The sequence below is a fragment of the Novosphingobium sp. ZW T3_23 genome (assembly GCF_044987305.1).
GTDB lineage: Bacteria > Pseudomonadota > Alphaproteobacteria > Sphingomonadales > Sphingomonadaceae > Novosphingobium.
In genome coordinates this window covers 1-52,460 of record NZ_JBJDRF010000010.1, presented here as the reverse complement: position 1 = coordinate 52,460, position 52,460 = coordinate 1, and the positions used below count along the sequence as shown (strand labels likewise).

The 52,460-nt window shown below is 65.5% G+C and carries 62 protein-coding genes, 1 pseudogene and 1 riboswitch (1 of these 64 running past the window's edge); of the genes and pseudogenes, 34 read left to right on the top strand and 29 right to left on the bottom strand.

Translation table 11 applies throughout. From position 1 onward, the window contains the following. Positions 1-1,123, bottom strand: partial view of a lycopene beta-cyclase CrtY gene (gene crtY / locus ACI3K3_RS08140; RefSeq protein WP_404913103.1) — the 5' portion only. 77 nt of this gene lie to the left of the window's left edge; the window shows 1,123 of its 1,200 coding nt (coding positions 1-1,123); the start codon lies at positions 1,121-1,123; its stop codon lies beyond the left edge, outside the window. Between the two features lie 74 nt (positions 1,124-1,197). On the opposite strand from crtY, the gene ACI3K3_RS08135 reads away from it, so the two are divergent. Both ACI3K3_RS08135 and ACI3K3_RS08130 read left to right on the top strand, forming a co-directional pair. After that, positions 1,198-1,740, top strand: a complete 543-nt coding sequence (locus ACI3K3_RS08135; RefSeq protein WP_404913102.1) for a GNAT family N-acetyltransferase — start codon at positions 1,198-1,200, stop codon at positions 1,738-1,740. 117 nt (positions 1,741-1,857) lie between these two features. Continuing rightward, positions 1,858-2,712 (top strand): MipA/OmpV family protein, encoded by an 855-nt coding sequence (locus ACI3K3_RS08130; protein WP_404913101.1) that lies wholly within the window; start codon positions 1,858-1,860, stop codon positions 2,710-2,712. A 179-nt stretch (positions 2,713-2,891) separates the two neighbouring features. Here ACI3K3_RS08130 and ACI3K3_RS08125 read toward each other — a convergent pair whose 3' ends face one another. Beyond that, positions 2,892-3,482, bottom strand: coding sequence for a uracil-DNA glycosylase family protein (locus tag ACI3K3_RS08125; protein WP_404913100.1), 591 nt, complete (start codon positions 3,480-3,482; stop codon positions 2,892-2,894). Between the two features lie 171 nt (positions 3,483-3,653). Here ACI3K3_RS08125 and ACI3K3_RS08120 point away from each other — a divergent pair, with 171 nt between their 5' ends. Further along, positions 3,654-5,018, top strand: coding sequence for an FAD/NAD(P)-binding protein (locus ACI3K3_RS08120; RefSeq protein WP_404913099.1), 1,365 nt, complete (start codon positions 3,654-3,656; stop codon positions 5,016-5,018). 197 nt (positions 5,019-5,215) lie between these two features. On the opposite strand, the gene ACI3K3_RS08115 is transcribed toward ACI3K3_RS08120, so the two are convergent. From ACI3K3_RS08115 to ACI3K3_RS08100, 4 genes are all read right to left on the bottom strand, one after another. Continuing rightward, the gene (locus tag ACI3K3_RS08115; protein WP_404913098.1) at positions 5,216-7,501 is read right to left on the bottom strand and encodes a TonB-dependent receptor; all 2,286 of its coding nucleotides are present in this window, start codon (positions 7,499-7,501) and stop codon (positions 5,216-5,218) included. A gap of 72 nt (positions 7,502-7,573) precedes the next feature. Next, complete coding sequence (locus ACI3K3_RS08110; RefSeq protein WP_404913097.1) at positions 7,574-8,809, bottom strand: MFS transporter; 1,236 nt, start codon at positions 8,807-8,809, stop codon at positions 7,574-7,576. Between the two features lie 250 nt (positions 8,810-9,059). Beyond that, entirely contained in the window at positions 9,060-10,142 is a 1,083-nt protein-coding gene (locus ACI3K3_RS08105) for an LLM class flavin-dependent oxidoreductase (RefSeq protein WP_404913096.1), read from the bottom strand. Further along, a complete protein-coding gene (locus tag ACI3K3_RS08100) occupies positions 10,139-11,059 on the bottom strand; it encodes an aldo/keto reductase family oxidoreductase (RefSeq protein ID WP_404913095.1) in 921 nt (306 codons plus the stop codon). Before ACI3K3_RS08100 ends, ACI3K3_RS08105 begins: the two co-directional genes overlap by 4 nt. Positions 11,060-11,089: 30 nt before the next feature. Between ACI3K3_RS08100 and ACI3K3_RS08095 the strand changes: the two genes are divergently transcribed. Then, positions 11,090-12,178: a Gfo/Idh/MocA family protein gene (locus ACI3K3_RS08095; protein WP_404913094.1), complete on the top strand. Its 1,089-nt coding sequence runs from the start codon at positions 11,090-11,092 to the stop codon at positions 12,176-12,178. A 474-nt stretch (positions 12,179-12,652) separates the two neighbouring features. Next, on the top strand, positions 12,653-13,291 hold the full coding sequence (locus tag ACI3K3_RS08090) for an outer membrane protein (protein ID WP_404913093.1): 639 nt from the start codon (positions 12,653-12,655) through the stop codon (positions 13,289-13,291). A gap of 124 nt (positions 13,292-13,415) precedes the next feature. On the opposite strand, the gene ACI3K3_RS08085 is transcribed toward ACI3K3_RS08090, so the two are convergent. Continuing rightward, on the bottom strand, positions 13,416-14,057 hold the full coding sequence (locus ACI3K3_RS08085; protein WP_404913092.1) for an SOS response-associated peptidase family protein: 642 nt from the start codon (positions 14,055-14,057) through the stop codon (positions 13,416-13,418). 44 nt (positions 14,058-14,101) lie between these two features. Beyond that, a riboswitch (TPP riboswitch) is annotated at positions 14,102-14,248 on the top strand. 48 nt (positions 14,249-14,296) lie between these two features. On the opposite strand from ACI3K3_RS08085, the gene thiC reads away from it, so the two are divergent. From thiC to ACI3K3_RS08070, 3 genes are all read left to right on the top strand, one after another. Beyond that, positions 14,297-16,180, top strand: coding sequence for a phosphomethylpyrimidine synthase ThiC (gene thiC, locus ACI3K3_RS08080; RefSeq protein WP_404913091.1), 1,884 nt, complete (start codon positions 14,297-14,299; stop codon positions 16,178-16,180). A gap of 217 nt (positions 16,181-16,397) precedes the next feature. After that, on the top strand, positions 16,398-16,691 hold the full coding sequence (locus ACI3K3_RS08075) for a hypothetical protein (protein ID WP_404913090.1): 294 nt from the start codon (positions 16,398-16,400) through the stop codon (positions 16,689-16,691). Further along, on the top strand, positions 16,691-17,455 hold the full coding sequence (locus ACI3K3_RS08070; protein ID WP_404913089.1) for a DUF72 domain-containing protein: 765 nt from the start codon (positions 16,691-16,693) through the stop codon (positions 17,453-17,455). The genes ACI3K3_RS08075 and ACI3K3_RS08070 overlap by 1 nt, the downstream gene beginning before the upstream one ends. A gap of 24 nt (positions 17,456-17,479) precedes the next feature. Here ACI3K3_RS08070 and ACI3K3_RS08065 read toward each other — a convergent pair whose 3' ends face one another. Beyond that, the gene (locus ACI3K3_RS08065) at positions 17,480-18,622 is read right to left on the bottom strand and encodes a phospholipase A (protein WP_404913088.1); all 1,143 of its coding nucleotides are present in this window, start codon (positions 18,620-18,622) and stop codon (positions 17,480-17,482) included. Positions 18,623-18,933: 311 nt separating this feature from the next. Between ACI3K3_RS08065 and ACI3K3_RS08060 the strand changes: the two genes are divergently transcribed. From ACI3K3_RS08060 to ACI3K3_RS08050, 3 genes are all read left to right on the top strand, one after another. After that, positions 18,934-19,524, top strand: coding sequence for a hypothetical protein (locus ACI3K3_RS08060; RefSeq protein ID WP_404913087.1), 591 nt, complete (start codon positions 18,934-18,936; stop codon positions 19,522-19,524). 66 nt (positions 19,525-19,590) lie between these two features. Beyond that, the gene (locus tag ACI3K3_RS08055; protein ID WP_404913086.1) at positions 19,591-19,917 is read left to right on the top strand and encodes a YciI-like protein; all 327 of its coding nucleotides are present in this window, start codon (positions 19,591-19,593) and stop codon (positions 19,915-19,917) included. Next, positions 19,914-20,300, top strand: a complete 387-nt coding sequence (locus tag ACI3K3_RS08050) for a DUF4440 domain-containing protein (RefSeq protein WP_404913085.1) — start codon at positions 19,914-19,916, stop codon at positions 20,298-20,300. Before ACI3K3_RS08055 ends, ACI3K3_RS08050 begins: the two co-directional genes overlap by 4 nt. Positions 20,301-20,320: 20 nt before the next feature. On the opposite strand, the gene ACI3K3_RS08045 is transcribed toward ACI3K3_RS08050, so the two are convergent. Continuing rightward, positions 20,321-20,863, bottom strand: coding sequence for a hypothetical protein (locus tag ACI3K3_RS08045; RefSeq protein WP_404913084.1), 543 nt, complete (start codon positions 20,861-20,863; stop codon positions 20,321-20,323). Between the two features lie 295 nt (positions 20,864-21,158). On the opposite strand from ACI3K3_RS08045, the gene ACI3K3_RS08040 reads away from it, so the two are divergent. Then, positions 21,159-21,557 (top strand): hypothetical protein, encoded by a 399-nt coding sequence (locus ACI3K3_RS08040; RefSeq protein WP_404913083.1) that lies wholly within the window; start codon positions 21,159-21,161, stop codon positions 21,555-21,557. A gap of 74 nt (positions 21,558-21,631) precedes the next feature. Here the strand turns inward: ACI3K3_RS08040 and ACI3K3_RS08035 are convergent, their stop codons facing one another. Beyond that, on the bottom strand, positions 21,632-21,913 hold the full coding sequence (locus ACI3K3_RS08035) for a hypothetical protein (RefSeq protein ID WP_404913082.1): 282 nt from the start codon (positions 21,911-21,913) through the stop codon (positions 21,632-21,634). Positions 21,914-22,239: 326 nt separating this feature from the next. On the opposite strand from ACI3K3_RS08035, the gene ACI3K3_RS08030 reads away from it, so the two are divergent. Beyond that, positions 22,240-22,710: a COG3650 family protein gene (locus ACI3K3_RS08030; protein ID WP_404913081.1), complete on the top strand. Its 471-nt coding sequence runs from the start codon at positions 22,240-22,242 to the stop codon at positions 22,708-22,710. A gap of 229 nt (positions 22,711-22,939) precedes the next feature. Here the strand turns inward: ACI3K3_RS08030 and ACI3K3_RS08025 are convergent, their stop codons facing one another. The 3 genes from ACI3K3_RS08025 to ACI3K3_RS08015 form a co-directional block, all read right to left on the bottom strand. Continuing rightward, complete coding sequence (locus ACI3K3_RS08025) at positions 22,940-23,248, bottom strand: alkylphosphonate utilization protein (RefSeq protein WP_404913080.1); 309 nt, start codon at positions 23,246-23,248, stop codon at positions 22,940-22,942. Positions 23,249-23,365: 117 nt separating this feature from the next. Beyond that, positions 23,366-23,794, bottom strand: coding sequence for an OsmC family protein (locus ACI3K3_RS08020; protein WP_404913079.1), 429 nt, complete (start codon positions 23,792-23,794; stop codon positions 23,366-23,368). Between the two features lie 116 nt (positions 23,795-23,910). Continuing rightward, positions 23,911-24,141: a DUF2061 domain-containing protein gene (locus ACI3K3_RS08015; protein WP_404913078.1), complete on the bottom strand. Its 231-nt coding sequence runs from the start codon at positions 24,139-24,141 to the stop codon at positions 23,911-23,913. A gap of 70 nt (positions 24,142-24,211) precedes the next feature. Between ACI3K3_RS08015 and ACI3K3_RS08010 the strand changes: the two genes are divergently transcribed. From ACI3K3_RS08010 to ACI3K3_RS08000, 3 genes are all read left to right on the top strand, one after another. Then, a complete protein-coding gene (locus ACI3K3_RS08010) occupies positions 24,212-24,676 on the top strand; it encodes a hypothetical protein (protein ID WP_404913077.1) in 465 nt (154 codons plus the stop codon). 225 nt (positions 24,677-24,901) lie between these two features. Continuing rightward, a complete protein-coding gene (locus tag ACI3K3_RS08005) occupies positions 24,902-25,213 on the top strand; it encodes a hypothetical protein (protein ID WP_404913076.1) in 312 nt (103 codons plus the stop codon). A gap of 119 nt (positions 25,214-25,332) precedes the next feature. Next, on the top strand, positions 25,333-25,872 hold the full coding sequence (locus ACI3K3_RS08000; RefSeq protein ID WP_404913075.1) for a hypothetical protein: 540 nt from the start codon (positions 25,333-25,335) through the stop codon (positions 25,870-25,872). A gap of 4 nt (positions 25,873-25,876) precedes the next feature. On the opposite strand, the gene ACI3K3_RS07995 is transcribed toward ACI3K3_RS08000, so the two are convergent. After that, a complete protein-coding gene (locus ACI3K3_RS07995) occupies positions 25,877-27,127 on the bottom strand; it encodes a glycosyltransferase family 4 protein (protein WP_404913074.1) in 1,251 nt (416 codons plus the stop codon). Positions 27,128-27,192: 65 nt separating this feature from the next. Between ACI3K3_RS07995 and ACI3K3_RS07990 the strand changes: the two genes are divergently transcribed. After that, complete coding sequence (locus tag ACI3K3_RS07990; RefSeq protein WP_404913073.1) at positions 27,193-27,903, top strand: fatty acid desaturase CarF family protein; 711 nt, start codon at positions 27,193-27,195, stop codon at positions 27,901-27,903. A 9-nt stretch (positions 27,904-27,912) separates the two neighbouring features. Here ACI3K3_RS07990 and ACI3K3_RS07985 read toward each other — a convergent pair whose 3' ends face one another. Genes ACI3K3_RS07985 through ACI3K3_RS07970 form a run of 4 tightly spaced genes read right to left on the bottom strand, consistent with a single transcriptional unit; the run spans position 27,913 to position 32,915 of the window. Beyond that, the gene (locus ACI3K3_RS07985) at positions 27,913-29,193 is read right to left on the bottom strand and encodes a capsule biosynthesis protein (RefSeq protein ID WP_404913072.1); all 1,281 of its coding nucleotides are present in this window, start codon (positions 29,191-29,193) and stop codon (positions 27,913-27,915) included. Further along, positions 29,190-30,827, bottom strand: a complete 1,638-nt coding sequence (locus ACI3K3_RS07980; protein WP_404913071.1) for a beta-3-deoxy-D-manno-oct-2-ulosonic acid transferase — start codon at positions 30,825-30,827, stop codon at positions 29,190-29,192. Before ACI3K3_RS07980 ends, ACI3K3_RS07985 begins: the two co-directional genes overlap by 4 nt. After that, positions 30,824-31,687 carry an inositol monophosphatase family protein gene (locus tag ACI3K3_RS07975; protein WP_404913070.1) on the bottom strand — a complete coding sequence of 288 codons (864 nt, stop codon included), beginning with the start codon at positions 31,685-31,687 and terminating at the stop codon, positions 30,824-30,826. Before ACI3K3_RS07975 ends, ACI3K3_RS07980 begins: the two co-directional genes overlap by 4 nt. A gap of 34 nt (positions 31,688-31,721) precedes the next feature. Beyond that, the gene (locus ACI3K3_RS07970; RefSeq protein ID WP_404913069.1) at positions 31,722-32,915 is read right to left on the bottom strand and encodes a DUF2279 domain-containing protein; all 1,194 of its coding nucleotides are present in this window, start codon (positions 32,913-32,915) and stop codon (positions 31,722-31,724) included. A gap of 155 nt (positions 32,916-33,070) precedes the next feature. Here ACI3K3_RS07970 and ACI3K3_RS07965 point away from each other — a divergent pair, with 155 nt between their 5' ends. The 3 genes from ACI3K3_RS07965 (at position 33,071) to ACI3K3_RS07955 (ending at position 36,242) form a co-directional block, all read left to right on the top strand. Continuing rightward, positions 33,071-34,108, top strand: coding sequence for a phytanoyl-CoA dioxygenase family protein (locus ACI3K3_RS07965; protein ID WP_404913068.1), 1,038 nt, complete (start codon positions 33,071-33,073; stop codon positions 34,106-34,108). Positions 34,109-34,390: 282 nt separating this feature from the next. Further along, positions 34,391-35,428, top strand: a complete 1,038-nt coding sequence (locus ACI3K3_RS07960; protein WP_404913067.1) for an SIS domain-containing protein — start codon at positions 34,391-34,393, stop codon at positions 35,426-35,428. 4 nt (positions 35,429-35,432) lie between these two features. Further along, positions 35,433-36,242 (top strand): 3-deoxy-manno-octulosonate cytidylyltransferase, encoded by an 810-nt coding sequence (locus ACI3K3_RS07955; RefSeq protein ID WP_404913066.1) that lies wholly within the window; start codon positions 35,433-35,435, stop codon positions 36,240-36,242. Between the two features lie 51 nt (positions 36,243-36,293). Here the strand turns inward: ACI3K3_RS07955 and kdsA are convergent, their stop codons facing one another. Next, positions 36,294-37,136: a 3-deoxy-8-phosphooctulonate synthase gene (gene kdsA / locus ACI3K3_RS07950; protein WP_404913146.1), complete on the bottom strand. Its 843-nt coding sequence runs from the start codon at positions 37,134-37,136 to the stop codon at positions 36,294-36,296. 197 nt (positions 37,137-37,333) lie between these two features. On the opposite strand from kdsA, the gene ACI3K3_RS07945 reads away from it, so the two are divergent. Beyond that, positions 37,334-38,137 (top strand): sugar phosphate isomerase/epimerase family protein, encoded by an 804-nt coding sequence (locus ACI3K3_RS07945; protein ID WP_404913065.1) that lies wholly within the window; start codon positions 37,334-37,336, stop codon positions 38,135-38,137. 32 nt (positions 38,138-38,169) lie between these two features. On the opposite strand, the gene ACI3K3_RS07940 is transcribed toward ACI3K3_RS07945, so the two are convergent. The 10 genes from ACI3K3_RS07940 to ACI3K3_RS07895 form a co-directional block, all read right to left on the bottom strand. Beyond that, on the bottom strand, positions 38,170-39,753 hold the full coding sequence (locus ACI3K3_RS07940; RefSeq protein WP_404913064.1) for a GMC family oxidoreductase: 1,584 nt from the start codon (positions 39,751-39,753) through the stop codon (positions 38,170-38,172). A 359-nt stretch (positions 39,754-40,112) separates the two neighbouring features. Beyond that, complete coding sequence (locus ACI3K3_RS07935) at positions 40,113-40,364, bottom strand: hypothetical protein (protein WP_404913063.1); 252 nt, start codon at positions 40,362-40,364, stop codon at positions 40,113-40,115. A gap of 144 nt (positions 40,365-40,508) precedes the next feature. Beyond that, entirely contained in the window at positions 40,509-40,715 is a 207-nt protein-coding gene (locus tag ACI3K3_RS07930; protein WP_313440367.1) for a hypothetical protein, read from the bottom strand. 120 nt (positions 40,716-40,835) lie between these two features. Then, a complete protein-coding gene (locus ACI3K3_RS07925; protein ID WP_404913062.1) occupies positions 40,836-41,276 on the bottom strand; it encodes a DUF1810 domain-containing protein in 441 nt (146 codons plus the stop codon). A gap of 3 nt (positions 41,277-41,279) precedes the next feature. Continuing rightward, complete coding sequence (locus ACI3K3_RS07920) at positions 41,280-41,561, bottom strand: hypothetical protein (RefSeq protein WP_404913061.1); 282 nt, start codon at positions 41,559-41,561, stop codon at positions 41,280-41,282. A gap of 167 nt (positions 41,562-41,728) precedes the next feature. Then, complete coding sequence (gene dapD, locus ACI3K3_RS07915) at positions 41,729-42,565, bottom strand: 2,3,4,5-tetrahydropyridine-2,6-dicarboxylate N-succinyltransferase (RefSeq protein ID WP_404913060.1); 837 nt, start codon at positions 42,563-42,565, stop codon at positions 41,729-41,731. 190 nt (positions 42,566-42,755) lie between these two features. Then, on the bottom strand, positions 42,756-43,508 hold the full coding sequence (locus ACI3K3_RS07910; RefSeq protein WP_404913059.1) for a hypothetical protein: 753 nt from the start codon (positions 43,506-43,508) through the stop codon (positions 42,756-42,758). Positions 43,509-43,599: 91 nt separating this feature from the next. After that, complete coding sequence (gene gmk, locus ACI3K3_RS07905; RefSeq protein ID WP_313440356.1) at positions 43,600-44,253, bottom strand: guanylate kinase; 654 nt, start codon at positions 44,251-44,253, stop codon at positions 43,600-43,602. Between the two features lie 197 nt (positions 44,254-44,450). Then, complete coding sequence (locus tag ACI3K3_RS07900) at positions 44,451-44,900, bottom strand: hypothetical protein (RefSeq protein ID WP_404913058.1); 450 nt, start codon at positions 44,898-44,900, stop codon at positions 44,451-44,453. 85 nt (positions 44,901-44,985) lie between these two features. Then, positions 44,986-45,486: a ClpXP protease specificity-enhancing factor SspB gene (locus ACI3K3_RS07895; protein ID WP_313440407.1), complete on the bottom strand. Its 501-nt coding sequence runs from the start codon at positions 45,484-45,486 to the stop codon at positions 44,986-44,988. Between the two features lie 187 nt (positions 45,487-45,673). On the opposite strand from ACI3K3_RS07895, the gene hisB reads away from it, so the two are divergent. From hisB to ACI3K3_RS07830, 13 genes and pseudogenes are all read left to right on the top strand, one after another. Further along, positions 45,674-46,276: an imidazoleglycerol-phosphate dehydratase HisB gene (hisB, locus tag ACI3K3_RS07890; RefSeq protein ID WP_021233127.1), complete on the top strand. Its 603-nt coding sequence runs from the start codon at positions 45,674-45,676 to the stop codon at positions 46,274-46,276. After that, positions 46,276-46,569, top strand: coding sequence for a YciI family protein (locus ACI3K3_RS07885; RefSeq protein ID WP_404913057.1), 294 nt, complete (start codon positions 46,276-46,278; stop codon positions 46,567-46,569). Before hisB ends, ACI3K3_RS07885 begins: the two co-directional genes overlap by 1 nt. Continuing rightward, on the top strand, positions 46,566-47,189 hold the full coding sequence (gene hisH / locus ACI3K3_RS07880) for an imidazole glycerol phosphate synthase subunit HisH (protein ID WP_404913056.1): 624 nt from the start codon (positions 46,566-46,568) through the stop codon (positions 47,187-47,189). Before ACI3K3_RS07885 ends, hisH begins: the two co-directional genes overlap by 4 nt. Before the next feature lies 1 nt (position 47,190). Beyond that, entirely contained in the window at positions 47,191-47,919 is a 729-nt protein-coding gene (gene hisA / locus ACI3K3_RS07875) for a 1-(5-phosphoribosyl)-5-[(5-phosphoribosylamino)methylideneamino]imidazole-4-carboxamide isomerase (RefSeq protein ID WP_404913055.1), read from the top strand. Next, positions 47,916-48,161, top strand: a complete 246-nt coding sequence (locus ACI3K3_RS07870; protein WP_404913054.1) for a hypothetical protein — start codon at positions 47,916-47,918, stop codon at positions 48,159-48,161. Before hisA ends, ACI3K3_RS07870 begins: the two co-directional genes overlap by 4 nt. A 4-nt stretch (positions 48,162-48,165) precedes the next feature. Then, entirely contained in the window at positions 48,166-48,927 is a 762-nt protein-coding gene (hisF, locus tag ACI3K3_RS07865) for an imidazole glycerol phosphate synthase subunit HisF (RefSeq protein ID WP_404913053.1), read from the top strand. A gap of 229 nt (positions 48,928-49,156) precedes the next feature. Then, positions 49,157-49,321: a PEP-CTERM sorting domain-containing protein gene (locus tag ACI3K3_RS07860; protein WP_404913052.1), complete on the top strand. Its 165-nt coding sequence runs from the start codon at positions 49,157-49,159 to the stop codon at positions 49,319-49,321. Between the two features lie 60 nt (positions 49,322-49,381). Further along, entirely contained in the window at positions 49,382-49,708 is a 327-nt protein-coding gene (locus ACI3K3_RS07855; protein WP_404913051.1) for a phosphoribosyl-ATP diphosphatase, read from the top strand. A gap of 39 nt (positions 49,709-49,747) precedes the next feature. Next, on the top strand, positions 49,748-50,125 hold the full coding sequence (locus tag ACI3K3_RS07850) for a histidine triad nucleotide-binding protein (protein ID WP_404913050.1): 378 nt from the start codon (positions 49,748-49,750) through the stop codon (positions 50,123-50,125). Positions 50,126-50,389: 264 nt separating this feature from the next. Then, the gene (locus tag ACI3K3_RS07845; protein ID WP_313440335.1) at positions 50,390-50,854 is read left to right on the top strand and encodes a YbgC/FadM family acyl-CoA thioesterase; all 465 of its coding nucleotides are present in this window, start codon (positions 50,390-50,392) and stop codon (positions 50,852-50,854) included. Further along, a complete protein-coding gene (tolQ, locus tag ACI3K3_RS07840; protein WP_404913049.1) occupies positions 50,851-51,561 on the top strand; it encodes a protein TolQ in 711 nt (236 codons plus the stop codon). The genes ACI3K3_RS07845 and tolQ overlap by 4 nt, the downstream gene beginning before the upstream one ends. After that, positions 51,561-52,031 (top strand): ExbD/TolR family protein, encoded by a 471-nt coding sequence (locus ACI3K3_RS07835; RefSeq protein WP_404913048.1) that lies wholly within the window; start codon positions 51,561-51,563, stop codon positions 52,029-52,031. The genes tolQ and ACI3K3_RS07835 overlap by 1 nt, the downstream gene beginning before the upstream one ends. A 14-nt stretch (positions 52,032-52,045) precedes the next feature. Continuing rightward, positions 52,046-52,460: pseudogene (locus tag ACI3K3_RS07830) on the top strand (hypothetical protein); the annotation flags it as partial.

Below are 52,460 nucleotides of genomic sequence, written 5' to 3'. Positions count from 1 at the left end.
CCGGCACCGGCGGCTTTCCGGCAAGAACCCTTGCCATGTCGGCAATACGCGGGCGGCCGGCGTAGAAGCGTTCGATCAGCCCTTCGGGCAGGGTGTAGAAGCGCTCAAGCACCGCCCGGCGTTCCTCCGGGCGTGCGGCCCCGAACAGCATGCGCGTCAACATCCGGTAGAAGCGCCCCCCGCGCCAATGATTTGCGGCCCATGCATGACTGGTCCTTCCTAGGCTGACGCCGGAGAGGTTGTCGAGAGCGGTCAGGTGCATGGCGAATCTTACTGCGTCGGGAAAGGAATAGGACGTCATCGGATTGACGAGGGCGGCGCGGGTTCCGGCACGCGCAACGCCGGGGTCGGCCGAAGCGTTCCAGAACCTGTCGAAATCGCCGCCGGCGATCACCGGCAGCACGCCGGCTTCCTCATAAGTGACGGAATCGACATGCCAACCCATGGAATCGACATAATCCCCGATCCTTTGGCGCAGCAGCGGCCGGTCGAGTGCGTGATCGCTGGAATAATAGGTGTCCTCGACGAAGACCTCGCGCTCGGAAAAGGGCAGGCAGTAGACGAAGCGATAGCCGTCATGCTGGGGCACGCGGGCATCCATCACCACCGGACGCTCCAGGCCGTGCGGCTTGGACAGGTGCAGCATACAGCCCAGGAACTTCTGCCATCCGCCGGTCAGGTGGGGCAGGCCATGGGCCCCGCGCGCGTCGATCACCGCTCCGGCCGCGATGCGCCGTCCATCGGCGAGCAGCACGGCGTCCGGCGAAGCTTCGGCGACGCGGGCGCCGGTCAGCAGGGACTCCGCGCCGAGCGTGGCCCGCACCAGGGCGTCGAGCCGGGCGCTGGTGACGCTTGCATAGGGCGTCGAAAGCAGGCGCGAATGGCCGGGGAAATGGACCGTGTAGCCGCTCCAGCGCCGGGCGATCAGCGGTTCCACCAGATCGCGGTGCTCAGGCGCCACGTCCGTCTCGAAGAACGACCAGACATGGTCGCCCCCCAGCCGCTCGCCCTGTTCGACCAGCAGCACGCGAAGCTCGGGCCGATGGCGCGCCATGGCAAGCGCGATCAGCGATCCGGCGAGGCCGCCACCCAGAATTGCCAGATCGGAGGAAAATTGGGCCATGAAAATACCGTTTAAGGACAGGTTATGCCTGCCGCAACTTGGCAGGGCAGGGGCTTTACGGCATTGTGATGACAATGACCGACGAATTGACTGTCTGCGACGCTTCTATCGCTGATGCCGCAGCCATTGCCGAGATCTATGCGCACTATGTGCTCGAAAGTACCGCAACTTTCGAGACGGACCCCCCTGACCTTGCCGAAAGTGCGCGCCGTATCAAGGAAATCGTCGACAGCGGCTATCCTTTCCTCGTCGTGCGCGAGGAGCAGAGCGGCCGGGTGATCGGGTTCGGCTTCGCCCATCGCTATGGGCCGCGCATCGGCTATCGCTACAGCGTGGAGACGACGATCTACGTCGCGCAGGACTGCATCGGGCGGGGCATCGGCGGGCGGTTGCTCGGCACGCTCCTCGAACAATGCGAGGAGCGTGGGTTCCGGCAGGCTTTCGCCGTCATCGCGGAGAGCGAGCCTGCTTCCGTAGTGCTTCACGCGCGCGCCGGTTTCCGGCCGGTGGGAACGCTGGACCGGGCGGGCTGGAAGCACGGCAAGTGGCTGGACGTCTTCATCATGCAACGGCAACTGGGAGAGGGCGACCAGAGCCTGCCGGACCGCGCGGCATGAGGCGGGCGCAGACGGTTCCCAAGATTTTCTAATTTTTTCAATCCACTTCGGTGACACCTAGGGTGCAACCCTTAGGGGTGGGATGCGTTGCGCGGGGAAACCTCATGAGGATCCCCAATGCGTATTTCCCTGATCGCCGCGCTGGTCGCCGGCGTCTCTATCTCCAGTTTTTCGGCCTCGGTCGCTTCGGCGCAGGAGGCCTCCCCTTCGGACAATGTCTATGAGCGGGATCACCTGACCATCGGCGTCGGCGCGATCTACGGCCCCAGCTACGACGGTTCCGATGACGAGGCGATCTCGCCCGTTCCGCTGGTTCAGGGCCGCTACAAGGGCATCGAGGTCAATCCCCGCGCGCGCGGCGTGGCCTTCAACCTGATCCCTTCGAGCCGCGACGCCAAGATCGACTTCTCGGCCGGACCGGTCGTAGGCGTCTCGTTCAACCGCAACCGCCGCATCAAGGACGCGGTCGTGCGCGCCGCCGGCAAGCTGGACGCCGCCATCGAACTGGGCGCGACGGCGGGCGTGACCGTCAACCGGGTGCTGAACCCCTACGACTCCTTCACCGTCTCGGCAGATGTGAAATGGGATGTCGCCGGCGCCCATGGCGGCATGGTGTGGCAGCCGCAGGTGACCTACATGACCCCGGTGAGCAAGGCGATGATCGTCGCCGTCAACGCCCGCGCGCGCCATACCGATGGCGATTATTCCCGCTACTATTACTCGGTGACACCCGAGCAATCCGCCGCTTCCGGCCTGCCGGTCTATGGGGCGAAGAGCGGCTGGGACAGCGTGGGCGCCGGTGCGCTGGTCGGCTACGACCTTTCCGGAGACTTGCGCGACGGCGGCTTCGCGCTGTTCGGTGTCGTCAATTACTCGGCCATGCTGAACAGTGGCAAGGACACGCCTTTTACCTCTCTGCGCGGTAGTGCCGATCAGTGGACGCTCGGCGCGGGCATCGCCTACACCTTCTAATTCTGTTTGAAAAAATGCCCGCAGGGGCATTTTTAAAGCGGCACCGGCCCCTCCGTTTTCTCAGGCGCCCCCACCCTACCCCCCAACGGTAGTATCCTGCGGGTGGTAGGGTGGGGGCGCCAGAAACCAATTGGGGCCGGTGCCGCAAAATTCGCGTATCGCGAATTTTCAAACGGTCTCTAGACCTCCGAAAGCGCCTGCCGGACCCGTTCGCGCAAGTCCGGCAGCACTTCGGCTTCGAACCAGGGATTTCGCGCCATCCACAGGCGACTGCGCCAGGCCGGATGCGGCAGCGGAAGCAGTCCGCCGGGCGCCTCCCGCCACTGTCGCACCGCTTCGGTGAGGTTCGGCGCGAAACCGCGCGGAAGGTAGAGCTTCTGCGCATATTGCCCGACCAGCAGGGTCAGCCGGATGTTCGGGAGGGCGGAGAGCAGCCGGTCGTGCCAGAGCGGCGCACATTCGCGGCGCGGCGGGAGATCGCCTCCCTTGCCCTTGCCGGGATAGCAGAAGCCCGCCGGCATGAGCGCGATTCCAGCGGGATCGTAGAACTGGGTCTTGTCGATCCCCATCCACGCGCGCAGCCTGTCCCCGCTGTCGTCGTCGAAGGGAAGGCCGCTTGCATGAACCTTGCTGCCAGGCGCCTGGCTGATGATCAGCAGGCGTGCCTCCTTGCCTGCCTGGACGACCGGGCGCGGGCCTTGCGGCAGGTCGGCGCAGGCGCGACAGTCGCGAATGGCGGTAAGAAGTTCCGGAAGGGAGGGAGCGTTCATGCCCCCTCCAGATGGCGAGCCGCCCGACGCACTGCAAGCACCGTACGCCGGGCGCGCAAGCCGGTTTGTCGAAGGCCCGTGTCCGAAGTGTCATATTCTCAACCGCGATGGTTGATAAAGCGTGGAAGCCGTCGCTAGATGGTGCTTTCGAATACCGGATGGAGCAGCCAGTTGAATACTCAGAATGGAAACGGCGCGCTTCCCGTTGCGATCGTGGGCGCGGGGTTCAGCGGAACCCTGCTGGCGATCAACCTCCTGCGCAATGGCGTGCGCGTGGTCCTGATCGAGCGCAAGGACGCCCAGCTCGCCAAGGGCCTGGCGTTCGGCACGCGATGGCCCGAGCATCTGCTCAACGTGCGCGCCGCCAACATGAGCGCTTTCCCGGATGATCAGGCCAATTTCCTGCGCTGGATCGGCCATAGCGGCGACGAGCAGGCCAACCGCTTTGTCCCGCGCCTGTCCTATGGCCTCTACTTGCGCGAACTCCTGATCCGGGCGCTGGCCGAAGCCGGGCAGAATGCCCTCATCGTCAATGCCGAGGCCTGCTCCACGCGCTTCGAGGACGGCCGCGTCGTCGTGGAAATGGCCGACGGAGACGAGATCGAGGCCCGCGCGCTGGTCCTGGCGCTGGGCAACTTCCCGCCTTCACCGCATCCGGTGCTGGCCGCCATTCCCGAGGATCGCCGCTTCACCGACCCCTGGCAGCCCGGCACGCTGGAGAAGATCGACGAGATCGATCACGTCCTGCTGATCGGCACCGGCCTTACGGCGGCCGACATGGTGCTCTCGCTCGACAAGGCCGGGTTCAAGGGCAAGATCACCGCGCTCTCGCGGCGCGGGCTCAAGCCCCTGGCCCATGCGGAGAGCGGCCCCTCGGTGAGCTACGTCCCCGCGCCAGAAGAGCGCGGCTCGCACCTCGTGCGCCGGGTGCGCGATCGCGCGGCCGAGATCGGCTGGCGCGCCGCCGTGGACGAATTGCGGCCGCACACCCAGAACCTCTGGCGCCGCCACGACGAGGCCGGGCAGCGCCGCTTCCTTCGCCATGCGCGCCCCTACTGGGACGTGCACCGCCATCGCCTGGCGCCGGATGTGGCAAGGCGCATCGCTGAGATCGAGGCGGAAGGGCGGCTGGAATTCGTCGCCGGCAAGCTCGTCGGCGCGGAGCAGACCGAGAGCGGCGTTTCGGTGGTCTATCGCCCGCGCGGGCAGGACAACCTCGTGCGACTGGACGTCTCCCGCACCATCAATTGCACCGGCCCCGAAGGCGACCTGATGCGCAGCGGTGCGCCGCTGGTGAAGGACTTGCTGGCACAAGGCAAAGTGCGTTCGGACGCGCATCGGTTGGGGCTCGATGTCGATCATCTCGGCCGGGTGCGCGATGCGGAAGGGGCGCCGCAGGATACTCTGTTTGCAGTAGGGCCGGTCACCAAGGGCGAGGCCTGGGAGATCGTGGCGGTGCCGGATATCCGGCGGCAGGTGTGGAACCTCGCGCGCTATCTGGCGGATGCGCACTGGGTTGGGGGTGAGGGGCTTTAGAGGAAGGGAAGACCCGGAAGATGATCCCCCGGACCCTCGGAATGTCGACCTCGCGCCTAGGCTATCCGTCGTGCGCTCCCTGCGGCGCAGCCTTTATGTCTCCCGACGCGGCCATGGGCGCACAGGGCTGTTGGTCGGCCCAGCCTCGACAGTATTGGGGGTGCAGGGGGTGTTGACCCCCCGCTTGTCCCTTTTCTTCAGAAGTCCTTGCGCAGCATGATCCCGGCATAACGCTTGTCATCGCGCGGCACGTAGCGGACGATCCCTGCCAGCGTGCCGTTGGCGAGGAAGTTCGAGTAGCTCTGGTTCGTGATGTTCTTCACGAAGCCGCGCAGCTGCCAGTCGCCGGTCGTGCCGATCAGCGCCACGCTGGCGTTCCAGATGTAGTAGCCCGGCTGGATCGTGCCCGGCGTCTGGGCCAGCTGGTACTGCGTGCGGCTCTTGAGCGTGAAGTCCGACTGCACTTCGAGGTCGAGCGAATCCGACAGCGCGAAGCGGTAGGCGGCGTTGCTGTAGAGCTTCCACTTCGGCGCGAAGGGCAGGACTTCGCCGTTGATGTCGCAGCTTGCCGGTGCGCCCTGCGGGCAGATGAAGTTCAACACCTTGGCGTCGGTATAGGCGACCGAGGTGTCCAGCGAGAGGCCCCGGATCGGGCGCAGGCCGAAGTCCAGTTCCACGCCCTTGGTCTGCACGGTGCCGGCGTTGATCAGGCGGGTGACCTGCGCACCGCCGACCACGTCGTTGTAGTTGGCCTGATAGTTGTGGAACTTGGTGGTGTAGACCGCCAGGGCATAAGTGATCTGGTTGCCCAGCGCCGAGCCCTTGATGCCGCCTTCGAACGAGTCCGAGGTTTCCGGCTTCAGCGCGATCTCGTCCAGCGGCGTGGTCGCGTTGAGCGAGCGCATGTTGAAGTAGGCGTTGTAGGCCGGGCCCTTGTAGCCGCGCGAATAGGTGAAATAGGCCTGGTTGTTGGCGGCGAAATCGAGCTGGAGACCGCCGCGATAGGAATCGCCGCGTGTCGAGGTGGAGCCGGCCGAATTGTGGTAGGCGCGGATGCCGGCGACGTCGAGCGCGGTCGCGCCCGAGTTCGTGGGATCGTTGGTCGACGTGCGGACGTGGTAGTAGCTGAGGTCGTCCCAGGTTGACCGGTAGCCCGCGATAGCACGCAGCCAGGGGGTGAAGTTGATGTTTGCTTCACCGAACAGGGCGTAGTTGTCGCTCTTCACGCCATAGTTCGCCACGCCCGTCACGGTGTTCTGCGCGCCTGAGATCAGGCGCGTGAGCGAGCGGGTGTAGACCTCGTCGGTCTTGGCGTGGAGGTAATAGGCGCCGACCACGTAGTCGATCAGCTTGCCCTTTGGCGAGGTCAGGCGGAGTTCCTGCGAGAACTGGCTGTTGTCCACGATGCCGCGATCGTCGCCTTCGGGGAAGGTGGCGGAGAGCTGCGACAGGGCGTCGTAGTCCTGGTGCTGGCGGTTCTTCCACTCACGATAGGCGGTGATCGAGGTGACGGTGTAGTCGCCCAGGCCCCACTCGGCGGTCAGCGAGCCGCCGTAGTTCTTGTCCCGCACGTCGGTGTCGAAGTTGGTGCTGACCTCGCGGTTTTCCGGGCCGGCGGTGATGCCCTGACCGGCCAGGAAGGCGGCGAGGGCCGGAAATGCGCTGATCGCGCCGGTGGGATACTGGATCTGGTTGGTGTTCGCGTAGACGCCGCTCGGCGTGGTGTCGTGCGAATAGAGGTAGTCGCCCGCCAGCGTGAGCTTGAGGTTGTCGACCGGCGTCGCCTCGATCTTGGCGCGGGCGCCGTAGCGCTCGTAGCCGTTCACGTCGTTGCCGGTGAAGACATTGTGCACATTGCCGTCATAGTTGGCGTAGAGGCCGTCGATCCGGGCCGCGACATTGGGCGCGATGCCGCCGGTGACGCCCGCCTTGATGCGGTATTCCTCGTCCGTGGTGGCGCTGCCTTCGGCATAGGCATGGAATTCCTGCGAAGGCGCGGCGGTGACCACGCTGATGACGCCGGCCGATGCGTTCTTGCCGAACAGCGTGCCCTGGGGGCCGCGCAGCACTTCGATGCGCGAAACTTCGCCGACGTCCAGCGTAGCCTGGCCGGGGCGGGTCAGGACGACGCCGTCGAGCACGGTGGAAACCGAGGATTCGACGCCCGGCGAGGTGCTGATCGTGCCGACGCCGCGGATGAAGACGGTGCGGTCCTTGTTGGAGGCGCCGTTGCGGAAGTCGACCGAAGGCACGGTGGCGCTCAGGTCCTGGAGGTTGTGGATCGCGCGGTCGTTCAGCGATTCGCCGCTGACGGCGGTGATGGCGATCGGCACCTGCTGGAGCGATTCGTCGCGGTAGCGCGCGGTAACGACGATTTCACCGGAAGCGGCGTCGGGGGCCTCTTCGGCATAAGCGGCGGCGGGAAGCAGGACCGCGGAAGCCAGCAGCAGGGTGCGGGCGGCGCGGAGCGAGGTAATGGTCATGGAATTCTCCCTGGATCGCGCGGCGCTAACTCAACTGTTTAAGTTGAGAAAGATAGTTTTCCTTTAGTCGCCTTATACGCGAGATGAATCGGCGTCCTCTGCGGGGACGATTTTGGGCATGGTGAGCTGAATCCAGCCCAGTGCAAGCAGGTAGGAGGTGGCCGCGAAAGCGAACAGCGGGCCATAGCCGAGCCCCGCCGCCAGCACGAGACCGGCGATCTTGCTGATCGCCGTGCCGCCCAGATTGCCGCAGAACGCGCCGAAGCCAGTGACGCGGCCCACCTTGTGGCGCGGGGTCACGTCGGCGATCAGGCCGAAGAGGTTGGTCGAGAAGCCCTGGTGCCCAGCCAGCGTCAACGCCATCAGGCCCACGGCGGGCCAGTAGCCCTCGACATGGAGCGCCAGCGGAACCGGCACCACGCAGAGCGCGGATATCAGCATCAGCGTCTTGCGGGTTCGGTTGGCGCTCCAGCCGGTCGAAAGCAGGCGGTTGGCGGCGAAGCCGGCGATCAGCGATCCGGCCGCCGACCCGCAGTATGCCAGCGCCAGCGGGGGCCCAAGGTCGGTGCCGGACAGGCCGAACTGGCGGTTGAAATAGTCCGGCATCCAGAACAGCATCAGCCACCAGGTCGCGTCGGAAAGGACTTTGGCCAGGGCGATCGTCCAGGTCCGCCCTTCCTTCAGGAACAGCTTGTCGCCCGAAATCAGGCTGCCTTCCACCGTCGGTTGCCGGTCCCCGAAATCCACCCCGCGCGAGGCGGCGAGCCAGGCCAGCACCCAGACAAGGCCCACGGCGCCCGCCAGCACGAAAGCCGCGCGCCAGCCCCAGACCGCTGCAATCAACGGGATCCCCAGCGGGGCCAGGATCGCGCCCAGGCTGTTCATGGCATTCGAAAGGCCGAAGCCCAGCGAGCGCAATTTCGGCGGGAAGATCGTGGCGATGGTCTTGACGCTCGCCGGCGTGCCCATCGATTCCGTGGCGCCCAACCCGATGCGGCAAAGCACGAACTGGCTGAAGGTGTGCGCCCAGCCATGCGTCATCGCCGCCAGCGACCAGGCCGCCACGCCCGCCGCATTGGCCCACTTCGCGCCCAGCCGGTCGACGATCCAGCCTGCTGCGAGGAAGCCGAACGCGGCGCCCGCCTGGAACCAGGCGGCCAAGGTGCCGTAGTCGTCGTCGCTCCAGCCGAGATCGGCCGCGATCGTCGGCTTCAGCACCGAGATGATCTGGCGGTCTACGAGATTGAGCACGCCCGCGGTGAGGGCGAGAGCGAAAAGCAGCCAGCGGCGGCGCGGGGACAGGGTCATGGGCGGCAGGTCTAGCGATGGTGGGAGGGAGGGGCGAACAAGAAATTCTAGGGGAAGGGAGAAGACCCGGGGGATGATCCCCCGGACCCTCGGAATGTCGCCGCTCCGCGCCACCTATCGGCTGTGCGCTCCTTGCGGCGCAGCCAATATGTCTTCCGGCGCTGCCATGGGCGCGTGAGGTAGTCGGTCCGCCTGACCTCGACGGTAATGGGGGTGCAGGGGGTATTGACCCCCTGCTTTTCCCTTGTTCTTAAAAAGCCAGCGGCCCGTGATCGATCTGGGGCAGCACATGCCGCGCGAACAGGTCCGCTTCGCGGGCATGGGGGTAGCCGGAGAGGATGAAGGCATCGATCCCCGCCTCGCGATAGGCCTGCAATTTAGCCAGCACCTGATCCGGATCGCCGACGATCGCCGCGCCGCATCCCGAGCGGGCGCGGCCGATGCCGGTCCAGAGGTTGTCCTCGGCATAGCCGTCATCGCTGGCGGTTTCCCGCAATGCCGCCTGCGCCTGCACGCCGACCGACTGCGAATCCAGCGAGCGCGCACGGATCGCGGCGCCCTCTGCCGCGTCGAGGCGGGAGAGCAGGCGGTCCGCCGCGCCGCGCGCTTCCGTTTCGGTTTCGCGGACGATGACGTGGACGCGGTACCCGAAGCGCAGGGTGCGGCCGTACTTTGCGGCGCGGGCGCGCATGTCGGCGATGGTTTCCTTCACCGCCTCCATGCGGTCCGGCCACATCAGGTAGACGTCGCAGCCCTTGGCGGCCACCTCGCGGGCGGGCTCGGAGAGGCCGCCGAAGTAGAGCGGCGGGCATTTCGAGCCCGGCGCGATCATGCGCGGCGCATCCAGCTTGAGGTTCCAGAAGCGGCCCTGATGGTCGAGCGACTGGCCCGAGAGCAGGGTGCGCAGGATCTCGATGGCCTCGGTGGTGCGCTCGTAGCGGGCGGGGCCGTCAAGGGTTTCGCCGGGCATCTCGCTGGAAATGATGTTGATGTTGAGGCGACCGCCCCCGACCTTGGGGCCCAGAATCTGGTCGATCGTCGCGATCTGTCGGGCAAGCTGCGCGGGCCACATCTCACCGATGCGCACGGCCATCAGCAGCTTGATGCGGCGGACCTGGGTGGCGATGGCGGCGGCGAAGGCGGTGGTGTCGATGCCGAGCGCATAGCCCGAGGGCAGCAGCACATTGTCGAAACCGCCTTCCTCGGCGGCCGTCACGATATTGCGGCAATGCTCCCAGCTGGAGCGCAGCATCGGGTCCGGCTGGCCGAGGAACTCGTAGTCATCGTCGCAGAGCGCCGAAAACCAGCTGATCTCGCATGGATCGCGTGTCACGGCAGGCGTGCTCCCATCGAGGCTTCGAGCACGGCATACCATTCCGAAGCCGTCCATTCGACCTTGAAGGCATCGCGCGAGGCGAGAATGCGCTCGGGGGTCTGCGAGCCGACGATGGGAATGGCGCTCGAGGGGTGCGTCATGATCCACGACAGCGCGGCGGCGGCGGCATCGGTGCCGTAGCGCTCGCCCTGGGCGGCGACCAGCTTCGCTACCGGGTCTTCCGAACCGGCGGCAAGGCGCCCGCCGCCCAGCGGCGACCATGCCAGCACCGCCACGTCGCGGGCCATCGCCTGGTCGAGCGTGCCGTCATAGAGCGGCGCATAGCGCGCGGCCGAGAATTCCGGCTGGGTCGAGACGATGGGGAAGGGCAGGTAGGCCTGGAGCGCCTCGAACTCGGCGGGGCTGTAGTTGGACACGCCGATGGCCTTGACCTTGCCGCTCTCGACCATGGCGGCGAGGGTTTCGGCCACGTCGCGCGGGTGGGCCAGGAAGTCGCGGCGGTGGATCTGGTAGAGTTCGACCGAGGGCAGGCCAAGGCGTTCGAGCGAAGCTTCGAGCGCCTTGTTCAGGTAGTCCGGGCTGGAGTCGTAGGGAATGCCCAGCACGATGCCGCCCTTGGTGGCGATGGTCATCCGGTCGCGCAGGTCCGGGCGGGCGGCGAGCGCCTTGCCCAGCAGCAGTTCCGCGCCGCCGAAGCCGAGCGCGGCGTCGCAGCCGTAGATGTCGGCGGTGTCGAACAGGGTCACGCCTGCCTCAAGCGCCGCCTCGATGCGGGCGACGATGGCGCCGATGTCGTCGTTACCGTCGGGTCGGGCGAGCCGCCACATGCCCCAGGCAATCGGGAAAACGGAAATTCCGCTCTTGCCGAGCGGGACGGGTTGGGCCGATAGGGCCCGCGTCGTGAGCGTGGTCATGGACCGCCACATGGCACATGGAGTCGTGAAATGGTAGAGACGCTGCGTTACGGAATTGTCGGCACCGGGATGATGGGTGTCGAGCACATCCACAACCTCAAGATCCTCGAAGGTGCCGAAGTGGTCGCCATCGCCGATCCCGAGCCGACTTCGCTCGGCTGGGCGAAAGATGCGCTGGGCGACAAGGCCGAGGGCGTCGCCGAATATGCCGACAGCGCCAGCATGATCGCCAATGCCGGGCTCGATGCCGTGGTGGTCGTCTCGCCGAATTTCACGCACCGCGCGGTGCTGGAGCCGTTGCTGGACAGCGACGTGGCGATCCTCTGCGAAAAGCCGCTCTGCACGACGATGGAAGACGCCCGCTGGGTGGTGGAGCGGGCCGAGGCCCGCAAGGCTCCGTTCTGGACCGGCATGGAATATCGCTTCATGCCGCCCGCCAAGGCCTTCATCGACGAGATCCACGGTGGCAGGATCGGCCGCCTGCACATGCTCTCGATCCGCGAGCATCGCTTCCCGTTCCTGGTGAAAGTGCGCGACTGGAACCGCTTCTCCGTGAACACCGGCGGCACCATGGTGGAGAAGTGCTGCCACTTCTTCGACCTCATGCGCCTGATCACCCGTTCGGAGCCGGTGCGGGTCTATTGCTCGGGCGCGATGGACGTGAACCATCTCGACGAGCGCTATGAAGGCCGCCGGCCTGACATCATCGATAACAGCTTCACCACCGTCGATTTCGCGGACGGCAGCCGCGCGCTGCTCGATCTGTGCATGTTCGCCGAGGGCGCCGAGCATCAGGAAGAAATGAGCGCGACCGGCGACAAGGGCCGCCTCGACGTGCTGATCCCGCCGGGCGATCTCGTCTGGTCGCCGCGCGTGCCGTGGCCGGGGCCGAAGTCGGTCGAGCGCTGGCATGTGGCGGTGGACGAAGCGGCGATGGAAGCCGGTTCGCATCACGGCGCGACGTTCTACCAGCACGAAGCCTTTGCCCGCGCGGTTCGCGGCGAGGGCGATGTCCAGGTGACGGCGCGCGACGGTCTGATGGCAGTGGCGATCGGCGCTGCGGCCGAACTCAGCGCGCGCGAGAAGCGCGTGGTGGAGATGGCCGAGCTGCTGGGGTGATGTCCGAGGTGTAGGCGGATATGACGTTGAGTCGTTGGATATTCCGTCGTCCCGGACTTGATCCGGGACCGCTGGCCGAGCCGCGCCCACCTCAAGGCTGGGCGCGGTGTGGCTGGGGCGCGGTTCTGCGACGTATTGCCTAAAGTTTTGCCAGCGGTCCCGGATCAGGTCCGGGACGACGTATGTCTTCACCCTCTGGCTACCGCCCGAACGCAACCGTCAGCCGGTTCCCGGAACGGTCGAAAAAGTATCGGCCTCTTTTCGGCGGCCCACCGTGCGCAGGGAATCCAGCCTTCGGGAAAATACGGATCCGCAGGGGTTTGCGGCCTGAATGGACGGATTCGCGCCAATCTTCGGGTGTTGCGTAACCGTCACATTCCGCGCCGGATCGCCTACCGGAATACCCCTAATGAGCAACTTTGACCGTCCGGTCGCGGTTCTGCTGGAACCCCCGACCCCAAGTGAGGACGTGTTATGAAGATCAAGGCCACCACGCTCGCAGCCATGCTCGCCGCCGGACTTACCGCCGGCATCGCTGCCCAGCCGGCCCTTGCGCAGGATTCCGGTTCCCCCGAGATCGCCCCCAATGGGACGAGCTTTCGCGGGATCCGCGTCGAAGGAAACTTCGGTGGAGACCGCTTCCGGTCGCAAGGCGATCACAACGACAAGTTCGGCTACGGCGGCACGGTCGGTTTCGACGGCACTCTCGGCGAGCGCATCGTGATCGGCGCGGAAGGCAGCTTCTGGAAGCCGGGCAAGGGCAATGAGAACTGCAACGGCCTGCCGGACGGCAACAGCATCTGCCACAAGGGCTTCGAGGAATGGGGCGCGGCGGTTCGTGCAGGCTTCCTGGCCACGCCGCAGCTGCTCGTGTTCGCCAAGGGCGGCTACGTCAACGGCGAGCAGCGCCGCCGCATCGACGGCCCGACCGGCGACACGCTGGTCTACGATCACTACCGCGCCGACGGCTACCAGGTCGGCGGCGGCGTGGAATATACGCTGACCCAGGGGCGTCTGCCGGTCTACGTGAACGCGCAATACGTCTATTCCGACTATCACGGCCATACCTCGCGCCAGCGCCTGATGGGCGGCGTGGGCATCCGCTTCAAGTAATCGTATCCTCTTCGCAGGCCAGTCTCTTCGCAGGCCAGTCTCTTCGCAGGCCAGTCTCTTCGCAGGCCAGTCTCTTCGCAGGGGAGTGGGCCCGGATCGTCCTCGCGGCGATCCGGGCCTTTCCTCATGAGCGCTGTACGTCCCCGGAAACGCCGACTGTCATGAGCGAGGACGAATAGGGCGCCACCAGTTCGGCGGCCCGTTTCCATTCTCCGCGCAGCCAGGTTTCGTGCGCATGGGGCGGCAGGATCACCGGCATCGTGTCGCGACCCTCGGCGCGCAGGGCTGCGTTGGCCTCGCAAGTCATCAGGGCGAAGCTCGGCACTTCGCTGTCCTTCCAGATTGCAGCCATGGCGAAGATCGGCTGATCGACCGCGCCGAACCAGCATTGGCGGCGCTTGCCGTCGCGCGGCTCGACCTTGCCCCATTCCATGAAGGCGGTGGCGGGCACGAGGCAGCGGAATTCGCTGTTGCGCAGGTTGCCGATCCAGAACGGACTTTCGGGGTTGCGCACGGTGAGAATCCCGTGGCGGCGCTCGCCGAAGGCGGCGGGCGGCGGAGGAACGCCCCAAAGGCGGGGCACCATGCGGCGCGGCAGGCGCTTTTCGGGCCTCGGCCCTGCGACGAACTCCCGTCCCATCGTCACCACCGGCGCGAAGCCGCCGCCCGATACCGCGCCGCCCGGCCAGGGATCGTTGCCGGCCTCCGCGCCCATGGCGGGGGCGACTTCGCGTGCAGGCGCGTCGAGGCGATAGATGATCGGCATGTCTCTTGCGGCCCTAGACGGGCGGAAAAGCCGCGTCTATCGTCCGCCCATCCCCGGGGAGCTTGTGCCCAAGGTTTTCGTTATTGCGAAAGCCGGAAGGAAACAAATGGCTGAGAGGGGCAGGTCACGCTGCCCGACCCGTTGAACCTGAACCCGTTAACACGGGCGGAGGGAAGGGCGGGCCACAGAACTCTCTGTCGCGACCTTTCTTTCGTCCATAAGCCGAAGGAAAATCGCTTATGGCCGACATCAATTCCAAACTGGAAATCGGCGTTACTACCGGACCCATTCGCGGGTCGAAGAAGATCCATGTCGGACCGCTGGGCGTTGCTATGCGGGAAATACATCTGGAGCCTGGATCGGGCGAGGCGCCGGTGCGCGTCTACGATACGTCCGGTCCCTATACCGATCCCGCTGTGAACATCGACATCGCGGCGGGCTTAGCCGCCAAGCGCCGCGACTGGATTCTCGGACGCGGCGATGTGGAGGACTATGCAGCCCGCGCGGTGAAGCCCGAGGACAATGGCCAACTCGGCCCTGATCGCTCAGGCGGCGTCCCGGCGTTTCCCAACGTGGTCAAGCGCCCGCTGCGTGCGAAAGCGGGCATGAACGTCAGCCAGATGCACTACGCCAGGGCCGGCATCATCACGCCGGAGATGGAATACGTCGCCGAGCGCGAGAACCTCGGCCGCGCGATGCTCAAGGAATATCAGCGCGACGGGCAGGACTGGGGTGCCGCTATCCCGGATTACGTGACGCCCGAGTTCGTGCGCGAGGAAGTGGCGCGCGGCCGGGCCATCATCCCCTCGAACATCAACCACCCGGAAAGCGAGCCGATGGCGATCGGCCGCAATTTCCTGGTCAAGATCAACGCCAATATCGGCAACTCCGCCGTCGCCTCGGACGTGGCGAGCGAGGTGGACAAGATGGTCTGGTCGATCCGCTGGGGCGCGGATACGGTGATGGACCTCTCCACGGGCCGCAACATCCACGACACCCGCGAATGGATCATCCGCAACAGCCCAGTGCCGATCGGCACCGTGCCGATCTACCAGGCGCTGGAGAAAGTCGGGGGCATTGCCGAGGACCTGACCTGGGAAGTGTTCCGCGATACCCTGATCGAACAGGCCGAGCAGGGCGTGGACTACTTCACCATCCACGCCGGTGTGCGCCTGCCTTTCGTGCCGCTCGCCGCCAAGCGCGTGACCGGGATCGTCAGCCGGGGCGGCTCGATCATGGCCAAGTGGTGCCTCGCCCATCACCGCGAATCGTTCCTCTACGAACGCTTCGACGAGATCACCGAGATCATGAAGGCCTATGACGTCGCCTACTCGCTGGGTGACGGTCTGCGCCCCGGCTCGATCGCCGACGCCAACGACGAGGCGCAGTTCGCCGAACTCTACACCCTGGGCGAACTCACCAAGCGCGCCTGGGCACAGGACGTGCAGGTGATGATCGAGGGGCCGGGCCATGTGCCGATGCACAAGGTGAAGGAGAACATGGAAAAGCAGCTGGAGGCTTGCGGCGAGGCGCCGTTCTATACCCTCGGGCCGCTCGTCACCGATATCGCACCGGGTTACGACCACATCACCAGCGGCATCGGCGCCGCCATGATCGGCTGGTATGGCACGGCGATGCTCTGCTACGTCACGCCCAAGGAGCATCTCGGCCTGCCGGACCGGGACGACGTGAAAGTCGGCGTCGTCACCTACAAGCTGGCCGCCCACGCTGCCGATCTGGCGAAAGGCCACCCGGCGGCCAAGGTCCGCGACGATGCCCTCAGCCGCGCGCGTTTCGAGTTCCGCTGGCGTGATCAGTTCAACCTCAGCCTCGATCCCGACACGGCGGAACAGTACCACGACCAGTCTCTGCCCGCCGAAGGGGCAAAGTCGGCGCACTTCTGCTCGATGTGCGGGCCGAAGTTCTGCTCCATGAAGATCAGCCAGGAGGTGCGGGACTTTGCGGCGAAGCAGAACCAGCCCTCGACCGGGTTCATCGCCGCCGAGGAAGGCGGCATGCTCGCCATCAGCGAGGCCGAGGCCGGAATGGCGCAGATGAGCAAGGTGTTCAAGGAAACCGGCAGCGAACTCTACATGGGCGCCGGCGACCGCGAGCACGATTGAGGTGAAATGAGGTCGAAGTAACGTCGTCCCGGACTTGATCCGGGACCGCTGGCAAAGCCACGCCCAACTCTCGGCTGGGCGCGGTCCTGCGGGCTAGCGCCTAAAGGACTGCCAGCGGTCCCGGGTCGAGCCCGGGACGACGATCTCCGGATCACCGATTCCCCTTCGCGGGAATCGATTGCGCTGATACTTAGGCTCTCCATCTGGAGAAACCTGAATGCCCCGCAATTCCAATGGCGATTGGATGAAGCTCGCCCATGACAGCTACTGGCTCTGGGCCGAATCCATGATGGTCATGGGTATGCGCACTACCGATATGATGACCGGACGCGGCAGCAACCGCGAAAACATGCTGATGGTCACCGAAAAACTCCAGGCTAACGCCGAACTGGCCATGAAGCTGGCTACCGGCGGACTGACCTCTCCGGAGCAGACCGCGCACAAGGCGGTCCGCCACTATCGCAAGCGCGTCACTGCCAATCGCCGCCGCCTCTCGCGGAAGAAAAGCTGATGGCCGCCGGGGGTAAAGTGCACGTCGGCATCGGCGGCTGGAGCTATGACCCCTGGCGCGAGACGTTCTACCCCAAGGGCGTGTCCAAGGCCCGTGAACTGGAATATGTCGGGCAGCACCTCACGGGAACCGAGATCAACGCCACTTTCTACGGCCGCCAGAAGCCGGCCAGCTTTGCCAAATGGCGCGATACCGTGCCAGATGGTTTCAGGTTCGCGCTCAAGGGCTCCCGCTACTGCACGAACCGCAAGAACCTGGCCGAAGCGGGTGAGAGCGTCACCAACTTCGTCGAGCAGGGACTGGTCGAACTGGGCGACAAGCTGGGACCGATAAACTGGCAACTGGCCGCCACCAAACGGTTCGACCCTGACGAGATCGCCGCATTCCTTGATCTGCTGCCCGAGCAGCACGGCGGCCTGCGCCTTCGCCACGCCATCGAGCCGCGTCACGAGAGCTTCAACGATCCGGCCTTCCTGGCTCTCGTCCGCAAGGCCGGGGTCGCCGTCGTGCTGGCCGACAGCCAGGAATACCCGGCATTCGAGGAAGCGGCCGAAGCGGGCCCTTTCATCTACGCCCGCCTACAGAACGCGCGCAGCGAGATCGAACAGGGCTACCCCGACGCCGAGCTGGATCACTGGCGCAAGCGTGCCGAAGACTGGTCCGGCGCCGGGCGCGACGTATTCCTGTTCTTCATCAACGGCGCCAAGGAAAGAGCGCCAGCGGCAGCCATGGCACTGATCGGGCGGCTAGACGATCGATCCTGATGGCGGCGGGAAACCCGGCGCCCGTCAACGCGTGATCGCAAAGCCGATTCTCAGGCGGTTCATGCGCCGGTTGTAATCGAACAGGCTTTCGCCATACCCCGTGAAGCTCTGCACGAAGAGATAGAGGTTGGGCCCGCCCAGAAAGCGGTCGATCGGATAGGACAGGTCGGTTTCCAGCCCTCCCTTGCCGGAATTGAAATTGTACCTTCCCGAGGCCGAAAGCAGCAGCCCGTCGTCCTTGCCCAGGCTGATGTCGAGCGAGGAGGCGCCGCGATACTTCAGGATGTCCGGATTGCCGGCCTTGCCGCCCACCAGCAACATGGCGCGGGGAGCCAGTGACAGCCGGTAGCCGTCGCCGAGCTGCTGGCTGACGGTGGGCGAGATATAGACATTGTTGACGCTGCGGCCCTGGACCTTGCCGGCGCGACCGTTGGATTCATGCTGGAGGCCCACTTGCAAGCCCGCTCCCGTATGGGAAGAGAGCGCGAATTCGGGCGTGCGGTAGAACAGCTCCGGCAGATAGTTTGCGTCGCGGAACGAAGAGTCGGAAGCGATGTCCCAGAACAGCTTGTTGGTGAAACCGAAGTAGAGACCGTCCCGCCAGCTTGGACGAGCGCCGTCTGCGGCAGTGCCAAGAAGTCGATACTTGAAGCTGAGCTGCACGCGCCATTCACTGTCCTTGGCGTTGCCGAACACGATGTAGCTCGGCTCGTAGGGCGAGAAATTCGCAAGGAAGCGGTTTTCTTCCCGTTCGAGGCGCGATTGCACCGGCGGGTGCCCAGCATGGTTCGCCACTGGCGCGATCGTGCCGCGCTCGGGCTCGGAAATGGCAACCTCCCGCCGGGGGGCTTTCACCGAGACTTGGGCGGTGTTCCATTGTGGAATGCTGATGAGCCGGTTACCGGCCATCGTCGCGCTATCGGCGCCGAGGTTCAGCTTGTATCGCACTGTGGCGAAGGCGCCTGGGGCAAGAGCGAGCCTCGACGAGGTATCGTCCGCCCGCTCCAGCGAGACCATATCCGCGCGGTCGCCTTGCAATTGGCCTGCGACCACGGCGGGAACGTCAATCTGCCTATCCACCTGGCTGTCGTTGACGACCAGAATTTCGACGAGGACGGAGCCGTCGGTCGCTATGCCATCGGTATGGGTGATGATGGCTTGCTGCATGGGTTCCGCCCACGCGGTTTGGGCGCACAAAGCGCCCGCCAGGGCGACAAGGCCCGAAAATTCCTTCAAAATCTGTACCCCGTGCGCCCGAATTATCTGCCCGCTTGTTGATCGCGGGCTCAATTTTGCAATGCGAATCAAAACCGTAATGGCCCTTTATAGGCGATGGCGGACTGGCTCCGTGGGCTGGGAAGGGCGTTTTTCAGGGAGCGCGGGCGGGAGGCGGAATTGGCACCAGTTTCCACCTATCTCTGGAAGGGCGAAACGCCAGCTACGGGGCAACCTTCATCTCGCTGGCGCATTGCCCCGTCATGAAGAACATCCTCGTCGCATCCGCGCTCGCCTGCGCCCTCGCCGCCTGTTCGTCCCAGGCACCCGAGCAGACGGGCGAAGCCACGCCTGCTGCCGCCGAGCCCACATCCGCCGTGCCGACTGCGGACGTAGCAGAACCGCCTGCCGCCATTTCCGATGGGAAGATTCTCTCGCTGGAAGGGCTGGGCAATCTCCGCATCGGCGAGGCGGCCCCTGCGGGTTCCTCCTGGGCAGAGCGTGGGGCGCAGGAGTCCGACACCTGTCGCACGATCACCTCGCCGGACTATCCGGGCGTCTACGCCATTGTCGAACAGGGCAAGGTCCGGCGCATCACGCTGGGGCAACGTTCTACGGTGAAGCTGGTGGAAGGCATCGGCGTCGGCTCTACCGAGGCCGACGTGAAGAAGTGGTTCGCCGGTTTCCGCGAGGAAGCGCACAAGTATGAACCTGCGCCGGCGAAGTACCTCACTGCGCCCAATGCCGAAAGCGGCGATCCGGCCTTGCGGTTCGAGATCGGACAGGACCGGAAGGTCAAGCTGATCCATGTCGGAACGATGCCGGTGCTGGAGTATGTGGAGGGTTGTTCCTGAACTGCTCCCTCCAAGCGGGTTTCGTGTAAGCTCGGTGGTCACACCTTCAAGCACGAGAGCCGCGCGATGAACCACTACCTGCTGACCTATCATCTTGCCGCCGACTATCTGGAACGTCGGCCTCAGTATCGCGAACCGCATCTAGCGCTGGCCTGGCAGGCGGTGGAGCGAGGCGAACTGGTGCTGGGCGGGGCAGTGGAGGATCCGGTCGATACGGCGCTTCTGCTTTTCGCCGGGGACAGTCCGGAGGTGGCGGAAGCCTTTGCAAAGGCCGATCCCTATGTGACCGCAGGCATCGTCGAGCGCTGGACGGTGCGGCGCTGGGCAACGGTCGTCGGGCGTGAGGCTGCCGATCCGGTACGTGGCTCGGGTAACGGCGGGTTCCAGGCATGAGCGCGGCCGAACTGGCGATACGCGCCCGCCGCGCAGCATTCAACCGCGCCATTGTCGAAGGTGACGCTGCGGCTATCGGCCCGATCCTGGCGCGCGACTGCGTGATGGTGACCGGCACCGACAGCGCGGTGATTTCAGGCCGGATGGGGCAGGTCAAAGTCTGGCGCCGCGAGTTCGCGAGCCCGGCGCGGCTGGTCTACGCGCGCATACCGGATCAGGTCACGATTTCGCCGGTAGAGCCGATCGCGATGGAGCATGGCCGCTGGGAAGGCATCGACAGCACTTCCGATGTGATGGCGGCCGCCGGAACCTACACCGCGAAATGGCGCGAACTGGGCGGCGTATGGGTGATCGAGGCGGAGCTTTTTCTGACTCTCGCCTAAGCCTTCAGGCGCCTGAGCTATCAGGCGCCCTCGCGTTCGGCGGCGAGGACATCGGCGGCGGCACCGGCGGCGCGCGCGGCGGAAGCGGCGGCGGCATCGTTGCCCTGATCATGCGGCGTTGCGGTTGGCCGGGTCGGCGCCGCCTGCTGCGGCAGGTAGCTGCGAGGTCCGGGTTGATAGAGGCGCTGCTCGCGGTTCTGGAAGGGCGGGGGCGGCGAGACGAAGGCGGGTTCGTCTCCTGCCTCGTCCTCGTCCCGTTCGATCCAGCGGGGCGGGGGCGCGCGATCGTCCCAACCGGACCCGTCGAGGATCACCATGCGTCCTCGCGGCGGCCCGAATCCGTCTTCTTCGGCAAAGCCGTCCGCCTCATCCATCGAGCCGTCGGGCAGGGCATAGCCGCGCGCGTCGTCCAATTCGCGATCCTCGGTGGGTGAACGCTGGCCATCGGACAGCGCATAGCTGTCCGGATACTTCTGGATCTTGCCCGTCGTCATGCCTGCCGCGACCACGCCCGCACCGATGCCGCCGGCCGCCAGCACCAGAAACCACTTGCCCAAACCCATTTCAACTCCAAGCCACGCCAGCCACACTTACTCAATATAGGACTAAGAGACTGTTTGAAAATTGCCCGTTCAGGCATTTTTGGGGCGGCACCGGCCCTCTCCCCCACCCTGCCACCCGCAGGATACTACCGTTGGGTGGCAGGGTGGGGGAGAGGGCCGGTGCCGCAAAATTCGCGCCTCGCGAATTTTCAAACGGGCTCTAAACGACACGGGATGTCGGTGAGGTGAATGCCCAAGGGATTATACGCATGCCGGTGATAAGCGATCGTTCAGAAGCGGGTGACATGGTGAACGCATGTTTACGAAACGCTCCGACGCCTATTCGCTCACCCCATGCTGGTTCACCCGCGTGCACGAGCCCGACGGGTTTCGCGAGCGTGACGATGACGGAACGCTGGTTTGCACCTGCCGTCATTGCCGCAAGCGCATCCGCTCACGCGAGGGGAAGACCTGGAACCTGGCCGATGGCCTCGATCTGGATGCCTTGGCCGCGTCCTGCATTTCCAGCCACTTCAGCGTCATCGACGTGGAGGAGGGCATGGTGCTGGCGCGCTACAAGGTGCCGCCGAATTCCGATGAACTGGTCATAGCGGACATGTGGGCCACGATCGCCCGGAAGCATGGCGTCGAAGCGGGCGGGGATGTGGAGATCCGCCTCGTCCGGCACGAGGACGTCCTGCAGAAACGCCACTGAAGCCGCGCCAGCCGGACAAGAAAAAGGGCGCTCTCCCCTAGGGAAGAGCGCCCGAATTCTTTGGGGTCTAACCCTTACTGCGCGGTGGCGGCAGCCAGGGCGCCCTTGGCGTCGGCAAGGCGGAAGTTCACGTTGCGCGAGTTGTAGGTGCCGGTGACGCGGTTGCCGGCGACGTAGAGGCGGAAGGGAACCTGGCCCGAGGCGGTGCCCTCGATCACGGTAACCTTGCCCTTCTGCTCGGTGGTGTAGTTGTAGTGCACGCCGTCGTGCGAGAAGGTGCGGGCATCTTCAGCGTGAGCGGCAGTGGTTGCAACGGCGGCGACAGCGGCGCCGATCGCGAAAACGGTCTTGATCATGGCAAAATCCTTGGTCTGAAACGATAGGAGATTGCCTTGGGCACCCCTTATCTTGTTGCAGTGCAACATGTATATTCGGCACCTCTGTCGCAATGGCATAACTTGCCACCAGTGTTGCGTATTGCGCAACTCAACTAAAATCCACGTAGTATGATGATGTTAGCGGTAACGGAGTTGGTGGTGGCTGCCGCTCTTTCGCGAAATTTCACGACTGGAGGGCGGGACCATCGTTCTCTTGCGGGCGAATCGTTTGCTCCGCAGGTCTGGATTTCGTTCGCGCAGAGGTGTCGATTGCGTCCCTTGCAGGATAAAGCTACGTCTTCGACATGAGCCGAATTCATGCTGCCGTGCAGCGCATTCTCCTTGCTGCCTTCGTCAGCGCCACCGTTTCAGCGTGCCACGGCGGCGCTAAGGACATGCCAGGCGATGCCGGCGATCGCGCGCCGTTCCACGACATATCCGAACACGAGCGGATTCGCGTCATCGGGACGGAGCCGTTCTGGAACGGGGAAGTCGCGGAGGGGCGGATGACCTACACCACGCCGGACGAGCCTCAGGTGAAGGCCTTTCCCGTAGACCGGTTCGCCGGTCGTGGCGGACTGTCCTTCAGCGGCGAACCTCAGGGAGTGCCCTGGGTTCTGGCGATTGCGCCGGGCGATTGCAGCGACGGCATGTCGGACCGCGCCTATCCTTTCACCGCCTTGCTGAAGATCGGGGAAGAAACGCGTCAGGGTTGCGCGTGGACGGATGCTCGACGGCCGGTGGAAAGGGACTCCTCGTCAACCGAAAGCCGTTGAGCGGCGTGCGATTGGCCGGTCGGGGACCTGCCGCCGGCGCTCCGACGGGCCTGCTCGGCTTCGGGACCGGCCGGAAGGCAAGCGCCGGCCAGTCCTCCCAGGATGATCGCGCCGGCTATGGCGCCTATAACGTTGATCTTCATCGGCCTGATCTCGTCTTGCCCCGTCGATGTAGGAAACTCGGCAGGATATGACCTGTTCCCCGGGGTGTTTGCCGAATAGCGCCGCTTCAACGCTTGCGGACGAACTCCGCGCGCAGGACCAGACCCTTGATGCCGGGATATTTGCAGTCGATCTCTTGCGGATCGCCGGTGAGGCGAATGGACTTGATCAAGGTGCCCTGCTTCAGGGTCTGTCCCGCGCCTTTGACGTCGAGATCCTTGATCAGCGTAACCTGGTCGCCATCCGCCAGCACATTGCCGACGGCATCGCGCACTTCGACGGCATTTTCCGAGGCGCGTTTGCCAGCCAGTTCGGACGCGGGCATCCATTCGCCGCTGTCCTCGTCATAGACGTAATCCTCGTCATCGCCTGCCATGATCGTCCTTTCGTCAAGGCTCCTTGAGGAACCTTCCGTTCGGCGTGGCCATGGCAGGCGATGGGAGGCATTGATAGGACATTCTGACGCCGGACAGAGCATCCGGCGCCTTCTGCGTCAGCCCTCCAGCGACTTTTCGAGCGTGATCTCGCAATTCAGCAGCTTGGAGATCGGGCATCCGGCCTTGGCTTCGTCGGCCAGCCTTGCGAATTCCTCGAGGTCGATGCCCGGGACGCTGGCCTTGAGGGTGAGGGCGGACTTGGTCACGGCGAAGCCGCCGTCCGCGCTGTCCAGAGTGACGGTGCACTGGGTGTCCAGGGTACCGTCGGAGAACCCTGCCTTGGCCAGGGCGAAGCTGGTGGCCATGGTGAAGCAGGCAGCATGAGCGGCGGCGATCAGCTCCTCGGGATTGGTGCCGGGCTGCCCTTCGAAACGGGTGCCGAAGCCGTAAGGCTGGTCGCTGAGCACGCCCGAGCGGGTGGTGATGGCGCCCTTGCCGTCCTTGCCGAGGCCTGAATAGCGTGCGGAAGCGGAGTTCGTCGTCATGCCGGAATCCTTTCGTTGGTCGTGCAATCGGGGAAGTGTGAAGCGGACACGCGGGGACAAGGATCGATCAGGGCAAGTGTTCCCGATTCGGGGTTGAGCCGCTGTGGTTCCGATGTTCAGGCGGGATGAAGCGCATGGATGGCCCTGGTTCCGGCGTTAGCGGATGCAGCATCGAATCGCTTCCAGGCCCGTTCGTGGAACCAGAAGGCTATCGCGTTGATGCAGGGTTCCACAAGCGCGATCCCACCCGCCAGGGCAAGCGATCCCGTCATTACATAGGCTACGGTGAAGCCCACCGTCAGATGGACGCTCAGATAGGTCAGGGTCTTGATGATATCACGCGACATGGTCGATTCCTTTCGCAGTGCGAAATATCGGCCTTTCCGGCGTTTGCTCCAATGACGACTTCCGATTTCCATGATCGGCTGCTATGCGTTCAAGCCAAGAAAGACGGCCCGCATGAACGGCGCCGTGCTGGAAGAGGATGGTGTCATGGCGCGGTTCCTGACAGCATTGCAGGTGGGCTTCGCCCTGGTTCTCGCCTCGGGAAGCGGCAGCGCCTTCACGGGCACGGCGCTGGCCAAAGAACTTGTGGCCGGAGAACTTTTGGCTGGAGAACCGGCGGACGAGGTGGCCATGTCTCCGGACATGGTCGGCGCCTACTTCATGAGAGACAGCCTGGTTCCCCGAGCGGACGATCTCGCCCTCATCCAGAGAAAGCCCGCGTTGTACCTTGCCAGTTTCAATGACGGCATGGCGACGGTGGCCTATTCTCTGGATGAAGGGCGGATCGTCTATCGGGTGGTATCCGGCACGGTGGACGATGCCGCGCGGGAGGCGATCGATCACGCGCTTGCCAGGCTTCAGCGAAAGCTGGCCTGACCAGGCACGGTGCCGCAGGGCGGGTCTGAAGACGGAACGGAAGAGCGCGCGGCGCAAGAGCCGCGAAGGCCGAGGGAAGGGAGAAGATCGAGGCGCGTCGGACAGTGATCCGGCGCGCCTCGATATTTGTCCGGCTCGATGTTTTTCCGACACGATGCTCCGGATTGTCGCCATGGCGGAGCTTTCGGGTCTGGACCGGCCTGGTGCGGCGCAGCATAAGGCGCCATGGAATTCGTCCACCATTACGAGCGCGCGATCGCCTGGATCGTCGCGCAGTGCCCCGCCCCCGACAAGTTCGCGCATACATATGCGGGGCTTACGATCTGGTTGCTGACGGCGATCCTCATGAAGAAGAAGCTCAGTTCCGCCTGGCCGCTTGCCATGGTGGTGCTGTTCGAGGCTGCCAACGAATATCTCGATCGGCTGGCCCACGGCTCCTGGAACTGGCCCGACACCATCCGCGACGTCGTGGCGACGCTGTTTTGGCCCTTCGTCATTTCCTTCGCCATGCGCCTGAGGCCCGCCATTCGCGGCTGAGCGGGGCGCACGCGGTTACTTCTTGCGATCCGGTGTGGAACGGTCGATCCTGTCAGGCGATTGCACCTGCGATCACCAATGTGATCGACGCGTGTTCGAACCTGTTGGAGGAAAGCCCGATGCAGACCCCGCAACGGCGTGCCATGTTGTCCGGCATCGCCTTCGTTCTACTCGCCTGCGGCCTCGCCGGCTGCAAGCGCGAAGCCGAGCCGACACCGGCCCCAACTGCCGCGCCCGTGGTCGAGCAATCTTCCCCTGCCGAAGTCGCGACCGCGACCGATGCATCGACGGGCGTGGTCGACAGCCTCTCCGTCTATGTCGGGAAGTACCCGCTGGACAAGGTGGGCGACCATTCCTTCTTCCAGCATCCCGTCGTGCAAGAAGGCGTGTCCCGCGCGGTCACCGATCCCAAGGTGCTTGAGGCCATCGCCGCGATGAAGGGCCCGGTCGGTCCGGTCATGCGCAAGGACAACGACATCGCCGCCTCCCAGTGCGAACTGCACAATTGCGGCGCACACAACTACGCCGTTCACGTGGATGCCACGAGCAACTCGGTTTCGGCGGTCTGTTACTATGACGAAAAGGCGAGTCCGATCGCGACATGGTACCGGTCGGACGGCTCCAAGAGCAGCGAGGGTGAGGGCTGCTCCATCGGGTAGCTCCCTAGCGCGGGAGCCCGTCCAGCCAGGTTTCCACCAGCGTCATGTGTCCGGCCCAGTCGGGCGCACGATAGTCGACGAGCAGGCTTTTCTGGCGCGTCCTTTCCCCGCTGTCGTCGATGCAGGTGAGGACGGCATTCTCCCAGGCCTCGCGATCGTCGGCGGGCAGCAGCATCGGAATGCCCGGCGCCAGTTCGCGATAGACGGGAAGGTCGGTGGCGATCACCGGCGTGGCGCGAGACAGGGCCTCCAGTACGGGGAGGCCATAGCCCTCGACATGGCTCGGCATCAGCAGGGCGCGGGCATCATCCAGCCAGGCGGCCAATTCGCTATCGGTGCAGCGGGGAAGCTCGATGATGCGGCCATGGTCGTGATGGCGGGTATCCAGAAGCTCGAACGTCTGTTCGGCTTCCCAGCCGCGTTGGCCGATCAGGACGAGGTCGGGCGTGGCAGCGCCCAGTCTTTCGCGAAGCGCGTCCCAGACCTGCAGCAGCAGGGTGTGGTTCTTGCGGGCCTCGATCGTGCCCAGGCAGAGGAAATACGGCCTCTTTGCAGGCGCGGCCGGGGTCTCGGAAACCGTGCTGGGGGAAAGGGGCTCGATGCCAAGGTGGGCGACCAGGATCGGCGCCGGTTCGCGACCCTCGGCATGGGCGAAGCGAGTCAGCTCCGCACCGGTATCGGCGGAGTTGACGATGAAGCCGGCCGCCGCCGCCAGCGCATTGCGCATGCGCGCGGCGTGGCGTTCGGCTTCGCCGGCGCGGCAATATTGCGGGTGGGTGATGGGGATCAGGTCGTGGATGAGAAAGACCGGGCGCAGGCTTCGTGCCGCCAGCCAATCGACCAGTCCCACGACATTGAGGCCGGTGTGGCCGACATTGAGATAGAGCTTACCCGCGACACGGGGCGGGCGGGCGATGGCGAGTGGAACGGAGACTGCGAGCCGGGCCGCTAGCGCGCGCCGTATCGGCTTGCCCACGCCGCCGAGCAGAAGCGAGAAAAGCTTCCGGCTGGCGCGGGGGCCAAGCACCACGCGATGCTCGCGCCATTGCAGCATGGCCAGCGCGCGATCCGCGAATTCCTCCAGATAGGCCAGGCATACGCGGTCGATCCCGGTCGGCAAGCGGCCAGCCCAGAGGCGCCAGATCAGACGGCTGACGTCCAGCACGAAGGGGTGGGGTTCCGCCTGCCTCCCGCTATCGGCCTGAACGCGGGTGCGGGTCATGGTGATGGCCGGAGCGGGCGCCAGGGAAGACATGGCCGGCGGGTAGCAGTGGTCAGGATCGATTGGCAAGCGCCCTGCGAGAGGGTACTGGCAGAGCCATGTCACTTACGCAGCGCATCCTCCTTTGGGCATTCCTGGCCTCGGTGGCCGCCAGCATGGCCCTGGCGGTGACGGATCCCAGCTGGCTGGCGATCCCGGCCATGCTTGCCGCCTGGTATTTCGCGGACCTGCTCTCCGGCCTGATCCACATGTACATGGACTATCGCCCCTGCCGACCGGGCATGGGGCTCGATGCGATCTTCTTCTACGAAGGATCGCGTGAAAGCGCCGAATACCAGGGCATGTTCCGCGACCGGATGCGGCGGCTCAATCCGTTCGAGCGGATCTCCTACGATTTCAAGAACCATCATCCGCGGCCGGACGCGCTTGGGCGGCGGCAGTTGTGGCGGCTGATCGGCTCCACCGTCATTGCCGGCGCGCTGCCGATCTCGATCATCGGCAATCTGGCTGCCCTGCTGTTTCCCATTCCCGGCTGGGCCATGGCCGGTTTCGCGACCTTCCTGGTCGGCGGCGCCTTCGCCCAATACTTCCATGGCACGCTCCACCGCCGGGACAATCCGTGGTTCATCGTGGCCATGCGCAAGCTGGGCCTGCTGATGTCGCCAGAGGCGCACCAGATCCATCACGATACCCTGAAGCGGGACTTCGCAACCAACTCGGGCTGGTCGAACCCGCTGGTCAATGCCCTGTTCCGCTTCCTCCGTTCACGCGGCCACCTGCCTGACGCGAACCTGGAGCCTTCTTCCTGATCCGAAGCTTCAGGTCGTGCTGGCGACCGGCGCATAGCGGCGGCGGACGGCAGGGCGCTCCGGCGCTTCCACCGGCACCAGCAGGCGCTCGATGCTGTTCTCCACAAGGGTTCTGGTCGCCGATTCGCTGGCAAGGCCGCCGCGCACCAGGCACTTGGCATGGAGCACTTTCTTGAAGGCGGCATATAGATTGCGGTCGGGCAGCTCCGGGCTGCGCCAGAAACGGTCAAGCGATCCCTGGTGGGTGATTCCGGGAACGTCGTAGACGGCGTCGCCCAGCACGATCACCGGCGTTCCCGATGCCAGCGCGAGCGTTCCCGAGGTGCTGTTGACGCAGACCATGCCGATCGAATTCTCGCAAAGCGGCTGGAGATCGCCACCGTCGATATGCAGCACACGCCCGTCCAGACCGAAATGTGCGGCCCGCCGGCGGATCGTCGAGCGCCAGTTGCGGAAGCCCACGTCCAGCGGATGTTCCTTGATCACCAGCAGCGCTTCCTTCGGTGCATGGCGCGCGAAGCTTGCAAGGACATAGTCCAGAGCCATCGCCATCGACAGGAACGGCGAATGCGAGCGGATCTGGAAGTCGCCCGAGAGCTGGAGCGGAAACAGGAAGTAAGGCTTCCCGGCAATGTCCCGCAGCGTTTCCCGTGCCTGCCGGGCGCGGCGATCGCGCAGGGCGAAACGGCGTATCCAGCCGAAGCCCTCAAGCACGATCGAGCCCTGGCGATGCGTGCGGTAGAAGGGGAAGCGCAGCAGCAGCCGCCCGGTCACGACATTGTGATAATGCCAGTAGCTGTCATGCGCGCGGCGGTTGAACGAGGCGGTGATCGAAGGCAGGTCCGGGATTTCCGGCAGCCTCGCCGCGTCCGTCAGCAGGTTCTGCGGATCGCGGTCGAACGGGGAGTTTCCGTTAACCCCGTCGCGCTCCAGCGTCATCCAGTCGGGACGGATGTAGCCTTCCTCGAAGACATGGAAATGAATGCCCCGCAGGCGCGCAAGTCGCATCGCCCGCATATGCATGGGGCGGCAATCGCCGAACAGGACCACATCGGTGATCCCGTGCTCCTGCACGTAGCGATCGAAATAGAGCGGCCAGTCGCGCATGAGGCCGCGGTAATCCGTAGCCCCGTCCCGCCAGTCGCGGCGGTCGCCACCGGAGAGGTTGATGCGGTGGACAGCAGCGCCGCGACGGCGCAGCTCCTCGCCCAGTGCCTGAAAGAACGGGCCCGGCGGTCCTTGCAGGAACAGGAACCGGCGCTCTCCAGTGGTGAGAAGGAGATGCTTCATCGCCGGGTCATCCATCCAAGCACGCGGTTCATCCTCCCTTGAACTTCGCGCAAGCGTATAAGTCCTGATCGCACGTTGGCCTGTCCATTGGCAATCCTGTCCACCAGCGTTTCCGGGCCGCAAGGCAGGCGCGTGACGGGGTCGAGGTAGCGGGGATAGAGAATGAGCGTAGCCGCCACCAGTTCCTCCAATGTGCGCTTTCGGGTTCGGCGTGCGGGAACCTCGCCCAAGTCGCGCGTGAGGCCCCAGCCGGCATAGAACGGCACTCCGTGCGTGACGACCTCTCGCCCGCGCATCAGGGCTTCGAACCCCGCCAGCGAGGTCAGCACATGCACGGAATCGACCCGGTCCAGCAGGGATGCAATGGAAGAGATGCGGTCTATCTCGTCCGCAAACTCCAGCGCCCGGCTGTCCGGAACGTGGCCCTTGCGATGGCCGGCCTCGACGTCGGGATGGGGCTTGAACACGATGTGCGCTTCCGGCTCCTGCGCGCGGGTGCGGCGGAGCAGTTGCAGGTTGTCCAGCCCGCCGCCGCCGCGCAGCACCGAGCGGTCGTCCTCCACCTGGCCGGTCACGAGCACCAGCTTGCGGGCGCGATCGGGGTGCGAGTCGTTCACGCTGGCCCGATGGCTGGCGTCCTGCCCGTACTTGCTGATCCCACCGGCAACGAGCCTTTCGCGCAAGGCGCGCGCGCGCTGGAGGATGGGCTCGGGGATCGTCGCCGTTTCGAGGATGATCTCCAATTCGCTTGCCTGAGCAGGATCGAAGTGAGGGCCGTTTGCATCGACCACGATCGACAGCGGCGGCACGCAATTGGCGCCCAGGCCGGTCGAGCGGATCATGCCGTCCTCGATCTCGCCCACCGCGACGCCGCGCGCTTCAAGTTCGGACAGGACTTGGGCGTCGCTCCGCGCGATCCACGCGAGGGCACGCGCGGGATGGCCGGTCAGCGGCGCGCCGTCGGTATGACGCACCGGACCCGTCCCATCCCAGAGCAGGTTGTCGGCCGTGATCCGCTTCCATCTGGCGATGCCGTAGATGCTGCCGACCGCGCGGTTGGCATCGATCAGCCGACGCCAGCCTTCGAGCAGGTCGATGGCCTGGGCGGGCGTGATCCGGCTGCCATCGAAGGGATCGCGGTAAATCCAGCGGGAAAGCTCGGCGGAGACGGCATTTTCCAGTCCCTGCGGGTCCGACAGGGCGGCGAAACGTCCGGAGCCCACGATCTCGATCTCGCATCCGCTGAGCGCGGCGATCAGCAGAAGCTCATCGTCCGCGTCGGCCACCACGCGATCGGCCTTCGCGCAAAGGCTCCAGGGATCGCTGGCGGCGGGAACCCGGGGAAGCGCTTCAAGGCCGGGAAGGCGCCCGCGCGAGACCACCTGCCGCATGTCGTCGCGGCCGCGAAGATGCCGGGCGACAATGCCGGCCGCAGCCGTGCCCGAAGCGGACGCCAGCACGGTGCGGCCTTCCGGAAGGGACGCCGCCGCAGCCCAGAACTCTCCGCCCACCCGCGCCCGACGCAGCCGATCGACGAGGGTTGCCGCGTCGGAGACGGTCGTGGCGCCGTCCTGTGCGAGCGGCGATGCGCGATGGCCCGGAAAAGGGGGGATGCGCAGAAACGGTGGGCTCATCGTCCCGCCTCGCACGATTTGGTTGCGATCGAGAGGGCCAGTGTCTCGCCCAGCGCCGACAGGCGATCAGCGGCCCAGTCCCAGGCTGCGGGCGAGGTGGCGACGATTAGGCCTTCGCGGGCATCGTCGCATCGATAGGGCGTGCCGTCGGCCCGGCTCGCGCGTCCGCCGGCCTCGTTGAGGAACAGCACGCCTGCGGCATGGTCCCAGGACAGCGTCCGCGTGAACAGGGTCACATCGTTTTCGCCGGAGGCTACGCGCGGATACTGGTCGGCGGCGCAGCGGGGACTGTCGAGCACCTCGGCCTCGTCGGTGAGCGAGGCGATGAGGCGCCTGCGCCGTGCGGGCCCGGTGAACAGGCGGGTGACGGCCAAGGTTGGGCGGGCGCGGCCTGTGGGACCTGTGCGGAAGGGTGCTCCGTCGATCGTCGCCCCCTGGTCCTTGAGGGCGGCGCAAAAGCGGCCGGATAGCGGATCTAGCAGCCATCCCCCCGCCGGAACGCCATTGTCGACGAGCGCCACCAGCAGCCCGAAAGGCCCGGTTCCGGCGGCGAAATTGGCCGTGCCGTCAAGCGGGTCGACGATCCAGCAAGTTCCCGCGCCGAGTCCTTCCAACAGGTCCGGCCGGTGATGCACCGCCTCCTCACCGATCACCCGCGCGCCGGGGATCAGCCCAACGAGCGCTTCGTACAGGATCGCCTCGGATTCGCGGTCTGCTGCGGTCACCGGCTCCGTCTCGCCGGGATGCGCGCCTTTGTCGGCGACGGGCATGGCGCTCGCCGTGCCGAATCGCGGCATGATGGCGCGGCGCGCCGCCTCTCGCATCGCCTGCTCGACCGCGGGCGTAAGGCTTTGGTCCATGATCAGTGGGCCTCGGTCCCGTTCGATCGGCCGGTCACGGATGGCCGATCTCTCCATGCGTGTCGACACGAATGGAGGTGTAGGGGAGCTGAATATGGTCGAGCACCGAATGCGCCGCCTTGCCGAAGCGCGAGTTGGAGTTGCCGAAGAACAGCTCGCCCACGTTCAGGCCGAGGCCAACGAACAAGTGGCGCTTCGGCTCGATGCCCTTGTCGCGATCGCTGTTGAGGAAGTCGCTGGCGTAGTAGCCCACCTGGAAATCGACATAGCGCAGCGGCGTCTTGCGCAGGCCTTCGAAGCCGGCGCCCTTCAGCGAGAGCATGAAGCGCTGCTGTTCGTAGTGCTCCTTGCCGACGTGGCTGTAGATCTGGTGGTTCGGCATGATCTCGATCTTGAAGGCGATCTTCTCCTTCAGGCCGGGAACCGTGTTGCGCAGGACCGACAGCGCCGCACCGCTGACGTTCATCGCGATGTCCTGCATCGAATAGCCGCTGTCCGGCTCGATGGCGTCGGACACTTCGTTGATCGCCATCAGGCCCGCCGCGAGAATGCCCGCGGTGAGGGCGTCGCCCTCCGAAGCGTTGGTATTCCTGTGCAGGCGTGCGTGGAGAATGTCCGCGATCAGATAGGTGTTGAAGGCATGGGTGAGCTTGTCCATGCCAAGACTGGTGGTGTTCTTGCCGAACCAGCCCTCGTCCTTGAAGTGGAACGAGGTGGTTTCCTTGGTCAGCTTCGGGATCGTCTGGGCGCCCATGTAGATCGCGAGGATCGCCAGTTCGGTCTTGATCGTGCCGGCCTGCTTGAAGAAGCCGCGATATTGGGCATATTCGCGCGGGACATGGCCGGTGCCGTTCAGGTTGACTCCGGGCGGCAGCGAGGCAGCGGGGCCGGAAACCACGGTATTTGCAGGAAGCGTGTTATCGGCCGGACCATAGGCATCCTCTGCGATCGGCTGGCTCGGCTCAGGCGCGGAAATGGCAAGCGCCGCCAGATTGGGCCCGGCGCGCGGGGTCGCGATGTCGGCCAGATTCCATTGCCGCACCGAGCCCGGCTGGGGAGCGTTCGGATCGAATGGAGATGCCTGGCCCGGAACCTCGGAAAAAGCGGGCTCGGACAGGGCGGGGGAGCCGGCCTCCGGAAGGACTGCGCCGTCGAAGGCATCGGCCCAGGCGGGCGTTGCCGGCAGGCATGCGGCCAGCGCCAGAACCGCCCGGCCGCGGTAACCCATCCTCATCAATTTTCGTACCCTGAAACGTTATGCCAAATTACCGGCCAAATTGCAGGCGAGCCATATTTCGGAGACGCAAGAGCCACGAAATCAGTTGCCAGCCACCTGTCAAAGGGGCCATTGCCTAACCCCCCGAAATCGGTAGCCCTCTTCATATGATTGTTCTCAAGCCGGTCAAGTCGTTACTCATGGCGCCGCTCTGGATATTCCAGCTGGGCACCTCGGCTAAGAGTTTTCTCGACAATCCCCTGCTTGGTTCGCAGCGTCTGAACCGTCTTGGCCTGCACCGGGCGCGGGTGCGTCTGGCGGGAGCGCTCTGTGCGTGGCGGCGGCGGCGGCTGGCGCGCAAAGTGCGGGCCGACTGGCGCGAGGCCTTCGATCGCGACGGCTTCGTGGCGATCGAGAACGTGATCCCGGCGGAGCAGTTTGCGCCGCTGCGCGCCGCCATCCTCGGATACGAAGGCGAGGCGCGGGAGATGCGGCAGGGCGATGCGATCACGCGCCGTCTCGCGATCGATCCTGCGATGCTGCGGTCCATCCCCGAACTGCGCCGCCTGCTGGAGCGCGACGATCTCAAGGCGTTGTTCCACTACGTCGCGGGGTTCCGCATCGCGCCCTTGCACTATGTGCAGACCATCGTGACGCATGATGCCAGCAACGAAGCGGACCCCCAGGAATCGCTTCATGCCGATGCGTTTCACTCCTCGCTGAAATCCTGGCTGTTCCTGAACCCGGTTCCGGCCGACGAGGCGCCCTTCACTTTCGTGCCGGGCTCGCATCGGCTGACCCCGGCGCGCCTCGATTGGGAGTATCGCCGCAGCCTTGCCGATCCTCGGGAGATCGACCGCCTTTCGGCCCGCGGGTCGCCGCGCGTGCGGCAGGACGACCTTTCCGAAATGGAGTTGCCGCAGCCGCGCCCCATGGCTGTCGCGGCGAATACCCTGGTCGTGGCCGACACCCTGGGTTTTCACGCCCGAGGGGGCTCGGTGCGCCCGATCGAGCGGGTGGAGATATGGTCCTACAGCCGGCGCAATCCCTTCGTCCCCTGGCTGGGGGGCGATCTGCTGAGCATTCCGGGCCTGGCCGAGCGCCGAGTCGGCTGGCTCTGGGCGCTGCGGGACCGGTTCGAAAGCGTCGCCGGCCAGCCCTGGCGCAGCGTTGGTCGGCGCCGCGCGATAGATGCGCCCAACTGAAACGGCGCACGTGTCTTCATGATATTGTTGTTGCCGGAAGGTAACAGTTTAATTGTGAAACTATAGCTTCCCGCTACTTGCCGGCGCTTGTGCTAATTTTGCGACAGGTCGAGGAAATCAGGGATATCGTGGGGTTTACATAAGAGGCCGTGCTGCGTAGCACAAAATCGCGGACTGTGCGCACGTACAACAGTTCATGTCAGAACTGTGGCGTTGTGCACTGCGGCCAGCAAGGTGTAGGCGATGCGCGATAATCGAAAGCACGCGACCAGGGGGTTTAAGTTGTCGAATTCGGTCGTCCCGATCACCGTCGGGGCCAGCAATCTCATTATATCCCGAGCACGCGAAGTCATCGATATCGAGGCCCGCACCCTGGATAACCTGGCTGCATCGCTGGGCACAAGCTTCACCAAGGCCTGCCAGCTGCTTGCCGGGGCAACCGGGCGGATCGTCGTGGCCGGCGTGGGCAAGTCGGGGCACATCGCGCGCAAGATCGCAGCTACGCTCTCCGCCACGGGTTCGCCCGCGATGTATCTCCATCCCGGTGAAGCCGCGCACGGCGATCTCGGCATGGTGGTCGAAGGTGACGTAGTGCTGGCGATCTCCAACTCGGGGAATACCGCCGAACTTCAGGTTCTGTTCGATCATGTCGAACGCTGCGGCATTCCCGTGGTGGGCATGACCTCCTACGCCGATTCGCTGGTCGAGCGCCGGTCCGACGTCTGCATCCTGCTGCCCGTCGCTACCGAGGCCTGCCCTTCCAATATCGCGCCCACCAGCTCGACCACCCAGCAGCTTGCGCTGGGCGATGCGATCGCCATGGTGCTCATGGACATGCAGGGCGTCTCCAAGGAAAGCCTCAAGGCGCTTCATCCGGGCGGCTCGATCGGTTTGCGGCTGGCTTCGGTCAGCCAGCTCATGCACGGCAGCGACAAGCTGCCGCTGGTCGATCTCGACCTGCCGATGGACGACGTCATCACCTGCATGACCTCGATGGGCTTCGGCATCGCCGGCGTGGTCGATGCTGCGGGCCGACTGGTGGGCATCATCACCGACGGCGACCTGCGGCGGCATTTCAAGATGCTGGACCAGGTCCGCGCGCGTGAGGTGATGACGCCGCGACCCAAGATGTTGCGTGCCGACATGGCGGCCGAGGATGCCTTGCGCTTCCTCAACGATGCCCAGATCACCTGCGCCTTCGTCGTCGGAGAAGACGGCCCGCGCTGCGCCGTCGTCGAGGACGAGCTGGTGGCCACAATCAACCAGATTCCGATCGGCATCATCCATCTCCACGATTTCCTGCGCTCGGGGCTGAGCTGAACCTTTGACTTCCTCCAGTTTTGCAATCGTCATCCCGGCGCGCTTCGCGTCGAGCCGCTATCCCGGCAAGCCGCTCGTAAGGCTGACCGGTGCAACCGGCGAAGAACGCAGCCTGATCCGCCGCAGCTGGGATTGCGCCATGAGCGTGCCCGGCTCGGCCGGCGTCTGGGTGGCCACCGATGACAATCGGATCGCCGCCGAAGTGGAAAGCTTCGGCGGGCAGGTCGTCATGACCTCCCCGGACTGCGCCAATGGCACCGAACGCTGTGCCGAGGCGATCGCCACGCTGGGACCGATCGCCGATGTCGTCGTCAACCTTCAGGGGGACGCACCGCTGTCCCCGGCGGGCGTCGTTCCCGCGCTGGTGGAACGACTGCACCAGGATCCAGAGGCGATCATGGCCACGCCGGCGGTGCGTGCCTCGCGTTCGGTTTACGAGCATCTCGTGCAGGATCAGGCCGAGGGCCGCGTGGGCGGCACTACGGCCGTGATTGACGGGCGCGGGCGTGCGCTTTATTTCTCGAAGCGCGTGCTGCCCTATCTTCCGGCGGAAGCCGCCGCGCGGGAGTTTCCGCCGGTCCATCTGCATCTCGGGCTCTATGCCTATCGCCGCGAGGCGCTGGAACGCTACGTGGCCGCACCTGCATGCGAGCTGGAGCTGCTGGAGGGCCTGGAGCAGCTGCGCTTCCTCGATCTTGGCCTGCCGGTCTCGGTGGTGACGCTCGATCCGCTGTCGTGGGACGCGATCGAACTGAACAATCCCGGCGACAAACCGGTGATCGAGCGTATTCTCCAGGAACGCGGGATCGCCTGAGGCAGGGCCGAAGGCGAAGCCGGATTTTGGCCCGCGCCCGCCCCCTTCCTCTCAGTCGATGTCCAGCGGCGGGAAGCCCTTGACCAGCTGGTCTATGGCCTGAACCTGCTCCAGATAGGCGCGCAAGCGGTCTAGCGGCAGCGCGCAGGGGCCGTCGCAGAGCGCTTTGTCAGGATCGGGGTGCGCTTCCAAAAACAGTCCCGCGATGCCCAGCGCCATGCCCGCGCGGGTGAGGGCGGCAGCCTGGGTGCGGCGACCATCGGCGCTGTCCGTTCGCCCACCCGGTCGCTGAAGCGCATGGGTGGCATCGAAGACGACCGGCGCCATGGCCTTCATCTCGTCCATCCCCAGCATGTCGACCACCAGGTTGTTGTACCCGAACGATGAGCCGCGCTCGCAGAGCAGCACGCGGCCGTTGCCGGCGTCCTCGCACTTGCGGATGATGTGGCGCATTTCCTGAGGAGCCAGGAACTGCGGCTTCTTCACGTTGATGACCTTGCCGGTGCGGGCGAGGGCGACCACCAGATCGGTCTGGCGTGCCAGGAAAGCGGGAAGCTGGAGGATATCGGCCACTTCGGCCACGGCTTCGGCCTGGAAAGGCTCATGAACGTCGGTCAGGACCGGAACGCCGAACCGTTCCTTCACTTCGGCCAGGATCTTCATGCCTTCGTCCAGGCCCGGTCCCCGGAACGATGAGATCGAGGAGCGGTTCGCCTTGTCGAAGCTGGCCTTGAACACATAGGGAATGCCGAGTTCGCCCGTCACCCGCACGAATTCGGCGGCCACGTCCATCACCGCCTCGCGGCTCTCCATGACGTTCATCCCGCCGATCAGCACGAAAGGCCGGTCGTTGGCGAAAGTCAGGTTCGGGAGCAGGGAAACGGAGGGAATCATGTCTGGCATTCTGTCCTCGTGATGCAGGCGGTGGGCCGTCGCCGGGGGGAAGGCCGGCGTCAAGTGGTTTCCGCCTCTTCGCCCTGACGCCCATCGATCACCCGAACTGTGGTTTTCGAGCGATCGAGGCTTCGCGAGCGCGGCAAGGGAGGCTATTCAGGAAGCCTCATCCCTCCTTCCCGTCACGAGGATATTTCATGCCCCATCCCATAGGCATCGACATGCGCACGGTCGCGGGCATGGGCCCCATCGATCACGTTCGCCTTGCCGCCGAGATGGGCTGCAAGGCGGTATCGATGGGCCTTCAGCAGACGGGCCGGTCCAGTCGCTACGCCCCCTGGTCGCTGCGCGAGGATGCGGCGCTTCGGCGTGAGGTGAGGGCGGCCCTCTCCGACGGTGGGCTGCGCATCGGCCTGGGCGAGGGGATCAACGGTTCTGCCGATATCGCGCCAGACGATCACGCGGGCGACCTCGACCTTTTCGCCGAACTGGGCACCCGCCGTATCGGCGCGCGCGACAACGGGCTCGAACGGGATCGGGCTTTCGACTACATGGCCCGTCTGGCCGAAATGACGCGCGAACGCGACATGGATTTCGCCTTCGAATTCTCGCCGGTCATGACCTTCCGCAACTTGCAGGAGGCGCTCGCGCTGGTGGCGCACATCGGGCAGGACCGGGTCAGCGTGACGGTGGATGCCATGCACTTCTTCCGCACCGGCGGAAAGGCGCGGGAACTGGCGGAACTCGATGCGGCGCTGATCGGTCATGTCCGTCTCTGCGACGGTCTGCTCAAAGGCGAGGGAGACTACGCGGCCGAGATCGAAACCGGCCGGCTGATTCCCGGCGAGGGCGAGCTGCCGCTGCGCGAATTCGTCGATGCACTGCCGCGCGGGAAGACGCTGGGGCTGGACCTGTCGCTTCCGCAAGCCGGGCTGGGCGTCGAGGCTGCGCGCGACTATCTGGTGGAAGTCGTTGCCCGCACGCGCGCCCTGCTGGCCTGAAACCGGTGCCTGACACCAGCGGGGCCGAAGATTCACCGCGAATCGGCCAGGATCATCTCCGCGCCTTTCTCGGCGATCATCATGGTGGGGGCATTGGTATTGCCCGAGGTGATCGTCGGCATCACCGAGGCATCGACGACGCGCAGGCGGTCGATGCCCGAGACGCGCAGGCGGGCATCCACAACGCTCCCCATCGCCGCCGTGCCCACCGGATGGAAGATGGTGGTGCCGATGGCTGCGGCAGCGCGGCGCAAGTCTTCCTCGGTGGTGAGGTCCGATCCGGGGCGCAGTTCCTCGGGGGCGTAGCGGGCCAGCGCCGGCCGAGCGACGATCTCCCGCGTCAGGCGGATCGACTGGGCGGCAACCGCGCGATCTTCCTCGGCCGAGAGATAGTTCGGGCGGATGCTGGGCGGCGCGGCGGGATCGCGTCCGGTCACATGGGAGCTGCCCCGGCTCTCGGGGCGCAAGTTGCAGACGCTGGCGGTGAAAGCGGGGAATGGGTCCAGTGCACCGCCGAAGGCTTCGAGGCTGAGCGGCTGAACGTGATATTCGAGGTTGGGCGTGGCGTAGCGCGGGTGACTGCGGGTGAAGACGCCGAGCTGGCTGGGCGCCATGGCCATGGGGCCGCTGCGCCGCAGGGCATATTCGAGCCCGATCAGCGCCTTGCCGAAGAGATTCGCGGCGCGCTGGTTCAGCGTGGGCACCCCGGCGACGCGCCAGGCGCAGCGCAGTTGCAGGTGGTCCTGAAGATTCTCGCCTACGCCGGGGAGTTCCACCAGCGTGTCCATGCCGAGGCCCGATAGCCGGGCCCCGCTGCCCACTCCGCTCCGCTCCAGAATGGCGGGTGAGCCGATGGCGCCCGCCGAGAGCACCACTTCGGCCCGCGCGCGCACCGTCCGCGTCTGGCCTCCCAGGGAATAGATTACGCCCGTTGCCCGACCGTCCTCGATCAGGATGCGATCGACGCTGGCGCCCGTTTCCACTTTCAGGTTCGCACGGCTGCGCACCGGCTTCAGGAAGGCGTCGGCCGCGCTCCACCGCCAGCCGCCGCGCTGGGTGACCTGGAAGAAGCCCGATCCTTCGTTGTCTCCCCGGTTGAAGTCGGAAACCTCGGGAATGCCCTGCTGGCTACACGCTTCCTGAAAGGCTTCGAGAATGGCCCAGCGCAGTCGCTGCTTCTCCACGCGGATTTCCCCGCCGCTGCCATGGAAGGGACCGGCGCCTCCGTAGTGATCCTCGGCGCGGGTGAAGTAGGGCAGCACGTCTTCCCAACCCCAGCCGAGCGCTCCGGTCTGGCGCCAGTGATCGTAGTCGGCGGCCTGCCCGCGCATGTAGATCATGCCGTTGATCGAGGAACTGCCGCCGAGGACGCGGCCGCGCGGATACTTGAGGCTGCGGCCGCCCAGCCCTTCCTCGGCATCGGTGGAGAGGCACCAGTCGGTGCGGGGATTGCCGATGCAGTAGAGATAGCCCACCGGAACGCGGATCCAGATGTAATCGTCCTTGCCGCCCGCTTCGAGCAGGAGCACGCGGCGGCGCGGGTCCGCGCTCAGCCGATTGGCGAGCACGCATCCGGCGCTTCCACCGCCTACGACGATGTAATCGAACTCTCCCATGACCATGGGCTAGGCCGGGGGCCGGCCGCGATCAAGCATTCCGGAATTTCGATGCGAAACCCGCCCCTGCGATGGCGCTGAGCGGTGGCCGCAAGTCCAGCCGGAAGGTGACTGGGAAAAGTTTCAGTCTCGGATCATTAAATTCCTGCAACACTCTGTCATCCGTCTCGAACATGGCGAATACACCCGCCACCGAACGCAGTATCGGACGAGTAAGGAAGGGCGCGCAGGCGCCATTCGTACGGGGCCGTCGATGCAGGGGATCGATCTTTCGTCGGGGGGCGATGATCGATCCGGGGCGGGAGCGCGGCCATTCCGCGCTCGGGACACGCTTCCATCGACGGCTCATTTTTTCCGTTCTACGGGGCCGCCTGGGCGGGCTGCTGGACATTGGCCGGCGTCAGGTGATGGGGGTCGGGGCGGCTCCAAACGCCGATGGAAAGCCAAAGGATCACGATGGCGATCGCGAAGACCCCGAAGATGGCCGCCAGGATATGGGGCAATATCGGCAGTGTCGCGCTGGTCGTGTTGCGGGGCGCCGGCAAGAAATCGCCGTCGCCGATGTCGGTTGAGCCAGCGTGAGCCGGAATCGTATCGAACTGATCCTGCATACCGTTCGCATCCTCTTCGCAGAAGATTCCCCGCCGTCTTGAGACGGCGTCGGTTCTTCTCGTTTCTCCCGAAGACAGATCACGGCAAGATCGGCTTGCAAGCAAGCGAATTATGCGATCAGGGTGCAGATCGAAGTTTAGAACTCAGCCTCCCAAGGCGTGTTCCTCGGCCGTCACCGGATGGCCCTGGGGAGGGGGCTGTTCCCACCAGGCTCTGGAAATCCAGATCGCGGACATCGCCAGTATCGCAAGAATGAGGCTGGCCAGCAGGACGTAGCGCACGATGTGGGGCGTGCTGCCCGATCGGGCTTCGTCCTCGTCCAGATGAACTTCATCGCCGACGCGTTGCATCTCGACTCTCCCGTGGCCCGAAGTCATGCCCGAAGTCTGGGGAGCGGCTGCACGGCCGCTATGCAATAAGGGCCAATGGTCGAGAACGCGCGGAACCGGGTTTCGGTTCCCGCCCTGATCTTACGCGTCGTTGTCTTGCAGGAGGCGCAGGGTCCGATCGTCGCGTCGTCCCTCGAAAAAGCCCTCCAGCGCGCGGGAGAAGCGTTCTCCACCACCCCCCGCCTTTAACCCAGCCGCCTCGAACAGCGTCATGGAACTGCGGAATTTAAGGGCATCAAGTTCGCCGAGGATGGCGGAGGCGTCCCGCGTGCCAAGCCAGGCGAGCATCAGATCGGTGCATTGATCGAGGCGCGCCTTCAGCAACGGCTCGGCAAGGTAGGCGCGTGCTTCGGCCATGCCGTCGATCGCATAGCGACGCGAGGTCTCGCTTTGCCCAAGGCCGGCCACTTGCGGAAAGACGTACCAGATCCAGTGGCTGCGCTTGCTGCCTTGCTCCAGCTCGGCGACGACGCGGTCGTAGTCGTGCGACTGGGCTTCTATGAACCGCGCCAGCCCGGTCATCGGTCAGCTTCCGCCGGGGGACGTATTGCCGTTACGGGGCGGTTCGGGGCTCTGGACTCCGGGCTGTTCCCGTGGATCGACATCGCCGCGCTGCACTGCCTCGCGCGTATCGGCCGGGCCGCCGGTATCGTCGGGCGCCTTGACCGCGCCGAATATCCAGATCGCCGACATCGCCACCACGGCAAGCACCAGGCTGATGAGCAGGACGTAACGGACGACATTGGGCGTCGCGCCGGCACGGGCATCGGTCTTCTCGACGTGGATTTCCTCGCCACGGGTTTCCATGGGCATCTCCCGGTTCTCGGCGGCGGCATGACTGTCCGCGGCCGTTCTTCCGGGATCAACGCGTGACGACCGGGGCCGTTCCGAAGCCGTAGATGCAGCGAAGGGGCCGGATGCGATTGCATCCGGCCCCTTCGTCATGCCGCAGTCGGGATGATCAGGCGCAATGATCAGTCGCGCAGCAGTTCGTTGATGCCGGTCTTCGAGCGGGTCTGCGCGTCCACCGTCTTGACGATCACCGCGCAGTAGAGCGACGGTCCGGGGGTGCCGTCCGGCAGCGGCTTGCCGGGCAGCGAGCCGGGGACCACGACCGAATAGGGCGGCACCTTGCCGATGTGGACTTCGCCGGTCGCGCGGTCGACGATCTTGGTCGAAGCGCCAAGGTAGACGCCCATCGAGAGCACCGCGCCTTCGCCCACGACGACGCCTTCGGCCACTTCCGAACGGGCGCCGATGAAGCAGTTGTCCTCGATGATCACCGGGCCGGCCTGGAGCGGCTCAAGCACGCCGCCGATGCCGACGCCGCCCGAGATGTGGACGTTCTTGCCGATCTGGGCGCAGGAACCGACGGTGGCCCAGGTGTCGACCATGGTGCCTTCGCCGACATAGGCGCCGATGTTCACGAAGCTGGGCATCAGCACCACGCCCTTCGAGATGAAGGTGCCGCGGCGGGCGACGGCGCCCGGAACCACGCGGAAGCCGGCCTTGCGGAAGTCCTCGTCGGCCCAGCCGTCGAACTTGACCGGCACCTTGTCGAAGGCAGGCGCGCCGCCGGCGCCGTGGGCGACCGGGGCGTTGTCGTTCAGCCGGAACGAGAGCAGCACGGCCTTCTTGAGCCACTGGTTGACCTTCCAGCCACCCTGACCGTCCGGCTCCGCGACGCGGGCGGCGCCCGATTCGATGAGGCCGAGCGCTTCATCGACGAGCTTGCGCACATCGGCGCTGGCAGGGGTGACGGTGTCGCGCGCATCCCAGGCGGCTTCGATCGCGGTTTCGAGTTCGGACATGTTCGCGTCTCCAGAAGGTCGGCCAAAAGGCAGGTTTGCAGGCGCGCCTAGAGGGTGCGAGGGGGAAGGACAAGAAAGAAGGACGCGATGGGGATAAGCAGGGCAGCCGGTTTACATGGCGTGTTTGAAAAATGCTCCGGAGGGCATTTTCCTTACGGGACTCCCGTTCGCTAACTCTGGAAGGCTCTCTTCAACGCACCGGCGTGAGCTTGGCCGAATCGATGTGCCAGCGCAGCTGGCCCGGCGTGGCGCCGTCCACGTCGTTCACCCGCCGGACCACGTAAGTGCCGCGAAAGCGTTGCCGGGTGCCGTCATCCAGCGTGGCATCCACCGTCACTGGAACAGGCTGGTAGATCGAACCCGCGCCCGCGTCGCCCGGCGCCAGCGTGCCGATGGTGACGTGGGTGGAGCGGGTATCGGCAAACCCGGCAGCGAAGCGGTCCATCGTCTGGTTCGGCGGGCCGTCGTCGCCCCACTGCTGCCAGGCCGTGCCGAAATCGCGGGCATTGAGCGCGGAATAATAGCGTTCGACGACGGCGGCGGCGGCTTCCTTGCTCTTGGGGTCGATCCGGCACTCCGGCATCGGATCGCCCTTGGAAGCGAACAGCGAGCAGCTACGGGCGATCTCGTCCTCGATCATCGCGCAGCTGTTGGCGACATTGCAGGGCGGGCGCGTGGCGGGAGACACCTGTCGGCAGAGGTCGGCGCGTTTCTGGGCGGCGGTGGCACCGATCTCGTCCGCGCAGGAAAGCGGCCCGGCGTCCGCCTTGGCGGACGGCGTCGTGGCGGGCGCTTCGGTGGAAGCGGGCGCTATGCTGGCGTCGGCCTGGGTGGCAGGCGCGGGCGTGGTCGCTTCCTCCTTCGGGGACGGACCGCAGGCGCCGAGGGCAAGCAGGCAGACCCAGGGGAGGATGCGCCCCGATAACATTCGTCGTGCGGTCATGATCGTCTTCCCTTTCTGGCTCCTCTGGGCCTTTCCTCGGCTATCTACGCACGAGGAAGGCGCAAGTGCCCGCCGGAAAGACAAAACCTCGTCAGGGTGCCATGAGTTCGCGCACGAAGCCGATGAGTCCGGTCTGGCGGGCACGGCGCATGCGTTCGGCGGCGAGGATCTTTTTCACCTTTTCGAAGCAGGCTTCGATGTCGTCGTTCACCACGACATAGTCGTAGCCGTCCCAATGGCTGATTTCCGAGCGGGCGCGTTCCATGCGTGCGGCGATCACTTCCATCGAATCGGTGCCCCGCCCGGTCAGGCGGCGACGCAGTTCGTCGATGCTCGGCGGGAGCAGGAACACCCGGACGACGTCGCGCTCCAGCTTCTGGTAGAGCTGCTGCGTGCCCTGCCAGTCGATGTCGAAGAGATAGTCCTGCCCGTCCTTCAGGCCGGCCTTCACCTGCGCCTTCGGCGTTCCGTAGCTGTGCCCGAAGACATGCGCCCATTCCAGGAACTCGCCTTCATCGACCATGCGGTCGAACTCGGCCTTGCTGACGAAGTAGTAGTCCTTGCCGTCCACTTCGCCGGGACGCGGCGCGCGTGTGGTGCAGGAAACCGAGTTGCAGATGTGCGAATCGTGTTCGAGCAACATGCGCGAAATCGTCGTCTTGCCCGCGCCGGAGGGCGAGGACATGATGAGCATGAGGCCGCGCCGGGAGAGCGTGTCGGCGGGATTGTCCGGAGAATTGACCATGTGCCCCGATGCCGCCAGCAGGCGCGCAAATCAAGGGGGTGCATTTCCGTCGTCCCGGACTTGATCCGGGACCGCTGGCGGTCTTCAGGCGCAAGGTGGCGGCAGGGCGCTCTGCTTCGAGATGGGCTGGTCACGGCCAGCGGTCCCGGATCAAGTCCGGGACGACGTCACTTCGTGTTTACGAGGTCACTTCGCGATCATTTGGTGAGCGTCGGCACCAGATCCGATTCGCCTTCGCCTTCTTCCGCCATGTCCGTGATCTGGCTTTCGCCGCGCGCCCGTTCCTTGCGCGCCCTGCTGCGTTCGAACAGCGTCTTCGCGGCAAGCCCGCCGACCACCAGGGCGGCACCGGGAACCGATCCCAGGGCCATGCGGGCGATCATGGTATGGACCATGGACTGAGTGAAGGAGCGCCCGCGCAGGATCTGCTTGGCTTTCTCCGGGGTATAGCGCTTGCCGAGCAGGGCATGCTCCATCGCGCGCCGGGCGATGAAGGTGCCTCCGCGCAAGGCGATGTCGGCGATGGCAAGGTTGGTGGCGGTGTTCGGACTGGGGCCGCTGAGGGTAACGGCCCTGTCCTTTGCTTTCGCGGCAGTGTCCTTGGCCTTGGCGGCAGTGTTCTTCACTGCCGCGCCAGCCTTGCTCACGCCTTTCCCGACGCTTTTTCCCAGTTTCGCGGGGACTCTGGTGACGCCCATGGATCTTTCTTTCCCGGGCCTTTGCCTGCCCGCCTTACTTCTTCTTGCCGAAATCGACCGAAACGACGTTCGATCCGTCTTCGCTGGGAGTAATGCGCGAGGCAACGTCGCGTTCCGAATCGTTCTCCGGGGCGGAAAGCTCGTCTTCCTCGTCGTCATCGGACATGGCCTGGAACTGGAGGCCGAAATCCACCGCCGGGTCCACGAAGGCGGTGATCGCGGAGAAGGGGATCACCAGCTTGGCCGGGAGCTGGTTGAAGCTCAGGCTCACGGTGAAACCGTCTTCGCGCACCGCCAGATCCCAGAACTTGTTCTGGAGGACGATGGTCATCTCGTCCGGGAACCTGGCCCGTAGCTCGGCAGGGATGGACACCCCCGGCGCTCCGGTCTTGAAGGTGATGTAGAAGTGGTGGTTCCCCGGCAGGATGCCGTTTCCGGCTTCGACCTGGCCGAGAACGCGGCCCACGACGGCGCGCAGGGCCTCCTGCACGATCTCGTCGTAGGGGATAAGGCTGTCTGGTGGCGTATCGTTCATCGCGCCCTTGGTGCTCATGCTTCCAGTGTCGGTCAAGCGGCTTAAAGCGTAAAATAGCACGTTCCGACGGGTTTTCCCTAGGTCGTTTGGATCGAGTGCGACCGAAGATTACTTAGGAAACGCTTTTCACGCACACTTGGTGCCGCGTGGAATTGATTCCCTGACGCACAGGTCTATAGGCCCTGCCATGCGCACCGCCTCGATCATCCGCAAGACTCACGAGACCGACATCGCCGTGGAGGTGAACCTCGACGGCACGGGGGCCTATCAGGTTTCCACCGGGATCGGCTTCCTCGACCATATGATCGAGCAGTTCAGCCGCCATTCGCTGATCGACATCGCCTGCCGCATCAAGGGCGACCTTCATGTGGACCAGCACCACACTACGGAAGACAGTGCCATCGCCATCGGCCAGGCGATCAGCCAGGCGCTGGGCGACCGCGCGGGGATCGGCCGCTACGGCGATGTCCATTCGCCGATGGACGAGGCACTCAGCCGCGTCTCGCTCGACATTTCGGGCCGGCCCTGGCTGGTGTGGAAAGCGGGCTTCACGCAGGACAAGCTGGGCGAGTTCGACACCGAGATGGTGGAACACTGGTTTCACTCGATCGCGCAGGCCGTGGGCATCACCCTGCATATCGAGCTTCTCTACGGCACCAACAATCACCACATCTGCGAAGGCATCTTCAAGGGCTTTGCCCGCGCGATGCGCACCGCCGTCGAACTGGACCCGCGCAAGGGCGGGGCGATCCCTTCGACCAAGGGCATTCTCGGACAGGAATCGCTGTAATGGCCAGCTTCATCATCTCCCTTCGCTACACCGCTCCGATCGAGGATGTGGACGGCCTGCTGGCGGACCATGTCGCCTGGCTGAGGGGCAACCACGCCGCTGGCCATTTCCTGGGCTGGGGCCGCAAGGTGCCGCGTGACGGCGGGCTGATCCTGGCGCGGGGCGAAAGCCGCAATGCCGTGGAACTGCTGGCCGCCGAAGATCCTTTCGTGGCGGGCGGCGTTGCCGAGTTCGAAGTGATCGAATGGGCGCACGGTTTCCTGGACGACAGCATCGCCGGTCTCGCTGGATGACCCTGGCGCTGATCGACTACGGCGCGGGCAACCTCTATTCGGTCGCCAATGCGCTGCGGGCGGCCGGTGCGGAGAACGTGGTCGTCACCGCCAATCCCGACGTCGTGCGCGCGGCGGACCGCATCGTCCTGCCGGGTGTCGGTTCCTTCCGGTCCTGCGCCGAAGGCCTCTGGGGCATTCGGGGCATGGTGGAGGCGATGACGGAGCGCGTCCATGTCGGCGGCGCGCCGTTCCTGGGCATCTGCGTGGGCATGCAGCTCCTCGCCACGCGCGGGCTTGAGCACGGCGTGACGCGCGGGCTGGACTGGGTCGGCGGGCAAGTGCAGCGCATCGAGCGCACCGATCCCGCCATCAAGATACCGCACATGGGCTGGAACGACGTTTCGCTGGGCCGCAAGGATCCCGCGCAGGGGCTGATCGAGCCCGGCGAGGCCTATTTCCTGCATTCCTACCACTTCCAGCCCGACGATGGCGCGCATGTAGCGGCGATGACCGACCATGGCGGCGGCCTTGTCGCCGCAGTGGCCAAGGACAATGTCGTGGGCGTGCAGTTCCACCCCGAAAAGAGCCAGGCCTACGGCCTCGGCCTGCTTTCCCGTTTCCTAGAATGGAAGCCCTGAGATGATCGTTTTTCCCGCCATCGACCTCAAGCAGGGGCAGGTCGTGCGTCTTGCCGAAGGCGACATGGATCGCGCCACCGTCTATGGTGACGATCCCGCCGCGCAGGCCATGCTCTTTGCCGAAGCGGGTTCGCAATATCTCCACGTCGTCGATCTCGACGGCTCCTTCGCGGGCCGGGCCGAGAACCGCGAGGCAGTGGAGGCGATTCTCGAAGCGTTCCCCGGCCACGTCCAGCTCGGCGGCGGCATCCGCACGCGTGAAGCCGTGGCGGGCTGGTTCGATCTCGGCGTCTCGCGTATCGTCATGGGCACGGCGGCGCTGAAGGATCCGCAGTTCGTCAAGGACATGGCGCGCGAGTATCCGGGCGGCATCGTCGTCGCGGTGGACGCGCGCGACGGCATGGTCGCGACCGAGGGCTGGGCGGAAGTTTCCGACGTCTCGATCGTCGACATGGCCCGCCGTTTCGAAGACGCGGGCGTGGCCTCGCTGCTCTTCACCGACATCGGCCGCGACGGCCTGCTCAAGGGCTGCAACATCGACGCCACCGTCGATCTCGCCCGCCGCACCGACCTGCCGGTGATCGCCAGCGGCGGCGTGAAGGGCCTCGACGACATTCGCCTGCTGGCGGTGCACGCGAACGACGGCATCGAGGGCGTCATCACCGGACGGGCGCTCTACGACGGCCGCCTCGACCTTGCCGCCGCGATCGCGATGGCGGAGAAGGCGTGAACGAGAACCGCCTCGTCGCCGTCATGGCGCTGGCGATCTTCGTGCCGGGCGCGATCTTTGCCCTGCGCGACTTCCGCAAGGGCAGGGCACGGCTCATGCTGTTCAGCCGCGCACGCTCGAAAGTGGAGGCGGCGCGCGATGAGAACCCGCGCAAGTTCTGGGGCTACACCGCGTTCAACTTCGCCGTCTGCCTGACGGTCGGCGTGTTCTGCGTGCTGTTGTTCTTCAAGCCGGTGGAGTGAACTCATGACAGTCCGTATCCGCGTCATTCCCTGCCTCGACGTCGCCAATGGCCGCGTCGTGAAAGGCGTGAACTTCGTCGATCTCATCGACGCCGGCGATCCGGTGGAGCAGGCCCGTGCCTATGACGCGGCCGGGGCGGATGAACTGTGCTTCCTCGATATTTCCGCCAGCCACGAAGGGCGCGGCACTCTGCTCGACGTGGTCCAGCGCACCGCCGAAGTCTGCTTCATGCCGCTGACCGTCGGCGGCGGCGTGCGCACGGCAGAGGACGCACGCGCGTTGCTGCTGGCCGGTGCGGACAAGGTGGCGGTCAATTCCGCCGCCGTCTCTCGCCCCGAAGTCGTGGCGGACATCGCCGAGAAGTTCGGCTCGCAGTGCATCGTCGCCTCGGTGGACGCGCGCAAGGTTTCGCCCGGAAAGTGGGAAATCTTCACGCACGGTGGCCGCAAGGCGACCGGGATCGACGCGCTGGAGCATGCCGTGAAGCTGGCAGACTACGGCGCGGGCGAACTGCTCGTCACCTCGATGGACGGCGACGGCACGCAGAACGGCTACGACCTCGAACTCACGCGGCTGATAGCCGAGAGCGTCTCGGTGCCGGTGATCGCCAGCGGCGGGGTGGGCAATCTCGATCACCTGGTGGCCGGCGTGACCGAAGGCAGGGCCAGCGCGGTGCTGGCCGCCTCGATCTTCCACTTCGGCAAGCATTCGATTGCGGAGGCCCACGCGGCACTGCGCTCGGCCGGTTTGCCGGCGCGGGGGTAGGGTGCCGCTCACGTCGTCCCGGACTTGATCCGGGACCGCTGGCAATACTTTAGGCGCCCCACCGCGAGCGCGGCGCGGCCCGGACAGCGGTCCCGGATCAAGTCCGGGACGACGATTCTCGCAAAGTCTGCACCATCGACCGCCCCGGATCGGGACAGGCGCCGATGCGCACTTGTCGTTTCCCGCAGCGGCGGCAATGGTCGCCTTATCAGTCGCGCAGGAGTATTCCGTGCATCGCTACCCCATCGCTACCCTGGCGATGATCCTCGCCCCCGTGCCTGCGTTCGCGGCCGATGCCACCCGCTTGCCGGAGCCGAGCGGGCTGTTCCTGCTGGCGATGGGCGTGGCCGGCGTGGTGATCGGTCGGCAGTTTTCGTCCAAACGCAAGGACTGACCCCCCCCCGCCGGGTTCGACGCGCTTGACCGCATCGCCCTTGCGCCGCATGGGCATGGCATGAGCAGCCCCGACACTCTCGCCCGCCTTGAAGCCACGATCGCCGCCCGCCGCGCCGCCGATCCCGACAGCAGCTACGTCGCCAAGCTCCATGCGCGGGGCCTCGGCAAGATCGCGCAGAAGCTGGGCGAGGAGGCCACCGAAACCGTGATCGCCGCCCTCACCGAGGACGACAAGGCGCTCACCGGCGAAGCGGCCGACCTGATCTTCCACCTCATGGTGCTGCTTGGCGCGCGCGACTTGCCGTTGGCCGACGTGCTGGCCGAACTGGACCGCCGCGAGGGCGTCTCGGGCATTGCCGAAAAGGCTGCCCGCCCCAGGGACTGAGCCTCCAGCCCATCGTTTTCGACTCTCCGGGAGACACCGATGCCGATCGACCCCAAGCTGCCCTACGACGAGAACAACATCTTCGCGAAGATCCTGCGCGGCGAGCTGACGTGCAGCAAGGTCTACGAGGACGACTTCGCGCTGGCCTTCAACGACATCCGCCCGCAGGCACCGGTCCATGTGCTGGTGATCCCCAAGGCCGCCTATGTCTCGTGGGACGACTTCACCGCCAAGGCGGACGATGGCGAAATCGCCGGGTTCATGAGGGCCGTGGGCCATGTCACGCGGCAGTTGGAACTCGACGAGCCGGGTTATCGCCTGATGGTCAATATGGGCACCAACGGCCATCAGGAAGTGCCGCATCTCCATGTGCACATTTTCGGCGGCCGCCAGTTCTTCCAGATGATCGCGGAGTAAGCAGGGCGGGCAAACCCCGCCGTCCCGGACTTGATCCGGGGCCGCTGGCAATGCTGCGCCCAGCCCGAGGAGAGGCGCTGCCTGCCCGCCCTGCACGCAAGGTTTCGCGGCTCGGACAGCGGTCCCGGATCAAGTCCGGGATGACGCTCCAGCCCGCTGGAGCTGCAATCGTGGCGCAATTAACCGTCGATTCGCCCGCCCACGCGGGATAAGTGCGACGAGTGGATTGCGCTGCGCCCGCTGCCCGCTACACAACCTGACGGCATGAGCAGCGATCCTCTTCCCCCCAGCGGCGTCCTCGACGGGCCGCTTCACCGCTATGCGCTTCGCGTGTTCTACGAGGACACCGACGCGGGCGGGGTGGTCTATCATGCCAATTACATCCGCTGGTTCGAACGGGCCCGCTCCGACCTGCTCGACCTGCTGGGCATCGACCAGCGCGCTGCGTTGGAATCCGGGGAAGGGCTCTACACCGTCGCGGAAGTGAACATTCGTTACCTTTCGCCCGCGCGCCTCGGGGACGGGGTGGTGATCGATACCCATGCGCTTCAGGTCGGCCGCGTGAGCTGCACCCTTCGCCAGGTGGCCCGGCGCGGAGAAATTCGTCTTGCCGAGGCCACGGTAAAGGTCGGGTTCATCGGTCCTGAAGGACGACCGCGCAAACAGCCCGCCGCCTGGCAACACGCTTTCGCCTCGCTCATGCAAGAGCATCCGAGAGGACAAGAATGACTTTTGAACTGCTCGCCTCCGCCGTCACCATCGGCAGCGATTCCAACCACCTCAATCCGGTGACGCTGTTCCTCCACGCCGATATCGTCGTGCAGTCGATCATGGCAGGGCTGATCCTGGCGAGCGTCTGGGTCTGGGCCATCATCATCAGCTTCATGCTGCGCATCGGCAGTCTCAACCGCAAATGTGCCGAATACGAGGAAGGCTTCTGGGAAGCCCAGAACTTCGAGGCCTACCAGAAGGAACGCCGTCGTGGCGACGTTCCCATGGGCAAAGTCGCGGGAGCGGGCCTGGCCGAATGGCGCCGCAATGCCGCCATGCCCAAGTTCGATCCTGACGGCGCGCGCGAGCGTATCGCCCTGGCCATGACCTCCTCGGTGGGCGAGGAGAGCGACCGCATCTCCAACCGTCTCAATTTCCTGGCGACAGTGGGCTCGGTGGCACCCTTCGTCGGTCTGTTCGGCACCGTCTGGGGCATCATGAACAGCTTCTTCCAGATCGGCCAGCAGCAGAATTCCTCGCTCGCGGTGGTCGCGCCCGGCATTTCGGAGGCGCTGTTCGCCACCGCCATCGGCCTGTTTGCGGCCATCCCGGCGGTGATCGCCTACAACCGTTTCTCGCACCGCGTGAACCTGTTCGAGTCGCGCCTCCAGCGTTTCGCCGATCGCCTGCACTCCGCGCTCACGCGTGAGCTGGAGCAGCGCTGATGGGCATGGGGGGTTCCGGCGGCGTTTCCGGCGGCGGCAGGCGAGGCGGGCGCCGCAGCGGCGGCGGACGCACGCCGATGGCCGAAATCAACGTGACGCCGCTGGTCGACGTCATGCTGGTGCTGCTGATCATCTTCATGGTCACCGCGCCGCTGCTCAAGGCGGCCGTGCCGATCGAACTGCCCGACAGCCGCGCCAAGGCGATGAGCGAGGAGCAGGACCAGATCACGATCTCGATCCAGCGCGACGGCACCGTCTATTACGAAACCGAAGCGCTCGCGCCGGGCGAACTGACCGAACGCCTTGCCTCGGTGCCGGACGGCGCCGACGGCCGCAAGCCGCAGGTCACCCTGCGCGCCGACAAGGCCCTCGACTATGGCCGGGTCGTCGACGTGATGGGCGAACTGAACCACGCCGGTTTCACCTCGATCTCGCTGGTGACGGGTGTCAGCAGCGGTTCAGGCGGCTGAGTTAGGCTGGCACGATGGCAATGCTGGGATTGCGCAAGGACGAGGGGCTGGGGCTCACGCTGGCGGTCGCGCTGCACGTTGCGGTGCTGGCGGTCATAGTGCTGCGTCCCGCGCAGACCGATGTCGTGAAGCCGCCGCAGCGCATCGAGGTGACGCTGAGCGATCAGGTCGGCATGACCTCGACTTCGCCCGATCCGTTCAGCCAGGCCGCGCCGGATATCGCGCCGGAACTGGGCGAAGCGGCGCCGCCTCCGGCCCCGGCTCCCGATCCGGAACCGCTGCCTCAGCCTGAACCGGTTCCGCCTCCTCCGGCTCCCGCGCCACGTCCGCAGCCGCAGCCGCCCAGGCCGCGGCCTCAACCGGCTCCCAAGCCTGCGCCGCCGAAACCAGCGCCTCCGAAGCCGAAACCGGCGCCGCCCAAGCCTGCTC

Excerpts from the sequence above, each read along its gene's own strand:
- ACI3K3_RS08020 (WP_404913079.1), bottom strand. The coding sequence starts at position 23,794 with ATGACGACGAACTCCGCTTCCGCACGCTATTCAGGCCTCGGCAAGGAC.
- ACI3K3_RS08040 (WP_404913083.1), top strand. The coding sequence starts at position 21,159 with ATGTTTACGAAACGCTCCGACGCCTATTCGCTCACCCCATGCTGGTTC.
- ACI3K3_RS07935 (WP_404913063.1), bottom strand. The coding sequence starts at position 40,364 with ATGCAGGATCAGTTCGATACGATTCCGGCTCACGCTGGCTCAACCGAC.
- hisF (WP_404913053.1), top strand. The coding sequence starts at position 48,166 with ATGACAGTCCGTATCCGCGTCATTCCCTGCCTCGACGTCGCCAATGGC.
- ACI3K3_RS07850 (WP_404913050.1), top strand. The coding sequence starts at position 49,748 with ATGCCGATCGACCCCAAGCTGCCCTACGACGAGAACAACATCTTCGCG.
- ACI3K3_RS08015 (WP_404913078.1), bottom strand. The coding sequence starts at position 24,141 with ATGTCGCGTGATATCATCAAGACCCTGACCTATCTGAGCGTCCATCTG.
- ACI3K3_RS07925 (WP_404913062.1), bottom strand. The coding sequence starts at position 41,276 with ATGACCGGGCTGGCGCGGTTCATAGAAGCCCAGTCGCACGACTACGAC.
- ACI3K3_RS08090 (WP_404913093.1), top strand. The coding sequence starts at position 12,653 with ATGAAGATCAAGGCCACCACGCTCGCAGCCATGCTCGCCGCCGGACTT.
- ACI3K3_RS08125 (WP_404913100.1), bottom strand. The coding sequence starts at position 3,482 with ATGAACGCTCCCTCCCTTCCGGAACTTCTTACCGCCATTCGCGACTGT.
- ACI3K3_RS07845 (WP_313440335.1), top strand. The coding sequence starts at position 50,390 with ATGAGCAGCGATCCTCTTCCCCCCAGCGGCGTCCTCGACGGGCCGCTT.
- thiC (WP_404913091.1), top strand. The coding sequence starts at position 14,297 with ATGGCCGACATCAATTCCAAACTGGAAATCGGCGTTACTACCGGACCC.
- ACI3K3_RS08030 (WP_404913081.1), top strand. The coding sequence starts at position 22,240 with ATGAGCCGAATTCATGCTGCCGTGCAGCGCATTCTCCTTGCTGCCTTC.
- ACI3K3_RS07995 (WP_404913074.1), bottom strand. The coding sequence starts at position 27,127 with ATGTCTTCCCTGGCGCCCGCTCCGGCCATCACCATGACCCGCACCCGC.
- ACI3K3_RS07980 (WP_404913071.1), bottom strand. The coding sequence starts at position 30,827 with ATGAGCCCACCGTTTCTGCGCATCCCCCCTTTTCCGGGCCATCGCGCA.
- ACI3K3_RS08115 (WP_404913098.1), bottom strand. The coding sequence starts at position 7,501 with ATGACCATTACCTCGCTCCGCGCCGCCCGCACCCTGCTGCTGGCTTCC.
- ACI3K3_RS07985 (WP_404913072.1), bottom strand. The coding sequence starts at position 29,193 with ATGAAGCATCTCCTTCTCACCACTGGAGAGCGCCGGTTCCTGTTCCTG.
- ACI3K3_RS08050 (WP_404913085.1), top strand. The coding sequence starts at position 19,914 with ATGAGCGCGGCCGAACTGGCGATACGCGCCCGCCGCGCAGCATTCAAC.
- gmk (WP_313440356.1), bottom strand. The coding sequence starts at position 44,253 with ATGGTCAATTCTCCGGACAATCCCGCCGACACGCTCTCCCGGCGCGGC.
- ACI3K3_RS08055 (WP_404913086.1), top strand. The coding sequence starts at position 19,591 with ATGAACCACTACCTGCTGACCTATCATCTTGCCGCCGACTATCTGGAA.
- ACI3K3_RS07990 (WP_404913073.1), top strand. The coding sequence starts at position 27,193 with ATGTCACTTACGCAGCGCATCCTCCTTTGGGCATTCCTGGCCTCGGTG.
- ACI3K3_RS07975 (WP_404913070.1), bottom strand. The coding sequence starts at position 31,687 with ATGGACCAAAGCCTTACGCCCGCGGTCGAGCAGGCGATGCGAGAGGCG.
- ACI3K3_RS07835 (WP_404913048.1), top strand. The coding sequence starts at position 51,561 with ATGGGCATGGGGGGTTCCGGCGGCGTTTCCGGCGGCGGCAGGCGAGGC.
- ACI3K3_RS08005 (WP_404913076.1), top strand. The coding sequence starts at position 24,902 with ATGGAATTCGTCCACCATTACGAGCGCGCGATCGCCTGGATCGTCGCG.
- ACI3K3_RS08130 (WP_404913101.1), top strand. The coding sequence starts at position 1,858 with ATGCGTATTTCCCTGATCGCCGCGCTGGTCGCCGGCGTCTCTATCTCC.
- ACI3K3_RS08065 (WP_404913088.1), bottom strand. The coding sequence starts at position 18,622 with ATGCAGCAAGCCATCATCACCCATACCGATGGCATAGCGACCGACGGC.
- tolQ (WP_404913049.1), top strand. The coding sequence starts at position 50,851 with ATGACTTTTGAACTGCTCGCCTCCGCCGTCACCATCGGCAGCGATTCC.
- ACI3K3_RS07910 (WP_404913059.1), bottom strand. The coding sequence starts at position 43,508 with ATGACCGCACGACGAATGTTATCGGGGCGCATCCTCCCCTGGGTCTGC.
- ACI3K3_RS07855 (WP_404913051.1), top strand. The coding sequence starts at position 49,382 with ATGAGCAGCCCCGACACTCTCGCCCGCCTTGAAGCCACGATCGCCGCC.
- ACI3K3_RS08035 (WP_404913082.1), bottom strand. The coding sequence starts at position 21,913 with ATGATCAAGACCGTTTTCGCGATCGGCGCCGCTGTCGCCGCCGTTGCA.
- hisB (WP_021233127.1), top strand. The coding sequence starts at position 45,674 with ATGCGCACCGCCTCGATCATCCGCAAGACTCACGAGACCGACATCGCC.
- hisH (WP_404913056.1), top strand. The coding sequence starts at position 46,566 with ATGACCCTGGCGCTGATCGACTACGGCGCGGGCAACCTCTATTCGGTC.
- ACI3K3_RS08075 (WP_404913090.1), top strand. The coding sequence starts at position 16,398 with ATGCCCCGCAATTCCAATGGCGATTGGATGAAGCTCGCCCATGACAGC.
- ACI3K3_RS08045 (WP_404913084.1), bottom strand. The coding sequence starts at position 20,863 with ATGGGTTTGGGCAAGTGGTTTCTGGTGCTGGCGGCCGGCGGCATCGGT.
- ACI3K3_RS08010 (WP_404913077.1), top strand. The coding sequence starts at position 24,212 with ATGATCGGCTGCTATGCGTTCAAGCCAAGAAAGACGGCCCGCATGAAC.
- ACI3K3_RS07930 (WP_313440367.1), bottom strand. The coding sequence starts at position 40,715 with ATGCAACGCGTCGGCGATGAAGTTCATCTGGACGAGGACGAAGCCCGA.
- ACI3K3_RS08070 (WP_404913089.1), top strand. The coding sequence starts at position 16,691 with ATGGCCGCCGGGGGTAAAGTGCACGTCGGCATCGGCGGCTGGAGCTAT.
- ACI3K3_RS08060 (WP_404913087.1), top strand. The coding sequence starts at position 18,934 with ATGAAGAACATCCTCGTCGCATCCGCGCTCGCCTGCGCCCTCGCCGCC.
- ACI3K3_RS08100 (WP_404913095.1), bottom strand. The coding sequence starts at position 11,059 with ATGACCACGCTCACGACGCGGGCCCTATCGGCCCAACCCGTCCCGCTC.
- ACI3K3_RS07945 (WP_404913065.1), top strand. The coding sequence starts at position 37,334 with ATGCCCCATCCCATAGGCATCGACATGCGCACGGTCGCGGGCATGGGC.
- ACI3K3_RS07965 (WP_404913068.1), top strand. The coding sequence starts at position 33,071 with ATGATTGTTCTCAAGCCGGTCAAGTCGTTACTCATGGCGCCGCTCTGG.
- ACI3K3_RS08135 (WP_404913102.1), top strand. The coding sequence starts at position 1,198 with ATGACCGACGAATTGACTGTCTGCGACGCTTCTATCGCTGATGCCGCA.
- ACI3K3_RS07970 (WP_404913069.1), bottom strand. The coding sequence starts at position 32,915 with ATGGGTTACCGCGGCCGGGCGGTTCTGGCGCTGGCCGCATGCCTGCCG.
- ACI3K3_RS07920 (WP_404913061.1), bottom strand. The coding sequence starts at position 41,561 with ATGGAAACCCGTGGCGAGGAAATCCACGTCGAGAAGACCGATGCCCGT.
- ACI3K3_RS08085 (WP_404913092.1), bottom strand. The coding sequence starts at position 14,057 with ATGCCGATCATCTATCGCCTCGACGCGCCTGCACGCGAAGTCGCCCCC.
- hisA (WP_404913055.1), top strand. The coding sequence starts at position 47,191 with ATGATCGTTTTTCCCGCCATCGACCTCAAGCAGGGGCAGGTCGTGCGT.
- ACI3K3_RS07885 (WP_404913057.1), top strand. The coding sequence starts at position 46,276 with ATGGCCAGCTTCATCATCTCCCTTCGCTACACCGCTCCGATCGAGGAT.
- dapD (WP_404913060.1), bottom strand. The coding sequence starts at position 42,565 with ATGTCCGAACTCGAAACCGCGATCGAAGCCGCCTGGGATGCGCGCGAC.
- ACI3K3_RS07895 (WP_313440407.1), bottom strand. The coding sequence starts at position 45,486 with ATGAACGATACGCCACCAGACAGCCTTATCCCCTACGACGAGATCGTG.
- ACI3K3_RS07940 (WP_404913064.1), bottom strand. The coding sequence starts at position 39,753 with ATGGGAGAGTTCGATTACATCGTCGTAGGCGGTGGAAGCGCCGGATGC.
- ACI3K3_RS08025 (WP_404913080.1), bottom strand. The coding sequence starts at position 23,248 with ATGGCAGGCGATGACGAGGATTACGTCTATGACGAGGACAGCGGCGAA.
- ACI3K3_RS08095 (WP_404913094.1), top strand. The coding sequence starts at position 11,090 with ATGGTAGAGACGCTGCGTTACGGAATTGTCGGCACCGGGATGATGGGT.
- ACI3K3_RS08000 (WP_404913075.1), top strand. The coding sequence starts at position 25,333 with ATGCAGACCCCGCAACGGCGTGCCATGTTGTCCGGCATCGCCTTCGTT.
- ACI3K3_RS08110 (WP_404913097.1), bottom strand. The coding sequence starts at position 8,809 with ATGACCCTGTCCCCGCGCCGCCGCTGGCTGCTTTTCGCTCTCGCCCTC.
- kdsA (WP_404913146.1), bottom strand. The coding sequence starts at position 37,136 with ATGATTCCCTCCGTTTCCCTGCTCCCGAACCTGACTTTCGCCAACGAC.